Here is a 57671-nt window from a genome sequence, read left to right as displayed (position 1 = left end):
CATCCGCATCCGCCGGTCACCGAGCAGCGCGTACGTCACGTCGGTGGTCCGCTCGATGAAGAAGCGGTCGTGGCTGATGACGATCATCGAGCCGGGCCAGCCGTCGAGGAGGTCCTCCAGCTGGTTCAGCGTCTCGATGTCGAGGTCGTTGGTGGGCTCGTCGAGGAACAGCACGTTGGGCTCGTCCATCAGCAGCCGGAGCAGCTGGAGCCGGCGCCGCTCGCCGCCGGACAGGTCGCCGACCGGCGTCCACTGCTTGTCCTTGCCGAAGCCGAACTGCTCGCACAGCTGGCCGGCGCTCATCTCCCGGCCCTTGCCGAGGTCGACCCGGGAGCGGACCTGCTCGACGGCCTGGAGCACCCGGGTGGTCGGCTCCAGCTCGGCGACCTCCTGGGACAGGTACGCCAGCCGCACCGTCTTGCCGACCTTGATGACGCCGGAGTCGGGCTGGATGTCGCCCTCCGAGGTGTACGCGTCGCGCAGCGCCCGCAGCAGCGAGGTCTTGCCGGCGCCGTTGACGCCGAGCAGGCCGATCCGGTCGCCGGGGCCGAGCTGCCAGGTGACGTCCTCCAGCAGCAGCTTCGGGCCGGCCTTCACCGTGATGCCCTCGACCTCGAAGACGGTCCTTCCCAGGCGCGCGTTGGCGAACTTCATCAGCTCGCTCTTGTCGCGCGGCTCGGGGACGTCGGCGATGAGCGCGTTGGCGGCCTCGATCCGGTAGCGCGGCTTGGAGGTGCGGGCCGGGGCGCCGCGGCGCAGCCAGGCGAGCTCCTTGCGGGCCAGGTTCTGGCGCTTCTGCTCCTCGGTGGCCTCGATCCGGGAGCGCTCGGCGCGCGAGAAGACGTAGTCGGAGTAGCCGCCCTCGTACTCGTGCACCGAGCCGTGCTGGACGTCCCACATCCGGGTGCAGACCTGGTCGAGGAACCAGCGGTCGTGGGTGACGCAGACGAGCGCGGAGCGGCGGTTCTGGAGGTGCTGGGCGAGCCAGGCGATGCCCTCGACGTCGAGGTGGTTGGTGGGCTCGTCGAGCACGATGAGGTCGGGCGAGCCGAGCAGCAGCTTGGCGAGGGCGATCCGGCGGCGCTCACCGCCGGAGAGCGGGCCGATGACGGTGTCCAGGCCGTCGGGGAAGCCGGGCAGGTCGAGGCCGCCGAAGAGGCCCTCGATGATGTCGCGGATGCGGGCGTCACCGAGCCACTCGTGGTCGGCGCGGCCGGCGATGACCTCGTGCCGGATGGTGGCGTCCGGGTCCAGCGAGTCGTGCTGGGTGAGGACGGCCAGCTCCGCCCCGCCGACGTGGGTGATCCGACCGCTGTCCGGCTCCTCCAGCTTGGCGAGCATCCGGATCAGGGTGGTCTTGCCGTCGCCGTTGCGTCCGACGACGCCGATCCGGTCCCCCTCGCTGACGCCGAGGCTGACCCCGTCCAGAAGGGCCCGGGTGCCGTACACCTTCGTGACGGACTCGATGGTGGCGAGATTGACGGCCACGTGTGCTGCGCTCCTGGGTTCGACGGTCCGGGCTCGGGCGGAGGTCCGGATCCTCCCCAGCCTAGTGCGCCCGCCCCGGCTCCCCTCCCGACCGAGTCGGCGGCCGCCGCTGCCCCGCCGCTGCCCCGCCGCTTGCCCCGGTCCCCCGGCTACTGTCCCCGCGGCTCCCCGACCGTCACCGCCGCGCCCGGCACCGGCCCGTAGGTGGCGTGCGCGGCCCGGCAGCTGCCGGAGGCCCGCAGCGCGGCCGCGACGGCCTCGGCGGCCTCGGCGTCCTTGGCCAGGAAGGCGCAGGTCGGCCCGGAGCCGGAGACCAGGGCGCCGATCGCACCGGCCCCGGTGCCCGCCCGCAGGGTGGCGGCGAGGGCGGGGCGCAGCGACAGGGCGGCCGGCTGGAGGTCGTTGGTCAGCGCGGCGGCCAGTGCGGCGGCGTCGCCGTCGGCGAGGGCCGCGAGCAGCGCGGGGTCGGCGTCGGGGGTGGCCACCTCGGTGTCGCTGGAGCCGGTGCCGGCCTCCTCGCGCAGACGGTCGCACTCGCGGAAGACCGCGGGTGTCGACAGACCGCCGTCGGCGACGGCGAAGACCCAGTGGTAGGTGCCGGCGACGGGCAGCGGCTCCAGGATCTCGCCCCGGCCGCGGCCCAGGGCGACGCCGCCGACCAGGGCGAACGGCACGTCGGAGCCGAGTTCGGCGGCGAGCTCCAGCAGCACCTCGACGGGTGTGCCGAGCTTCCACAGGGCGTCGCAGGCGACCAGCGCGGCCGCGCCGTCCGCGCTGCCCCCGGCCATGCCGCCGGCCACCGGGACGGCCTTGGCGATGTGCAGGTGGACGTCGGCCGCGGCGAGGCCGTGGTGGGCGGCGAGCAGCCGGGCGGCGCGGGCGGCGAGGTTGCTGTCGTCCAGCGGCACGGCGTCGGCGTCCGGCCCCGCGCAGCTGAGGGTGACGCCCGTGCCGGGTTCGCCGGCCGTCGCGGTCACCTCGTCGCCGAGGGCGACCGCGAAGAAGACATTGGCCAGGTCGTGGAAGCCGTCGGCGCGCAGTCCGCCGACCCCGAGCTGGACGTTGACCTTGGCGGGCACGCGTACCGTGACGGTCACTGGGAAACCCTTACTCCGGCTTGTGCTCGGCGATGGCGGCGAACTGCTCGACGGTGAGCATCTCGCCGCGCAGCTTGTGGTCGATCCCGGCGGCGGCGAGCGCCTGCTCGGCCCCGGCGGCGGAGCCGGCCCAGCCGGCCAGCGCGGCCCGCAGGGTCTTGCGGCGCTGGGCGAACGCGGCGTCGACGACCGCGAACACCTCCTCGCGGCTCGCGGTGGTGCTCGGCGGGTCGTGGCGGACCAGCGAGACCAGCCCGGAGTCGACGTTGGGGGCGGGCCAGAAGACGTTGCGGCCGATCGCACCGGCCCGCTTCACCTCGGCGTACCAGTTGGCCTTGACCGACGGGACGCCGTACACCTTGTTGCCCGGCTTGGCGGCGAGCCGGTCGGCGACCTCGCTCTGCACCATGACCAGGGTGCGCTCGATGCTGGGGAAGGTGGCGAGCATGTGCAGCAGCACCGGCACGGCCACGTTGTACGGCAGGTTGGCGACCAGCGCGGTTGGCGCGGGACCGGGCAGCTCGGTGACCAGCATGGCGTCGCTGAGCACCAGGTCGAAGGAGTCGGCCCGGCCCGGCATCCGGGCGGCCACGGTGTCCGGCAGGTGGCGGGCCAGTACCGGGTCGATCTCGACCGCGGTGACGTGCCGGGCGACCTCCAGCAGCGCGAGGGTCAGCGACCCGAGCCCGGGCCCGACCTCGACCACCGTGTCCTCGCCGGTCACCCCCGCGGCCCGGACGATCCGCCGCACGGTGTTGCCGTCGATGACGAAGTTCTGCCCGCGCTGCTTGGTCGGCCGAACGCCGAACGCTTCGGCCAGCGCCCGGATGTCCGCGCCGCCCAGCAAGGGCGTCTCCCCGGCCGAGGGCTGGGGGCGGCTGTCAGAGGTGGGGTCGGTGGTGCTCACCCGCCAAGGATACGGGCGCCCCGCCCCCTCACAGCTCGACGACCGCCGCGAGGTCGATCTCCACGGGGTAGGGCACCGAGGTCCGCAGCACGCCCTCGTGCTGGGCGACGAGAAGGTAGACGCCCTTCTCCTCGTCCCGGTGGAACTCATGGACGATCGGCAGGTCGTCCAGACCCCGTTCGACCCGCCAGTAGTACGGGATGCCCTTGTCCGCGTACTGCCCGGGCTTACGGAAGCGGTCGTTGGCCCGGGTGCCGTGCGAGACGACCTCGACCGTGAGCACCACGTTCCGGGGCGGGAGGCACTCCAGCTCGAAGACGTCGATGCCGGTCTTGTCGAACACGACCACGTCCGGCTTGGTCGTGTTGGCCTCGTCGAGCAGTACACAGCGCTCGACGTTGACCGCGTAGGGCGCGACCCGTGCGCCGCGAAGAGCTGAGTACAGCTCGTCCCGCACCTGGTCGTGCCACTGATTCGTCTGCCCCCGGACCACGATGACTCCGTCCACAAGATCCCAGTCGAACGGCAGATCAAGGTGCTTGGCCTGCTCGTACGTCCGCAGTTGGGACAGCGGGTGCGACGATTCGTGATGATCCTCAGCGGGTCCGTCGATCGGCATGGCGGTCATGGCCACCTCCCTCACTGCACTCATGCTAGCCAGCCTAGGAAGCCGCCAGGAGTGCCGAACCGTTTCTCCTGAACCAGACGTTCGTTCGAACAGGTCAGTACCCGAACGCCCGCGCCGTGTTCTCCGCGATCGCCGTGGCGAGCGCGTCCTCGTGCAGGCCCAGCGTCTCCGCCATCGACCGCACCGTGACCGGGATCAGGTACGGCGCGTTGGGGCGGCCGCGGTAGGGGTGCGGGGTGAGGAAGGGGGCGTCGGTCTCGACCAGGACCCGGTCCAGCGGGGTGACCGCCAGGGCGTCCCGCAGCGGCTGGTTGGCCTTGAAGGTGACCGGGCCGGCGAAGGAGAGGTACCAGCCGTGCTCGGCGCAGACCTTGGCCATCTCCGCGTCGCCGGAGTAGCAGTGGAAGACGGTCCGCTCGGGCGCGCCCTCCGCCAGCAGGACGGCGATGACGTCCTCGTGGGCGTCCCGGTCGTGGATCACCAGGGCCTTGCCGTGCCGCTTGGCCATCGCGATGTGGCGGCGGAACGACTCCTTCTGGATCTCCACGCCCTCCGGACCGGTGCGGAAGTAGTCGAGGCCGGTCTCGCCGACCGCGCGGACGTGCGGCAGCGCCGCGAGCGCGTCGATCTCGGCGAGCGCCGCGTCGAGCGCGGCCTGCCCACCGGGCTCGCGCCGCTGCCCGGACCAGCCGTCGGGGTCGCCGAGGAAGATCCGCGGCGCCTCGTTGGGGTGCAGGGCGACGGCGGCGTGCACCTGCTCGAACCGGGCCGCCAGTTCGGCGGCCCAGCGCGAGCCCGGCACGTCGCAGCCGACCTGGACGACGGTGGCCACCCCGACCGAGGCGGCCTTGGCGAGGCCCTCCTCGGGGGTACCGGACTGCATGTCCAGATGGGTGTGCGAGTCCGCCACCGCCACCGCCAGCGGGGCCGGCAGCGGCGGCGGGGTGGACCGCTCGTCGTCCTTCTTCGGCATCAGTCGTCGTCCTTCTCTGCCACGGAGACGGGCCTCAGGAGGCCGGCTTCTCCTCGAGACGCGGGAACAGGATGTCGCCCTTGGTGACGGTGGCGCCGGCCGGCAGCCGGCCCCACCGAGCCGCGTCGGCGACGGTCTGCTCCGCGAGCGCGCCCAGGCCCTCGGCGGCGCCCAGCGACTCCCAGAGCTTCTCGGCGGTGGCCGGCATGACGGGGTTGAGCAGCACCGCGGTGGCCCGCAGCGACTCGGCCGCCGTGTAGAGGATGGTGGCCAGCCGGTCCCGGCCCTCGGCCGAGTCGTCCTTGGCGACCTTCCACGGCTCCTGCTCGGTGAGGTAGCCGTTGACCTGCTTGATGAACTCGAAGATCGCCGCGAGTCCGCCGGCGAAGTCGAGCTCCTCGCCGATCTTCCGGTCCGCGGTCGCGACCGCCGCCGCGAGGCCCTCGGTGACGGCCTGCTCGGCGGCGCCCGGCGCCGCGGCGGCCGGCAGCACGCCGTCGAAGTACTTGCCGACCATGGCCGCCACCCGGGAGGCCAGGTTGCCGAAGTCGTTCGCCAGCTCGGAGGTGTACCGGGCGCTGAAGTCCTCCCAGGAGAACGAGCCGTCGGTACCGAACGGGATCGCCCGCAGGAAGTAGTAGCGGTAGGCGTCCACGCCGAAGTGCGAGGTCAGGTCGGTGGGCGAGATGCCGGTCAGATTGGACTTGGACATCTTCTCGCCGCCGACCATCAGCCAGCCGTTGGCGACGACCCGCTTCGGCAGCGGCAGCCCCGCGGCCATCAGCATCGCGGGCCAGATCACCGCGTGGAAGCGCAGGATGTCCTTGCCGACCAGGTGCACCGAGGCCGGCCACAGCTCGGCGAACCGCTCCGGGTCGGCGCCGTAGCCGGCCGCGGTGATGTAGTTCTGCAGCGCGTCCACCCACACGTACAGGACGTGCTTGTCGTCCCAGGGCAGCGGGACGCCCCAGTCGAAGGTGGAGCGGGAGATGGAGAGGTCCTGGAGGCCCTGCTCGACGAAGCGGAGCACCTCGTTGCGGGCCGACTCCGGGGCGATGAAGCCGGGGTTCTCGGCGTAGAAGTCCAGCAGCTTCGGGCCGTACGCGGAGAGGCGGAAGAAGTAGTTCTCCTCCTCCAGCCACTCGACCGGCTTCTTGTGGATCGGGCAGAGCTTCTCGCCCTCGGAGGCGCCGTCGAGCAGTTCGGCGGGGAGCTTGTACTCCTCGCAGCCGACGCAGTACGGGCCGGAGTAGCCGCCCTTGTAGATCTCGCCCTTGTCGAACAGGTCCTGGACGAACTCCTGCACCCGGGCGGTGTGCCGCTCCTGGGTGGTGCGGATGAAGTCGTCGTTGGCGATCTCCAGGTGCTGCCAGAGCGGCTTCCAGGCCTCCTCGACCAGCTTGTCGCACCACTCCTGCGGGGTGACGCCGTTGGCCTCCGCGGTGCGCAGGATCTTCTGACCGTGCTCGTCGGTGCCGGTCAGGTACCACACCCGCTCGCCGCGCTGGCGGTGCCAGCGGGTCAGTACGTCGCCCGCCACGGTGGTGTACGCGTGGCCCAGGTGGGGGCGATCGTTGACGTAGTAGATCGGGGTGGTGACGTAGTACGCGGGAGTGGTGCCCCCGGTGGTGCTGTGGTCTGCAGTGGCCGCCATGGTCGGCAAGCTTAGTCGGGCCCGGGTCCGGGCCCGACCGCCGCTGCCACCGTCAGCCGCGCATGCGCGCCCAGAACCGCGCCCAGCGCCCGCCCGAGGGGGCGGTCCGCACCGGCCGGGCCGTGGCGGGGGCGGCGGCCGGCTCCGCGTGCGACGGGTATCCGGGGGCGTGCTCCCACGGCTTGTCCTGCCCGGCCACCCGGCCCTCGCGCATGATCCGGACGGTGTGGCCGCCGCAGCCCGGGCAGGTCGGCTTGAGCAGCGGCGACGGCACCCGGACTCCGTTGGCGTGGTACTCGAACACGACGCGCCCGTCCCGGGCCACGTGGTGCTCGATGTCGTACGCCTGCTCCCAGCCGTACCCGCAGCTCAGGCACACGAAGGAGTAGGCCTCCCGGACGGTCTCGACGGGGGTGTGCGCCCGGCCGCTCGGGCCGGCGCCGCTCGGGCCGGGGTCGCTCAGGGCGTTGCCACCGCGGGGGCTACCGATCGTCTCGCTCATAGCCGTCTCCCAGCGCCCGCCGGGCGCTCGCCCGGCTGGGTCTTTCCATCCGAGGAAATGCCCGGAACGTCCCGGGCGATGCCCGTCTTGTGAAGACTTGGAGGGGGGTTGGGAAGCCCTATACGAAAGGGTGGGTCCTGTCCGAAAACCTCGACCGAAGCTTCAACTCGACGGGCGTTTACCCGGGGCCTTCTCTCCAAGGTACGCGTCCGCGCGCCCGGCGGCACCTCGTCCACGAACTGTGCGTACTCGCAGCTCAGGCGCCTGCCGGGGCGCTTTCCGACCGTCCGTCGACCGTTCCCGACCGGATTCCCGGCCGCCACCCCGACCGGATTCCCCGCCGGCCCGGCCGCCTCCCCGCCGCCGCACGACCACCGCACGACCGCCCTCCGGCCGACCGCTCAGCCGGCTCCCCCCGCGGCGGCGTTCTTGACCGCCACCACCGCGTCGAACACCTCGCGCTTGGGCAGCGAGAGCTCCGCCGCGACCGCCGCGATCGCCTCCTTGCGCCGCTCCCCGGCCTCCTCCCGCACGGCCACCAGCCGCGCCAGCTCGGCCGGGCCCAGCTCCTTCGGCGCGGCCGGCGGCGCACCCGCCACGACCACCGTGATCTCGCCCCTGACCCCCTCGGCCGCCCAGGCGGCCAGGTCGCCCAGCGGCCCGCGCTTGACCTCCTCGTAGGTCTTGGTCAGCTCCCGGCAGACGGCGGCGGGCCGCTCGGGGCCGAACGCCTCCGCCATCGCGGCGAGTGCCTCCGCGATCCGGTGCGGGGCCTCGAAGAAGACCATGGTGCGCGGCTCGGCGGCGACCGAGGCCAGCTGCCGGGCCCGGTCGCCGTTCTTGCGCGGCAGGAAGCCCTCGAAGGTGAACCGGTCGACCGGCAGCCCGGACAGCGCCAGCGCGGTGAGCACCGCGGACGGGCCCGGCACCGCGGTCACCTTGAGGCCGGCGGCCACGGCGGCGGCCACCAGCCGGTAGCCGGGGTCGGAGACGGACGGCATCCCGGCGTCGGTGACCAGCAGGACGCGGGCCCCGCCGAGCAGCGCTTCGACGAGTTCGGGGGTGCGCCCGACCTCGTTGCCCTCGAAATAGGAGACCACCCGCCCGGCCGGGGTCACCCCGAGAGCCTGGGTGAGCCGGCGCAGTCGCCGGGTGTCCTCCGCCGCGATGACGTCCGCTGCGGCCAGCTCGGTGAGCAGCCTGGGCGGGGCGTCCGCGACGTCGCCGATGGGTGTTCCTGCCAGTACGAGTACTCCTGTCACGGACCCCATCCTTCCAGCAACCGGCCGCCGGGTGCTTTTGGTGACGATTCGGGCAGCTTCGGAGGGAGCCGTCCCACCGTCGTGACGCACCCCTACCATGTGGCGGATGAACGGCGACACGGCGGCGCAGACGCCCACTGGTACAGACCTCACCGCGCGAGGTGGCGTCGGCGGGCCGGTCCTGGCGGACCAGCCGTCGCCCGCCCTGCCGGGCCCGCGCGACCCGGCCGGCGGCGCCGCCGCCGAGGGTGCTCCCGCCACCGACGGCGGTACCGGCGGCCCCTCCGAAGCGGGCGGACCCGAACCCGGCCCGGACGGACCAGGACCGGACGGACCCGGCGGCTCCATACCCGCCCCGCCCCCGCCGCGCCCCGCCTGGCTGCGCGGCCTGGCCCGGTTCGGCTACGCCCCGGCCCCCGCCGCGACCACGGCCGAGCGCCTGGTCCCGCCGATGCCGGACGGCCCGGGCGTCACCCCGAAGCGGGTGCCGCCGTCCCCGCTGCTGCTCCGTCTCGGCCTCGCCCTGCCGGAGCCGCTGTGGTCCTGGCTCTGCCGCTGGGCCGGCTGGCTCGGCCCGCTCGCGGTGACGCTGTTCGCCGGCGTGCTGCGGTTCGCCGACCTCGGCTCGCCGAACGCGATCGTCTTCGACGAGACCTACTACGCCAAGGACGCCTACGCGCTCTGGCACGGCGGCTACGAGATCAGCTGGCCGGACGGCGCCAACGAACAGATCATGGCCGGCGGCCCGGTCCCCTACCGGTCGAACCCCTCGTACGTGGTGCACCCGCCGGTCGGCAAGTGGATCATCGGCGCCGGTGAGCAGCTGTTCGGGATGAACCCCTTCGGCTGGCGGTTCGCGGTGGCGCTGCTCGGCACCCTGTCGGTGCTGATGCTGGCGAGGATCGCCCGCCGGCTGTTCCGCTCGACCCTGCTGGGCTGCGTGGCGGGCCTGCTGCTCGCCGTGGACGGCCTGCACTTCGTGATGAGCCGGTCCGCGCTGCTGGACCTGGTGGTGATGTTCTGGATCGTCGCCGCCTTCGGCTTCCTGCTGCTGGACCGCGACCGCACCCGGGCCCGGATCGCCGCCCGGCTGGCCGCCCTCGGCGACGGCGGCCCGGACGCGGGGATCGCCCACCGGCTCGGCCTGGGCTGGCGCCCGTACCGCGTCGCGGCCGGCGTCTGCGTCGGCCTGACCTGCGCGACCAAGTGGAGCGGCCTCTACGTGGCGGCCGCCTTCGGCCTGCTGACGGTGCTGTGGGACGCCGGTTCGCGGCGGCTGGCCGGGGCCGACCACCCCTACCGGTGGACCCTGGTCCGGGACGCGGTGCCGGCCTTCGTCTCGCTCGTGGTGGTCCCGGTGGCCGTCTACATCGCCTCCTGGTGGGGCTGGTTCGCCAGCAGCACGGTGCCGAACCAGGGCGGCTACGGCCGGGACTGGGCGGTCGGTCGGTCCACCGACTTCCCGTGGATCCCGGAAGGCCTGCGCGCGCTCTGGCACTACCACTCGACGGTCTACGACTTCCACACCCATCTGAGCGACCCGCACACCTACCAGTCGAACCCCTGGAGCTGGCTGGTGCTGGGCCGGCCGGTGTCGTTCTTCTACGAGTCGCCGAAGCAGGGCACGGCCGGCTGCACGGTGAGCGAGTGCGCCCGCGAGGTGCTCGGCATCGGCACCCCGCTGCTCTGGTGGACCGGTGTGATCGCCCTGGTCTACTGCCTGTGGCGGTGGGCGGCCCGGCGTGACTGGCGGGCCGGCGCGGTGCTCTGCGGCCTCGCCGCCGGCTACCTGCCCTGGTTCGCCTACCAGCAGCGGACGATCTTCCTGTTCTACGCGGTCTGCTTCGTGCCCTTCCTGGTGCTCGCGGTGACCATGCTGCTCGGCGCGCTGGTCGGACCCGCCGGGGTCTCCCGGGACCGCCGGGTCATCGGCGGGGCGGCGGCCGGCCTGGTGGTCCTGCTGATCATGTGGAACTTCCTCTTCTTCCACCCCCTCTACACGGGCGGGACGATCCCGATGGAGGACTGGCGCAAGCGGATGTGGTTCAACACCTGGATCTGACGGCCGGGGGCGCGCGGGGGCGGTGCCGGGCGGCGGAGCGTACCGGAGTGGTACGCGACACGTACCAGATCCGTCACAAGACCCCGCCCTTTCGTCGGGACACGGAGTCCGGCTGCCTAGGCTGGACTCCGAACGCGCATCCGGCCACGTCCGGCTGCGGCCCGACCGCCTGACCCTTGGGGGAACATCACCATGCGCAATGGCGCGAAGACCGGCATCATCACCGGCGTGGCCGTCGCCGTGCTCGCCGCGGGCGGCTACGGGGCGTACAGCCTCGTCGGCGGCTCCGACGACAAGGACGCCCCGGCCGCCAAGAAGGCGCGCACGGTGGTCGCCGAGCCCCCGAGCGCCGAGCAGGCGGCGGCCGGCACCAAGGACTTCCTGGACGCGTGGGCGGCCGGCGACCTCGCCAAGGCGGCCTCGCTGACCGACGACCCGGCGGGCGCCACCACCGCGCTGACCGCGTTCCGGGACCAGGTGAAGCCGAGCGGGCTCACCCTGGCCCCGGCCGGCCCGGCCACCCCCGCGGCCTTCGCCTCGGCCACCGGCTCCCCGAGCGCCGCCGCCAAGCCCCCGGCCACCGCCCCGGCCGCGCCGACCCCCGGCGCCACCGACTCGCCGTCGGCCACCGCCCCGGCCACCCCGGCCGCCCCCGCCGGGGTGCTGATGGGCTTCAAGGCCCGCGCCGAGTTCGAGGGCACCAACCGGGTCTGGGACTACAGCGGCTTCCTGAGCGTCGTGAAGATGAGCGACAACACCCCGGCCGTGCACTGGGCGCCCTCGGTGATCCACCCGCACCTGGCCCCGGGCGAGACGATCGGCGTGCAGCCGCTGCCCCCGCTGGCCGGCAACGTGGTGGACCGCAACAACAAGCCGCTGACCGGCGCGTCGATCACCCCGCTGATCCCGACCCTGCAGGCCAAGGTCGCCAAGCTCCTCGCGGACCAGAACAAGGACCAGAACGACAACGGCACCGGCGTGGTGATCACCAACGCGGCCGACCAGAACAGCGTGCCCGACCGGCTGTTCACCATCGTCGACCCGAAGCCCCCGAAGCCGTTCAAGCTGACCATCGACAACACCCTGCAAGCCGCCGCCGAGAAGGCGATGACCGACCTGGGCGGCAAGAAGGGCTCGATCGTCGCCATCGAGCCGAGCACCGGTCAGGTCCTGGCCTTCGCCAACGCACCGGTCACCGGTCTGAACCGGGCCTTCCAGGGCCAGCTCGCCCCGGGCTCCACGCTGAAGATCCTCACCTCCACCGCCCTGCTGGAGGCCGGGGTCAACCCGGACACCCCGGTGGCCTGCCCGACCCTGAGCAGCAACCCGAAGAAGATCCCGAACTCGTTCCCCGACGCGTACCCGAACAACACCCTGCAGCAGGACTTCATGATCTCCTGCAACACCGCCTTCATCGACCAGGGCCTGACCAGCCTCAAGCCGGGCGCGCTGACCACCACGGCCAAGGACGTGTACGGCATCGGCCTGAACTGGCAGACCGGTCTGCCCAGCTTCGACGCGGTGGTGCCGGACGCCGGCACCAACAAGGACGAGCAGGCCATGCAGTCGATCGGCCAGGGCAAGGTCCAGATGAACCCGCTGGCCATCGCCTCGATCACGGCCACCGTGCAGAGCGGCTCCTTCAAGCAGCCGATCCTGGTCGCCGAGCTGCCGCAGCAGAAGGCCCCCCGGGACCTCGGCCCCGACGTCGCCGGCAAGCTGCGCCAGATGATGGCCGCCACCGCCACCGGCGGCACCGCCAAGGACGTGATGGCCGGGATCTCCGACAACGCGGGTGCCAAGACCGGCTCGGCCGAGGCCACCGGCATCGCGACCACCAACAGCTGGTTCACCGCCTACCGGGGCAACCTGGCGATCGCCGCCGAGGTCGAGGGCGGCGGCCACGGTGTGGACGCGGCCGGCCCCGCCGTCGCCTCGATCATCAAGGCGGCCGGCAACCGCTGACCGGCAACCGGCTGCCCGGGCCGGCAGCCGCCGACCCGACCGGGCCCGTCCTACCTCACCGGTAGGGCGGGCCCGGCCCGGTTGAGCAGGCAGGCCGACCGGACCGGCGGCCGGGCGCCGCTCCACCGCCGGGCCGCCAGCCGGGGCCAGATCACCAGCACCGCCGGCAGCGCCAGGTATCCGAACCGCCCGGCCGGTGCCAGCATGAAGGCGATCGCCAGCCCGGTGGCCAGCAGGTCGGCGGCGGCGATCGCGGAGACCGGCGGCCGGGCCAGCAGCCAGATCGTCACCCCGAGCCCGCTCACCGTCAGCAGCACCAGCGAGGCGGTGTGCCCGGTGGGCCCGAAGCCGGCCAGCACCTTGCCGGGCAGCGGACTGCCGGCCGGCGTCTGGATCGCGGTCAGCCCGAGCGGGAAGCGCACCACCTGGTCGCGCAGTTCCTCCGCCCGGGTCAGGACGTAGGGCACCATCACGGCGCACGCCGCGCCGAGCGCGGTCAGCCCGGCCCGGGCGGCCGGACGCCGGCCGTAGAGCCGCCAGAGCAGCAGCACGGCCACCGGCAGTGCCGGCCAGACCGTCCACTTCAGGGTCCCGGCCAGGGCCAGCACCAGTCCGGCGGCGATCGTCCGGTCCCGCTCGGCCAGCGCCATCGCCAGACAACAGAGGCCGATCAGCGGCAGGTCGACCCCGCCGCCGACGAGCGCCAGCGCGACCAGCGGGGAGGCGGTGAGTGAGGTCAGCGGCAGCAGCGGGGCGCGGTCCCGGCTCGGCCGCAGCAGCCGCCAGCTCGCCAGCAGACAGGCGACGAAGGCCAGCGCGAACCAGATCCGGGCGTCCCCGGCCAGCCGGGCGAGCGCGTTGCCGTCGCCGAACAGCGCCCGCGGCACCCCGAACAGCGACATCGCCGGCAGGTAGGGGTTGTAGTCGGTGACCACCACCGGATCGGGCAGGTACGGGCTCCCGGTGCTGAAGAGCAGCCGCGCGGAGCGCTCGACCACCATCACCTCGGACTGGTGGCGCCCCTGCAGCACGAGGACCACCAGCGGCACCAGGACGGCGCCGAGCAGGGCCGCCGCGGCCCCGGCACGGGCCGCGATCCGACGCGGGAGGAACAGGCAGAACAGCCCGGCGAGCAGGTAGGCGGGGGCCGCGAGGGTGCCCCAGAGGCGCTGGTTGGGGAGGTCGGAGACGATCGGGAATCCGGCCGCCCAGCCGGCCGCGACCAGGCAGCCGAGCAGTTGGACGCCCCGGTGTCCGGCGAGCCGGGCCGGATTCAGCCGATCGGGCGTGGGCGGTGGACCCTCCTCGCCACGCTGGCGGGGGAACGGCCGGTGGCCCCGGTCGCCGGGCGGTCGTCCGGCTCCGGCCGCGGGCACGGCCGCGACGGGCGCCGTCGGCGTCGCGCTCCGGCCGGTGAAGCGGCCGCGCGGGCGGGAGAAGCCGGGCGTGCGGGTGCTCACCATGGTGGAAGGGTAGGGCCGGGGGTGGTGCGCTGTCGCCATGCGACGGACACGAGTGTCCGGTGCCCCGGCCCCGCACACCGGCGGGGACAGCGGCGGGGACACGGGCGGGGACACCGGCGGGCGAACCGCCGCGAACAGTCGTGGGAACGCCGGTCGGGACCCGGACGGGGCCGCCCGTGGAGGGCTGTCCCCCGGGTGGCCCCGTCCACGGCGCAGGGGCGTGTCAACCGACCTTGGACGCGGCGACCGCCGGCTCCCCGGCCCGCTCCAGCTTGGAGTGCTTGATGCTGTAGCCGAAGTACACGGCCACCGCGACCACCAGGGCGGCCCCGCCCGCCATGAAGGTGTCCGCGTGCAGCCCGGTGATCAGATAGGCGCAGAAGCCGACACTGGCCAGCGGGACGACCGGGTAGCCCGGCACCCGGAAGCCGCGCGGCAGGTCGGGCTGGGTGCGGCGGAGCACCATCACACCGATCGAGACCACCGAGAAGGCGATCAGGGTGCCCAGACTGGTGATGTCGGCCAGCCGCTCCAGCGGGACGAAGGCGGCGAGCATGCCGACGCCCAGGCCGACCACGATGGTGTTCCAGACCGGCGTGCCGGTGCGCGGCGAGAGCTCGGCGAAGCGCTTGGGCAGCATGCCGTCGCGGCCCATCGAGTACAGGATGCGGGTCTGGCCGTAGATGACCACCAGGGTGATCGAGAAAATCGAGACGATGGCACCGATCGCGAACAGGATGGCGGGCCAGCTCTGGCCGGTGATGTCTTGGAGGATCTGGGCGAGGCCGGCCTCCTGGCCGTCGAACCTCTGCCACGGCTGGGCACCGATGCCGGCCAGGGCCACCAGGATGTACAGCACGGTGACCACCACCAGCGAGATGATGATCGCCATCGGCAGGGTGCGCCGGGGGTCCTTGACCTCCTCACCGGCGGTGGACACGGCGTCCAGGCCGATGAAGGAGAAGAAGATGCTGGAGGCCGCGACCTGGACGCCGCCGATGCCCAGCGGCATGAACGGGGTCAGGTTGCCGGAGTGGAAGCCGGTCAGCGCGACCCCGACGAACAGCAGCAGGATCAGGATCTTGACGGCGACCATGGCCGTGTTGACCTTGACCGACTCGCTGACGCCGCGGATCAGCAGGAAGCAGACCATGGCGACCAGCAGCAGCGCCGGCAGGTTGAACCAGTGGCCGTCGCCGGGCGCGCCGGAGAGCGCGTCCGGGATCCTGAAACCGAACGCCAGGTCGAAGAACTTGTTCAGGTACTCGGCCCAGCTGACCGCGATCGCGGAGGCCGAGACGCCGTACTCCATCAGCAGGCAGATGCCGACGCCGAAGGCCACCCCCTCGCCGAGGGTGGCGTAGGCGTAGGAGTAGGAGGACCCGCTGACCGGGATCGCGGAGGCCATCTCGGCGTAGCAGAGCGCGGTGAGGCCGGCGGTGACGGCGGCGATCACGAACGAGAGGATGACGGCCGGGCCGGCCGACGGCACGGCGCTGTTCAGCACGAAGAAGATGCCGGTGCCGATGGTGGCGCCGATGCCGATCGCGGACAGCTGCCAGAGCCCGATCGAGCGCCGCAGATGGATGCCGGAACGGCCGCCCTCCTCGGGCGCCCCGGCGGGCGGGCCCTCACGGCCTTCGCTCTCGGCGATCAGGGTGGAGACGGGCTTGCGCCTGAGGAGGCGTGCGCCGAGCGTGTTGCTGGCCAAAACGAGGGTGTCCTTCTAGGCGGGGGAGGGTGTCCTAGTGGCCGGTCGCTCAACACACACCGAAGGGTGTCATCGGGGACCAACCGAACAAAGATGGGACAGTACCGCGCGAAAGCACCAGTGTCGCAAACGAACAGTCCTGGCGCGCGCATTGTACGAACCGTCGCATCGGCATGCACAAACCGGACACTTCGCAAACGGCGGATCTCCGGGCGAGCGGATAAAGCAGCAGGTCACAGCCGTCGGTAAGGAGCCCACCGGGCCGGCACCGCCTGCATCACGGCCCGCGCGACCGCCACCGGCGGCACCCCGTCCGGCGGCACCGCGTCCGGGCCGGCCGGCGACGCTTTCGGCGCCCACCCGGATGCCGCCGCGCGGCCGGGAGTACCGCTCGACGACGAGCCGCCGGTCGGCGCTGCCGCGGTTCGGCCCGTCCGCCCGGTTCACCCGGTGTGTCCCGCCGCATCGCCCGTTGGCCACGGCGAACTGATGGTCCCTAGGATCGGCGGGTGATTACCGGACGACGACCGAAGGCCAGGCTCGGCAGCCTGCTGGCCGCCCTGGCGATAACGGGCGGGGCGCTGCTCAGCGGCCTGCCCGCCCATGCCGACGAACCATCAGCCGGCCCAGCCGGCAGGGAGGCCCCGCGGGTCGACCTCGTACTGGATGTCAGCGGCTCCATGCGCGAGGCGGACATCCAGGGGAAGACCCGTATCTCGGTGGCCCAGCAGTCCCTGAGCGACGTCATCGACGCCCTGCCCGCCGAGACCGAGTTCGGCATCCGCACCCTGGGCGCCAACTACCCCGGCACCGACAAGGCCCAGGGCTGCCTGGACAGCAAGCAGCTCTTCCCGGTCGGGAAGACCAACAAGACCGAGGCCAAGACCGCCGTCGCGACCCTGCGGCCCACCGGCTTCACCCCGATCGGCCTGGCGCTGCGCGGCGCCGCCCAGGACCTCGGCAAGGGCGAGACCACCCGCCGGGTGGTGCTGATCACCGACGGCGAGGACACCTGCACCCCGCCCGACCCCTGCGACGTCGCCCGCGAACTCGCCGCCCAGGGCATCCACCTGGTGGTCGACACCCTGGGCCTGGCCCACGACGACAAGACCCGCCAGCAGTTGCTCTGCATCGCCAACGCCACCGGCGGCACCTACACCGACGTGCGCACCCAGGAGCAGCTCACCGAGAAGGTGAAGCAGCTGGTCGACCGCTCCAACGACACCTACACGGTCGCCCCGGTGAAGACCGCCGGCACCGACAAGTGCGAGTCCGCCCCGGTCCTCACCCCGGGCGTCTACAGCGACCGCGAGAAGTTCTCCGAGCACCGCGTCTACCGCGTCCCGGTCAGGGCCGGCCAGGAGCTGCGCGCCTCGGTCAGCGTCGCCCTGGACCGCCCGGTGGCCCGCGACTACGGCGTCCTGCTCCAGGCCACCAGCACCACCGGCCAGGAACTGGTCCGCGGCACCGACGCCGGCAGCAGCCGCACCGACGTGGTCTCCACCGGCCTGCGCTGGTCGGCCGCCGCCTCCAAGGGCTACGCCACCGCCACCGCGTCCGCCTCGCCGAGCGGCAAGCCGGAGACCAATGTCTGCCTGGTCGTCTCCAACTCGCTGGCCCCGCAGGCCGGCGCGGCGGCCGACCCCGGCCTGCCGCTGGAGCTGACGGTCGACCTGACCGCCGCCTCCCCCGCCCCGGACGGCCCGGCGATGGGTCTGGGCCGCGGCTGGATCCTGCTGCTGGTGCTCACCCTGGCCGGCCTGCTGACCGGCCTGCTGTTCGGCTGGATCGCGCGCTGGCGGATCGCTGTCTGGCAGGAGAACTGACCATGCGTACGACCTTCCTCCGCACCGCCGCGGCCGCCCTGGCCGTGTTCCCGGCGCTCCTGCTCGCGGCCCCGGCCGCCACGGCCGCCTCGCCCTCGCCGAGTGCGAGCGGCACCCCGGCCCCGGCCAACAAGGCCGGCACCTCCTTCCTGACCGCCGTCAACCTGGCGCCCGGCCAGGACGCCAGGGTGGACGTCTCCACCGGCGACTACCTGTACTGGGCCTTCGGCGCCGCCGAGGGCCGGACCGCCAAGGTGGACCTCACGGTCTCCCTGGCCCCGTCCGCCGACCGGCACGGCCCGCAGACCTGGAACGTCGAGGTGTTCGACGGGCTTCGCCGCCGCCAGTCCTGCACCGACGGCATCCAGAACGCGACCGCCGAGCAGGCCGCCGGCTCGCTGGCGCTCAGCTGCACCCTGCGCGAGATCCGCTCCTGGGCCGAGCCGTGGTCCGGCGACCCGCTGCCCGGCACCTACTACGTCCGGCTCTCGGTGGCCGACGCCCCGCAGCCCGACCTGGGCCTGGCCGCCGCGGTGCAGCTGCGGGTGACCGCCAAGGGCGACGAGGACAACGCCCAGCCGGAGGGCGGCGAGCTCAAGGCCCCGCTGGTCCCGCCGGTCGGCGGCGGCGCCGCGACCGCCAAGGCGGCGGCCCCGGAGGAGTCCGAGGAGCACTGGTACACCGGCTGGTTCTCCGGCTGGAACAGCCGCTGGTTCTGGACCCTGGCCGGCGGCACGCTGGCCGCCCTGGCGGGCGTCGCCGGCTACACCCTGACCCGCCATCCGCGCGGCCGCCGGCCGGCCCGCTACGGCTCGGTGCCGCCGCAGTCCGGCGCCCCGCAGCCGGGCCCGTACGCGGGCTCCGGCCAGTCCTGACCCGCCCGGACCCCGAGGGCCGGACCGGAGACCACTCCGGTCCGGCCCTCACCCGTTCCCGACCGCCCCGACCCCACGCCGACCCCACGCCGACCCCGCGCCGGTCCGGGCGTGATCCGTCTCATACCCGCCGGAACGCCGCTGTGGCACCCCGGCTGACCCCCCGTCGGCCGACGCGCCCCCACAACGCAGAAGTCCCGCCCGATCTTTCGATCGGACGGGACTTCCGTTGGGTGGAGCTGAGGGGATTCGAACCCCTGACCCCCTCGATGCGAACGAGGTGCGCTACCGGACTGCGCCACAGCCCCAACAAGAAGAAACCTTAGCACCTCTCGGAGGGGGTCCGTGACCACCTTCCTGGTGGCGGCCCTGCGGCAGGGCCCAGCGGGGGGCGGAGCGGAAGCGGAACGCGAAGAGGCCCCCGGCGGCGGGGGCCTCTTCGCGGACGGTCGCGGACGGTCGTGGACCGCTCGTGCTACTCATTGGCGGCGCGGGGCCGCGGTTCCGGGGCGGGCTGCTCGGCGTACTGGTCGAAGAGCGGGGTGTTCCGGGACTCGACCGGGCGGCCGGCGGTCCAGGTGCCCGGCGCCGACAGGTCGAGCCCGCGGTTGACCCGGGGGGCCACCGGCGCGGTCACGTACGTCGGCAGTGGGACGGGCACCGGTTCCCAGGAGTCCGGGCCGGCCGCGCCGCGCTCCCGCATGCCGTCGACCCACTCCTCGTGCTCGGTGACCTCCGCGACGGCCGAGGCCGAGGCGGCGGTCGCGCCCGCGGGGCTCGCCGCGGAAGTCCCGGCCGAGGCCGCCCGCACGGCGTCCGCCTCGGTGGCGAGCCGCAGGTGCGAGCGTCCGCGCCCGGCGGTGGGCGTCCGCGGCTCCGGCTCGGCCGCCGGGGCCGGCGCCGGGGCGGCGGCCGCCCGGCCGGCCTCGGCCCGCTGCTGCTCGCGCTTGCGCAGCCGCTCGGCGGCCTGGGCCGCGCGGGTGCGGTCCAGCTTCACCGCGTACCGCTGGCGCTCCAGGCGCCGCAGGTGCCCGATGTAGAGGGTCAGCAGCGCGGCCGGGACCGCGGGGACCCACAGGAAGGACAGACCGGCCACGGCCGCGACCACCGCTCCCAGCGCGAAGGCCAGGAACAGCGCGGTGACCATCCGGCGCCGGCGCGCCAGCAACCGGGCCCGGCGCTCGGGGCCGCCGCTCTGCGGCGCCGGCCTCGGCTCGGCCCGGTCGCGCTCCGCCGGCCGGGCGGGCGCGGGCGCGTCCGTCCGGCCGCCCGGGGCGTCCGCAGGGTCGCCGGAAACGGCCGCGTCCCGCTCGGGGGGGCCGTCAATGCTCTGCTCGTCGTCACGCGGTTCGTCACCCAGGGCCCGGGACGCCCGCCGCTCCAGCGCCGAACGCCCGGCCAGCAGGCGGATGGCGGTACTGAAGCGTTCCGTCGGGCGCGCCTCGTTGAGCTCGTCCTGCCTGCGGAGCCACATCGGCACCAGATAGGCGGCCCAGGCCCCTACGATGACGGCGTAGATAAGGCCGCTACTGCTCACGATTCACACCGTAAGGGCGCGCGGGAGGGGCCGGTAGCAATTTGGCACGGCGTGTCGTGTGATCAAGCTGATTCTCCGACTATTTTGCCGGTATTTGTGCCCGTCCGTCGTCGCGCCGATGCCATATCGATATTTTATTCGAACATACATTCAATTGCGCGGTCGGCGGCCCGAGCTGAGGGAACGCCAGCGTTCGAGCATCCCCTCCGGGACCTCCTCCGCGGCGAGGGCGAACACCAGGTGGTCCCGCCAGTCGCCGTCGATGTGCAGATAGCGCGGCCGCATTCCCTCCGAGCGGAAGCCGAGCTTTTCCACCACCCGCCGGCTCGGGCCGTTCTCCGGCCGGATGCACACCTCGATCCGGTGCAGACCGAGAGTGCGGAAACAGTGGTCCACCGAGAGCGCGACAGCGGTCGGCATGATGCCCCGCCCGGCCACCGCCTCGTCGATCCAGTACCCGACATTGGCCGAGCACATCGACCCCCAGGTGATTCCGCCGACGGTCAACTGGCCCACCAGTCGGCCCCGGTACAGCACCACGAAGGGCAGCATCCGGCCGGCCGAGGCCTCGGCGCGCAGATAGCGGACCATCTGCCGGAACGTCGGACGCGGGCCCGCCGCCAGACCGGCCGGGCCGGGCGGCACGGTGGCCTCCCAGCGCCGCAGCCAGTCCCGGTTGCGGCGGCTGACCTCCTGCCACTCGCGCTGGTCGCGGGCCCTGATCGGGCGCAGCACGACATCCCCCTCGTGGAGTTCCACCGGCCAGCCGGCGTTCAGTGCGCGCTCCCGGAAGCTGCCGTGTCGGGCCGGGGGTGGTCCCCGCCGCCGAGCTGGTCGACGGCGTGGGCGAGCAGCGGGGCCAGGACGGCCAGACCGTCCTTGACGCCGCCGGTCGATCCCGGCAGATTGACGACCAGGGTACGTCCGGCGAGGCCGGCCAGCCCCCGGGAGAGCGCGGCGGTGGGCACCTTGTCCCGTCCGTACGCCCGGATCGCCTCGGGGATGCCGGGAATCTCCCGGTCGAGCACCCGGGCGGTCATCTCGGGGGTGAGGTCGTTCGGCGAGATGCCGGTGCCGCCGGTGGTCAGCACCACGTCGTAGCCGGCCGCCACGGCCTCCCGCAGCACCGCCTCGACCGGTTCGCCGTCCGGGACGACCCGGGGGCCGTCGACGTTGAAGCCCATCGCCCGCAGGCCCTCGACCAGCAGCGGGCCGCCCCGGTCGGCGTAGACGCCGGCGGAGGCGCGGTTGGAGACGGTGACCGCGAGGGCTCTCATGCCTCCCCCTCCGGGGTGGTGGTCCAGTCGCCGCTCTTGCCGCCGGTCTTGCTCAGCACCCGGACGGACTCCACGGAGGCGCCCTTGTCGACGGCCTTGACCATGTCGATCACGGTGAGCCCGGCCACCGCGACGGCGGTCAGCGCCTCCATCTCGACCCCGGTCCGGTCGGTGGTCCGGACGGTCGCGGTGATCTCCACCGCGTCGTCGGTGACGGTCAGCTCGACCTTCACGCCGGAGAGCGCGATCGGGTGGCAGAGCGGGATCAGCTCGGGTGTCCGCTTGGCACCCATGATCCCGGCGATCCTGGCCACGGCCAGCGCGTCGCCCTTGGGGACGCCCTCGCCGCGCAGCAGTTCGACCACCCGCGGGGACACCCGGACCCGGCCCGCCGCGACGGCGGTCCGGGCGGTCACGTCCTTCGCGGAGACGTCGACCATCCGGGCCGCGCCCTGCTCGTCGACATGGGTGAGGCGGTCGCCGGGGGGTGAGGCGGTCACGGGTGGCTCCAGAGGGCGCGCAGGTCGAATACCGCGCTACCGTACCCCCCGCCCCGGTCCCGGCGTGGGACGGGCCGCGTCGGTGGGACGGCCCCGCCGGGGCGGGGAGTTCGGCCGTGCTCAGCCGCCGAGCAGCACCACGTCGACCTCGCTGCCCGCGGGCAGCTCGGTGACGTCCTCGGGGACGGTGATCAGGCAGTCCGCCCGGGCCAGCGCGCCGACCAGGTGCGAGCCCGCGCCGCCGACCGGTTCCACCAGGCCGTCCGCGGCCGTGTACCGGCCGCGGAGGAACTGCCGGCGGCCGGCGGGCGAGCGCAGTGCCACCGGGCAGTGCGCCCGGACCACGGGGCGGTGGACGTCCTCGGCGCCGAGCATCGCGCGGATCGCCGGGCGGACGAACAGTTCGAAGGAGATGTACGCGCTGACCGGGTTGCCGGGCAGGGCCAGCAGCGGCACCCCGGCGCCGGGGCCGATCCGGCCGAAGCCCTGCGGCTTGCCCGGCTGCATCCGCAGCCGCCGGAAGTCCACCCCGCCGTACTCCGCGAAGACCTCCTTGACCACGTCGTAGGCGCCGACGCTGACGCCGCCGCTGGTGACGATCAGGTCGGCCCGGCCGAGCTGGTCCTCCAGTACGGCGCGCAGCCGGGCCGCGTCGTCGGGGACGCCGCCGACCCGGTAGGCGATGGCGCCGGCGTCGCGGGCGGCGGCAGTGAGGGTGAAGCTGTTGGACTCGGAGATCTGCCCGGGACCGACCGGCTCGCCGGGCTGGACCAGCTCGCTGCCGGTGGACAGCACCACGACCCGCGGGCGCGGGCGGACGGTGGCGGTGGCCCGGCCGATCGCGGCGAGCAGGCCGAGCTGGGCGGGTCCGAGCCTGGTTCCGGCGGTCAGCACCCGGCTGCCGGCGGCGACGTCGCTGCCGCGGCGGCGGATGTGGGCGCCGTCGGCGACCGGGCGCAGCACCCGGACCTCCTCGCCCTCGACCGGGGCGGCCATCGCGTCGGCGGGGCGGCCGGTGCCGGTGCCGCCGTCGGTCCACTCGACCGGGGCGACGGCCCCGGCCCCGGGCGGGACGGGCGCGCCGGTCATGATCCGGGCGGCCTGGCCCGGGCCCACGGCGGGGAGTTCACCGGCGCCGGCGGCGATGTCGCCGACCACGGTCAGCACCGAGGGGTACGCGGTGCTCGCGCCGACGGTGTCGGGCGTGCGCAGGGCGTAGCCGTCCATCGAGCTGTTGTCGAAGGGGGGCAGGTCGCCCCCGGCGACGATGTCCTCGGCCAGCCGGCAGCCCTGGGCGTCGAGCAGTTGGAGCTCGATGGCGGGGAGCGGGCCGACGGCGGCCAGGACGTCCGCGAGGTGCTCGTCCACGGTCCACAGACCGTCCGTACGGGCACCGGGGCGGGCGGCCGGGGCCGGGTCCGCGGAGTCGTCGCAGCAGGCTGCGGGGGTGGTACCGCTCTCCGTGGACCCGGTCATGGGCACGCTCGCTCTCTGTCGGTGTGTCAGTCCTGCAGCTCGGAGGCGACGAACTCGCGCAGCCAGGTGCGGAACTCCGGGCCGAGGTCCTCGCGCTCCGAGGCGAGACGGACGATAGCGCGCAGGTAGTCCGAGCGGTCACCGGTGTCGTAGCGGCGGCCCTTGAAGAGCACACCGTGGACCTGGCCGCCGGTGTCGGCGGGGCGGGTGGTCAGTTCACGAAGGGCGTCGGTGAGCTGGATCTCGCCGCCGCGGCCGGGCGGGGTGTCCCGCAGCACGTCGAAGACGGACGGGTCGAGCACGTACCGGCCGATGACGGCGTAGTTCGACGGGGCCTCGGCGGTCTCCGGCTTCTCGACCAGGTCGGTCACCTGGAAGACGTCGTCGCCGAAGGTGCTCGGCTTGACGGCGGCGCAGCCGTACAGGTGGATCTGGGAGGCGTCGACCTCCATCAGCGCGACGACCGAGCCGCCGAGCTCCTGCTGGACCTCGATCATGCGGGCCAGCAGCGGGTCGCGCGGGTCGATCAGGTCGTCACCGAGGAGGACGGCGAAGGGCTGGCCGGCGACGTGCTGCTCGGCGACCGAGACGGCGTGGCCGAGGCCCTTGGGGTCGCCCTGGCGGACGTAGTGCATGTTGGCGAGGTCGACGGACTCGCGGACCCGGCGGAGACGGTCCTGGTCGCCCTTGCGGGCGAGCAGCTCCTCCAGCTCGTAGGCGCGGTCGAAGTGGTCCTCGAGGGCGCGCTTGTTGCGGCCGGTGACCATCAGTATGTCGGACAGGCCCGCGGAGGCCGCCTCCTCGACGACGTACTGGATCGCCGGCTTGTCGACGACGGGCAGCATCTCCTTCGGAGTGGCCTTGGTGGCCGGCAGGAATCGGGTACCCAGACCGGCCGCGGGGACCACTGCCTTGGTGACCGGGATACGGGAGTTGGTCGTCGTCATGCGTTTACCTTACTAAGGCACGTATTTCGCCTGACCGGGCGCAGTTGACCGATGCTTGGGCAGCATGTCGCCGGCCCGGCCGCGATGGCAGGCAAGGGGGACGTGCCGGGCGGGGGCGAGGGGGTCCCCTCCGACACAGGGCGACAGGTTACCCGGCTTTCCCTAACGATCACGTTCGGCTGCGAAGACTCCGTCCGACTGCGGGGAAACGACCGCCGCCCCGGTCACCGGGGCGTTTCCGGAAAGGGCCGCCGGGGCGGCCGGGCGCCAGCAGTCGCCGCCGGCCGCGCGGGCGGCGGCGAGCGCCCGGTCGGCGGACCGCAGCAGGACGGCGGCGTGGGCGCCGTCCTCCGGCAGCACCGCCAGGCCGATCGCGGCGGTGAGCCCGTTGCCGTGCGGGCGGCGGTCCGCCCGCTCGCCGGAGGACCAGTCCAGCAGCAGATGGCGGCGGACCGACCAGACCAGGCGGTCGGCGACCTGGGCCGCGCCCTCGGCCCCGGTGTCCGGCAGCACCACCAGGAACTCCTCGCCGCTGTACCGGCCCAGGGTGTCGGAGCGGCGGATCTCCATGCCGAGCCGCTGGGCGAGGTCGCGCAGCACCGTCCCGGCCCGGGCCCGGCCGTGCTCGGCGACCACCGCGTCGAAGCCGTTGATCTCCAGCAGCAGGACGGCCAGCGGACGCGGACCGTCCTGCGGTTCGTGCTGCTCGGCCCGGCGGGCCCGGTCGATCTCCCGGTCCAGGGTGAGCTGGAGGTGCCGGTAGTTCCAGACGCCGGTGACCGGGTCGCAGGAGGCGGTGCGCTCCAGCTCGGCGCAGCGCTCCTCCAGTTCGGCGAGGCGCTCGCGCAGCCCGGTCTCGCGCCGGGCCGCGCTGGCCGCGCCGCGCCGCAGCCGGACGCCGAGGACGGCGGCGCCGGCCAGCGCGGGGGCACTCAGCGCGGCCAGGGCCTGGACCAGCAGCGGGGTGGACATCGGGGGGCTGCCTTCCGCGTGTCAGGCTCTGGGCGGCCCGGTCGCACAGGCGTCAGGGGTCCAGAGCGGTCGTGGTCGGAGCGATGGAGGAACGGTGGACCATCCCATGCACAACGAGAAGGGCGCGCTGAGGACACGGCTGCTGTCCGAGCGGCGGGCACTTCCGGCCGAGGAGCGGGAGCGGGCCGCCGAGGCGCTGGCCGGGCACGCCGGCGCGCTGGCGGCCGCCGTACCGGCCGGGGAGCCGGGGGTGGGGACGGAAGCGGGGACGGGAGCGGCGGCCACGGTGGCGGCGTACGTCTCGGTGGGCGCCGAGCCGGGCACCCGCCCGCTGCTGGACGCGCTGCGGGCGCGCGGGCTGCGGGTGCTGCTGCCGGTCCTGCTGGCCGACAACGACCTGGACTGGGCGGAGTACACGGGGCCGGCGGCGCTGGCCCCGGCCGGGCGCGGCCTGCTGGAACCGGTCGGCGGGCGGCTCGGCCCCGAGGCGGTGACCAGGGCCGGGCTGGTGCTGCTGCCGGGGCTGGCGGTGGACCGGCGGGGGCTGCGGCTGGGGCGGGGCGGCGGCTCGTACGACCGGGTGCTGGCCCGGCTGGAGCGGGCCGGGGCACGGCCGGTGCTGGCGGTGCTGCTGTACGAGCACGAGTTGCTGGAGCGGGTGCCGGCCGAGCCGCACGACCGGCCGGTGGACCTCGCGCTGACCCCCTCCGGCGCCCACCGGCTGGGGTGAGGCGCGACGGACGGCGCGACAGCGAAGGGCACGGCGGAAGGCACGGCAGCAGGCACAGCGGAAGGCACGACAGAAGGCCCCGCGCCTCCGGACGGATCCGGGGGCGCGGGGCCTTCGACGGCGGGCGGGCGTCAGCCCGCGGTCAGCGTCAGCTTGTGCTTGGTCGCCCTCTCGACCGCGTCCGGCGAGAAGGACCAGCTCAGCAGCTTGCCCTTGAGCCAGAGGTCGGTCTGGTCGTTGTAGTTCTCGTGGAAGGCGTGCCCGGAGGCACCACCGACGATGATCCAGCGCGAGGCGTCGAGGTCGTTCAGGTCGACCACCATGCGCATCGAGGGGATCCAGTCGACCTGGTACCCGGCGGCCGCGTTCCAGCCCGCCGCGTCGACCGCCGCCGAACCGCCGGAGAGCCGGTAGGGGCCCCGGTTGAGCAGCTGGTGGACGACGCCCGAGGCGATCGAGGAGTTGTCCGAGCCCATGGTGCGCTCCCGCAGCTCCAGCTTGTGCAGCCGGCCCCAGCTCCAGGTGGTGATGTCCTTGGTGAGCAGCGAGGTGAGCTCCTGGCGGGCGTTGGTCATCGCCTCGCGCAGCAGGTTGTCCAGGCCCTTCTGCTCCTTGTGCTGGGAGTCGATGTACGTCCACCAGCCGCTGTCGGGCTTCTCCAGCTGCTGCCGGACGACCTCGTTCCAGCGGTCGCCGCCGTCCGGCTGGGCCTTGCCCGGGTCACGGGTGCCGCACTCGGTGACGATCTTCGACTTGCTGTCCGGCCTGGTCGGGTCGATCTGCTGGCGGACCAGCAGGCAGTTCTCCTCGGCCCGCAGGTCGGCCGGGAACTTCTGGCCGAAGGCGAGGGTGAGCAACTGGCGCCAGACGCCGTTGTAGTAGGCGGCGGCGGCCGAGTCGGCGTCCTGGTGGAAGTTCCAGTCCTTCAGCAGGTCCTGCGCCTCGCGCACGTAGGGGTCGTCGACCTCGACCTTGAGCAGCATCGGGACCAGGGTCTTGGCCAGGATGCTGGTGTTGTCGAGCTGCATGTCCTGCATGTCGTCCGGCGAGATCTTGCCGTTGTTCTTCAGCCGGGCCTCCAGCTGGTCGGTGATCTCCTTGGCCCGGGTGCCGTACTCCCAGTCGGTGGTCAGCGCGGGCTTGTAGCCCGGGTCGACCACGGCCTGGTTGGCGGTGACGATGTAGCCGCTGCTCGGGTTGAGGCTCCAGGGCATGGCACTGAACGGGACCGGGTCCTTCTTCCACTGGTAGGCGGAGTCCCAGCCCGGCGCCGGGTAGCGGCCGTCGCCCTTGCCGCGCACCGGGATGTACCCCGGGGCCTGGTAGCCGATGTTCTTGGCGTCGGCGTAGACGAGGTTCTGGGACGGGACGGTGAAGTCGGCGGCGGCCTTCTGGAAGTCCTCCCAGTTCTTCGCCCGGTCGAGCGCGAAGACGGCGTCCATGGTGCGGCCCGGGATCAGCGCGGTCCACTGCAGGGCGACGCCGTAGCCGCCGGTGCCGCGGTCCGGGGCGGAGGCGCCGTTGGGCGCGTACTTGCCGACGTTCTGCTGCTCGGTACTCGGGTCGGAGATCAGCGGGGCGCCGGTCTCGGTGGTGCGGACGGTGATGGTGCGGTCCTCGCCCCCGGCGACCTTGATGGTCTCCTTGCGGAGCTCGAACTTCTTCTCCTTGCCGTCGACCAGGTAGGTCTCGGGGCCGGTCACCTTCTCCAGGAAGAGGTCGGTGACGTCGGCGCCGAGGTTGGTGAAGCCCCAGGCGATGTCCTTGTTGTGGCCGATGACCACACCGGGCATGCCGGCGAAGGTGAATCCCGAGACGTCGTACTGGCAGGTCGGGGAGACCGTCCGGCAGTGCAGGCCCATCTGGTACCAGACCGAGGGCAGGCCGGGGCCGAGGTGCGGGTCGTTGGCCAGCAGCGGCTTGCCGGTGGTGGTGTGGCTGCCGGCCACCACCCAGGAGTTGGAGCCGATGCCCTGGCCGTTGCGGCCGAGCAGCTCGGGCAGCGCGTCGATCCGGTCGGTCACGCCCTTCAACAGCGCCGTGCTGGCGGCGGCGCCCTGGGCGGTGCCGGCGGCGGTCCCCTGGGCGGCCGGGGCCGAGCCGTCGGCCGGCTTGTAGGAGGTGCCGTTGACGGTGCCGGTCTTCACGATCGTGCCGTTGCGCGCGTACGGGTAGTCCGGGTACAGCTCGGCGATCTTCTCCGGGCTGAAGTCCTGGGCCAGCAGCGAGCGGTCGATCTCCTCCTGGAGGTTCCCGGAGAGGTCCCAGGCCATCGCCTTGAGCCAGGCCACCGAGTCGACCGGGGCCCACTGCTCGGGCTTGTAGTCGCCGTTGACGACGCCGAGCACGCCGTACTCCACCGAGGCGGCGGAGCCGCCCGGGTGCTCGGCGAGCCAGACGTTGACCCCCTCCGCGTAGGCCTGGAGGTTCTTCTTGGTCTCGGCACCGAGGACGGTGTCGAACTCCTTCTGGGCCACCTGGCGCCAGCCCATGGTGCGGATCATGGAGTCGGTGTCGACCTGGCTGTCGCCGAACATCTCGGAGAGCCGGCCCGCGGTGATGTGCCGCCGGACGTCCATCTCCCAGAACCGGTCCTGGGCCTGGACGTAGCCCTGGGCCCGGAAGAGGTCCTCGGAGGTGTCGGCGTAGAGCTGGGGGATGCCGTTGGCATCCCGCTTCACGTCGACCGGCGCGCTCAGGCCCGCGACCTTGACGCTGCCGTCGACCTCCGGGAAGGACGCGCGGACCGCGGCCACCCCCCGGTAGCCGCCGTAGCCGGCGCCGGCCACCAGCAGTACGACCAGCACGATCACGATCAGACGGGCGCGCCGGAACTTTTTCGAGCGGGGCATCTGGGTCCTTGCGGTCCTCACTGGGGGGCGGGCGGACATGTCAAGGGCACTGGGCCGTGACAGGGCACCACATTAGGCCGACTCGCCGGGCGGCCGTGCACGGGGGACGCTCACGGTGGGATCGGACGAGGTCAGGAGGAGGTCAGGAGGCTGTCAGAAGGAGACCGGAAGGAGGCCGGAAGCGCGGGCCGAGGGAACGCGTGGCCGGTGAACCTAAAGGTATGGCAAAATGTTAGACTGAGTAACGATCCGCAAGGGGAGTAATTGGCGCCCCCGGTCGCCACCCCTGTCGGGACCCCGTCCGCCCCCGCCACGTCCGAGGTGCCCCTGCGTGAATGTCGACCACCTGAACCAGCTGCTGCTCGAGTTCTCCGTGATCCTGCTGGTCGCGGTGGTCGCCGTGCGCGTCTCCACGAAATCGGGCCTGCCCAGCCTGCTGATCTACCTCGGCATCGGGGTGGCGCTCGGTCAGAACGGCCTCGGCATCTCCTTCGACAATGCCGAACTCACCCAGGTGCTCGGCTACGCGGCGCTGGTGGTGATCCTGGCCGAGGGCGGCCTCAAGACCAACTGGCGCGAGGCCAGACCCGTGATGGGGGCCGCCACCGTGCTCGCCACCGCCGGCGTCGCCGTCAGCGTCTTCGTCACCGCGGCCGGGGCGCACTGGCTGGTCGGCCTGGACTGGCGCACCTCGCTGCTGCTCGGCGCGATCGTCTCGTCCACGGACGCCGCGGCCGTCTTCTCGGTACTGCGAACGGTCCCGCTGCCGCGCCGGCTGACCGGCCTGCTGGAGGCCGAGTCCGGCTTCAACGACGCGCCGGTGGTCATCCTGGTCGTCGCCTTCGCCGCCGTCGGCGAGCCGGACCCGTGGTACGTCCTGATCGGCACGATCCTCGCCGAGCTGGCGATCGGCCTGGCCGTCGGCGTCGCGGTCGGCAGGCTCGGCGCATACGGCGTCAAGCGCGTCGCCCTGCCGTCCTCCGGCCTCTACCCGATCGCGGTACTGGCCCTCACCGTGCTCGCCTACGCCGGCGGCGCGCTGCTGCACGGCTCCGGCTTCCTCGCCGTCTACGTCACCGCGGTGATCCTCGGCAACTCCAAGCTGCCGCACGGCCCGGCCGTCCGGGGCTTCGCCGACGGCCTGGCCTGGATCGGGCAGATCGGCATGTTCGTGCTGCTCGGCCTGCTCTGCGCCCCCGAGTCGATGGGCTCGGCCGTGGTGCCGGCCCTGGTGATCGGCGCGGTGCTGGTCTTCGTCGCCAGGCCGCTCTCGGTGGTGCTCACCCTCACCCCGTTCCGGCTGCCGCTGCGCGAGCAGGCCCTGCTCAGCTGGGCCGGCCTGCGCGGGGCGGTGCCCATCGTGCTGGCCACCATCCCGATGGTGTCCGGCGCGCCGATGGCCCAGGAAGTCTTCAACATCGTCTTCATCCTGGTCGTGGTCTTCACCCTGCTGCAGGGGCCGACACTGCCCTGGGTCGCCAAGGGCCTGCGGATCGGCGACGGCTCGATGGGGCAGGACCTCGGCATCGAGTCGGCGCCGCTGGAGAAGCTGCACGGGCACCTGCTGTCGGTCGCGCTGGCGCCGGACTCCCGGATGTCCGGTGTGGAGATCGGCGAGCTGCGGCTGCCGACCGGGGCGGCGGTCACCCTGGTGGTGCGGGAGGGGAGCAGTTTCGTGCCCGACCGGACGACCGTGCTGCGCGGCGGGGACGAGCTGCTGGTCGTGACCACGGACGAGGTGGGCGAGGCGGCCGAGCGGCGGCTGCGGGCCGTGGACAAGGGCGGCAAGCTGGCCGACTGGCTGCACGGACGCGGGAGCTGAAGGTCTCACGCGGAGTTCACCTTGACTTAACAGGACAACTTTGGATCCGTCCTGTAGTGTCGAGTCCAGCGCGACATCTACGCGCGTATAACTATTGTTTGCTGACACACCACACCCCAGCATCTGCCTGAAGCAGAGTTGGCGCGACCGCTCGGCGGCCGCGGCCCGGCCCCGGCCCACCGCCGGACCGGCCCGGTAACTACCCCGGTCGACGCGCGAGAGGACGACTCTCGGCGCCGTCGGGCCACCCCATGCCCTGCCGCGCTACCAGGCAGCAGGAAGGACCGACCGTGACGGCCCGCCGAACGGTCGAGAGCGTCGAGGACGCCCAGAACACCGGCACCGCCGGGAACCCCGGCCACCCCGGAGGCGCCGCGGGCGCCGCAGATGCCATGGGCAGCGCGGACGCGATGAGCAGCGCGGACGCGATGAGCAGCGTGGACGCGATGAGCAGCGTGGACGCCATGGGCGCCGCGGACGCCGCGAGCAGCGCGGACCCCGCGAGCGCCGCCGCGCCGGACCGGGTCGGCTACGGGACTCTGCTGCGCACCCCCGGGGCCTGGACGTTCCTGACCCCCGCGCTCCTCGCGCGGCTGCCCTACGCGATGCTCAGCATGGGAATCCTGCTGCTGGTCAAGGACACCCACGGCTCGTACGGCACCGCCAGCACGGTCGCGGCGGTCGCCGCCGTCGCCCAGGCCCTGATCGGCCCGCAGACCGGGCGGCTCGCGGACCGGTACGGCCAGGCCGCCGTGCTCGTCCCGACCGTCCTGGTGCACGCGGCCTCGGTCGGCGCGCTGATCGCGCTCGCCCTCGGGCACGCGCCGGCCTGGAGCCTGTTCCTGGCCGCCGCCCCGGCCGGTGCGAGCGTCCCGCAGATCGGCGCGATGGTGCGCGCCCGCTGGATCTCCACCTTCACCGCCGAGGGCGCCTCCGCGTCCTCGGCCGCCAAGGTGGGCACCGCCTTCGCCTTCGAGTCCGTGACCGACGAGTTCACCTTCGTCGTCGGCCCGATCCTGGCCGCCGCCGTGGCCACCTCGGTCAACCCCTCGACCGGGCTGATCGCCGAGGCCGCGCTGACCCTGGTCGGCGGTCTGGCCTTCGCGGCCCAGCGGCGCACCGCGCCCGCCCGAGTGGTGCGCCGGCCCGGCGTCCGGCAGGCCTCGGCCCTCGCCTCCCCCGGCGTCCGGCTGCTGGCCGGCACCTTCCTGGGCGTGGGCGCCGTCTTCGGCGGCCTGCAGGTCTCGGTGAACGCCTTCGCCGAATCGGTCGGCCGGCCGGGCGCCGCCGGCGCCGTCTACGGGATCTTCGCCGGCGGCTCGATGCTGGCCGGCGTGCTGTACGGCATGATCGCCTGGCGGCGGTCGGTCCAGCAGCGGATGGTCATGAGCTACGGCCTGCTGGTGCTGGGCTGCTCGACCCTGTGGCTGATGCCCGACCTGGTCTCGCTGTCGATCGCCGGGCTGGTCTGCGGCCTGGCCATCGCACCGACCCTGATCAGCGGCTACACCCTGGTCGAGACGCTGGTCGAGGACGGCGCCAAGACCGAGGCCTTCACCTGGCTCACCGGTGCGATCGGCCTGGGCCTGGCGACCGGCGCGACGGCGGCCGGGCGGCTGATCGACGCGCAGGGCCCGACGGTCGGCTTCCTGGTGCCGGTGGCCGGTGCCGGTCTCGGCCTGATCGCCCTGGTGTCCCTGCGGGCGCTGCTGGTGCCGGCCGGAACGCGCAGCACGGTGGTCACCGGCTCGGTGGAGCGCGGTACGCCCGCCGGGCTGGTGGGGGCCGTCAAGGGCTGATCCGGGGCCGGAACCGACTCATCTCACATTCGAGTCGCTGGACTGATCCATCGGAATGCCGCATCATTGAGCATCGTTAGCACTCATCAGGCGAGAGTGCCAGGAGGAAGACAAGTGCCCACGTACCAGTACCAGTGCACCGAGTGCGGCAACGGCCTGGAGGCGGTGCAGAAGTTCACCGACGAGCCGCTGACCACGTGCCCCGACTGCCAGGGACGACTCCGCAAGGTCTTCTCGGCGGTGGGTGTCGTCTTCAAGGGCTCCGGGTTCTACCGGACCGACAGCCGCTCCTCCTCCAGCAGCGCGGTGGGCTCCGGCTCGTCGTCGTCCCCTTCGTCGACGCCGTCCTCGGGCTCCTCGTCGGGCTCGTCCTCGTCGGGCTCCTCGGGTTCGTCGGGGTCCTCGGCTCCCGCCGCCAGCCCCGCTCCGGCAGCCGGCTGACCTTCGGCCGGGCCACAGCACCAGCTTTCCCGAAAGGCCCGCCGTTCCCGTTCTCCACGGGTGCGGCGGGCCTTTCGCGCGCTCTGCGGCGGGTTTTCCGGGGGTGGGTCTTCCGGGGGGCGGGGCGGGGCGGGGCTTCTCGGGGCGGTTCCTGTCAGTGCCGGCGGGTCGGTTCACCCCTGCGGGTGAGTCCCGCTGTCCACAGGCCCGGGTTGTCCACAGGTTCGGGAAAGGGAGTCCCGGTGGTCGCGCGATCGGCCCAGAGTGGGCACCGCAAGCCCGAGCCCGACCGTGGAGGTGCCCGTGAGTACCGCTTCGCCCGCCCTGTCGCCCCGTCCGCTGCCGATCCCGCCGCTCCCCGCGCCGACCGTTCCGCCCCGGCAGCCGGTGCCCTCGTTCCCGCCGATCGGGGGCCGGGCCGGTCTGCGCGGCCGGCTCCGACAGCTGCTGAGATCCGGCCCACGGGTACCGGCCGTGCTGCTCTTCGCGGTGGCGGCCGCACTCGCCCTCGGACCGGCCTGGGCGGACCCGCGCACGCCGGGAGCGGCACCGCCCGTCGGCCGAACGGGTTGTCCGGCGGAGGGGGGAGGAAATCACCCGTAACCGGCGAACGACTTCGTCGTTCACGCGGCATGAAGGGCTTCAAGGAATTCCTGCTGCGCGGAAACGTCGTCGACCTGGCCGTCGCCGTGGTCATCGGTGCGGCCTTCACCAGCATCGTCAACGCCTTCGTCAAAGGCGTGATCAATCCGATCGTCGGCGCGTTCGGGGCCAAGGACCTCGCGTCCTACAGCTCCTGCATCAAGGGGCCCTGCGAGGTGACCGCCACCGGTGAGGTCACGTCCGGAATCCTCATCCTCTGGGGCAGCGTGCTCAGCGCGGCCCTGCAGTTCCTGATCACGGCCGCCGTCGTCTACTTCTTCCTCATCCTGCCGATGACCAGGTTCACCGCCCGCCGCAAGACCCTGGCCGAGGTCCAGGCGGAGGCCGAGGCCAAGGAGGTCATGCTGCTCACCGAGATCCGCGACGCCCTGGTCACCCGCGCCGTCTGAATCCCCCCAACGGGGCCCGGCCCGGCGGTCTCCCGTCATCCTCCGGCCCGTCCCCGTGGTGGGTCAGTCCCCGTGGTGCGGCGGGCGCTGGCTCAGGTACCAGTCCAGCCCCCGTCCACCGCTCTCCCCGGCCCCGGGGCGGTCGCCCCACCCTGTGTCGGTGTCGTCCCGGGACTGCCGGTCCAGCGGGTCACCGAAGATCAGCCGGGCCTTCGCCGCCGCGTCCGCGCCGGGCTGCGCCTTCGGGGCGGCCGGATCCGGCTCGCTCCCCGTTCCGGACTCCCTGCCGGGCCCCGTGCCCGGCCGGCCGCCCGTCGTGTCCTTCGCCATCGTCTTCTCCACCACTCTCGCCGTCCCCCGCCACCGTCCACTCCTGCCCACCAAGCCTAGAAGGCCCCAGGGCCGCGGCGGGACGACGGCGGGCCCGGCGCGGACCACTCCGCACCGGACCCACCGGGCCGTACCCGTCCGCGCAGGCGCCGCCCCGCCCGCGCCACGTCCGCGTACACCTCCGCTAGGCGGCCTCGAAGCCCGCATGGTCGGCGATCTTCTTCAGCTCGGCCAGCGCGTGCTTCTCGATCTGGCGGATCCGCTCACGCGTCAGCCCGTGCTGCTTGCCCACCTCGGTGAGGGTGCGCTCGCGGCCGTCCTCCATGCCGTACCGGGAGCGGATGATCGACGCCGTCCGATCGTCCAGCCGCCCGATCAGGCCGTCCAGCTCCTCACGGCGGAGCATGACCATCACGGCGTCCTCGGGGGAGGTCGCCCCGGTGTCCTCGACCAGGTCGCCGAACTGGGTCTCGCCCTCGTCGTCGACCGCCATGTTGAGGCTGACCGGGTCGCGCGCCCAGTCCAGCACGTCCTTGATCCGGGTCTCGGTGGTGTCGAGCTCGGCCGCGATCTCGGCCGGCTCGGGCTCCCGGCCGAGCTCCTTCGACTTCTCCCGCTGCACCCGCCGGATCCGGCCCAGCTCCTCGACCAGGTGGACGGGCAGCCGGATGGTGCGCGACTGGTCGGCGATCGACCGGGTGATGGCCTGGCGGATCCACCACGTCGCGTAGGTGGAGAACTTGAAGCCCTTGGCGTAGTCGAACTTCTCGACCGCGCGGACCAGGCCGGCGTTGCCTTCCTGGATGAGGTCCAGCAGGGGCAGGCCGCTGCGCGGGTAGCGCCGGGCGACGGCGACCACCAGACGGAGGTTCGACCGGATGAATACGTCCTTGGCGCGCTCGGCGTCCTCGGCTATCGCCTCCAGCTCCTCGCGTCGCACACCCTCGGGGAGCCCGCCCTCGTCCAGCAGATGCCGGGCGTACACGCCGGCCTCGATCCGCAGCGAGAGCTCGACCTCTTCGGCGGCATCGAGCAGGGGTGTCCTGGCGATCTCGTCGAGGTACATACCGACCAGGTCGCGGTCGGCCTCGAAGTTGGTCGGGCGGGCCGCGCGAGTCCGGTCGGCCCTGTCGCGAACGACGGCACGGGTGGCCATGCTTGCTCCCTTTGCTGGTGTTGCCGAGCTCTGGCTGCCTGCCCCCAGGAGGGCACGATGTGCGGGCCCCGAGGGGCTCACACGTAACGATCCAACGAACAGATTCCGGACAACATTCCCAAGTCGCTCAGATTCTTCCAGCGATGCAGTATCCTGCGAGATTTACCCCCGATTCTGAACGGAGGGTGAGCACCCGGGCACCACGGGTGCCATTTCGGAGACCGTTCCGGCACACCCACGCACGGCCCCCGCCGGGCACAACCCCGCCGGCGCCGGGCGCGTTCCCGCGCGGACTTGCGCCGCCGCACCGGCGCACGCAGGTCCTCCGCACAAAAGATGCCAAATCGCTATCACCGCAGCGCGCGCTCGGCACAGGCGGCTGGGAAGGTGACAGCCATGCACCTGACCAACAGCTCGCCCACCATCACCGCGCGTGATCGCCACCTGCTTCGGCACGCGGCACTCGCGGTCTGTTGCGCCGGACTGTTCGCCGCCCTCGCGGCCCTGGTGCAGACCGGCTGGAGCCCGCTCGCCCGGCTCGACCGCGAACTGACCGGCGATCTGCACCGCTACGCGGCCGATCACACCGTGTGGACCGCCTCGGTACAGATGTTCTCCAACATCGGCGGGACGATCGCGATGCGCGGCGTCCTCGGCGCGGTCGCGCTCTGGCTCTGCCTGATCGGCGCCCGGACCCTGGCCGGCTGGGTGGCGGCCCAGACCCTGATCGGCTGGGGCGGCCAGTGGGTGCTGAAGCTCTCGTTCGGCCGCCACCGTCCGGCCTTCTCCGACCCGGTCTCGCACGCCGACGGCCCCGCCTTCCCCTCCGGACACGCGATGGCCTCCGCGATCACCTGTGCGGTGCTGGTCGGCCTGCTCTGGCCCCGGGCCCGCCGCGCCGGCCGGACCACCGCCTGCACGACCGCCGCACTGACCGTCCTCGCGATCGGTGCCTCCCGGGTCTTCCTCGGCCTCCACTGGACCACCGACGTCCTGGCCGGCTGGCTCGCCGCCGGCATCGTCCTCGGCGCCGTCACCGTCATCGTCGAACTCGCCCGCCCCGGCGCCCTCGCCCGCGACTTCCGCCGGGTGGACTGGCGCACCCGGCCCCGCGTCCAACGGGTCCTCGTCTCCTCCGACCGCCCGCCCCGCGGCACCGACCCCTCGGAGGACCTCGCGGAGGACCTCCCGGACGGCCCCTCCGACGACGCCCCGGCCGACGCCCCGGACGACCCCGCGGCCGGACCCGCCACCGACCCCGTCCCCGACCGGCCCGACGGCCTCCTGCGCTGAGGACCTTCCGCACCGCCGACCGACCGCCCCGACCACCGCTCACCCGGGAACACCGCGGGCCCCCTCGGTCGAAACCGAGGGGGCCCGCGCACTACGTCGTCCGCCGGAACCGGCGCTGTGCCCCAGGCAGGATTCGAACCTGCGACACCGGCTTTAGGAGCACAGGTGTCGCCGACCTGCCCTGACCTGGGCGACAGCAGCTCTGCTGCCTCGCCCCAGTTTTCACCGCCTCCGCCCGCCATTCCCTGTGATTCCCCGCCCGTCCTGGCACGGATGTGGCACGAGCCGCGACGACTGCTGGGGCTCGTGAAGCGGCCAGGCCCTCGAGAACGACCCGGCCTATCGCCCCTCGCGACGGCCGCGAACGGCCCGCTCGAAGAGAGCGCCCGACGACCGATGCGGCAGGTCTACCACCCTGACCAAGGCGAAGCCCTGATCGAGGTAGTAGCGATGGAGGCCAAGGTTCGTCTTCCAGGCGTCAAGTCGAAGGAACCGCTTACCCGCAGCCGCTGCGCGGTCGACGGCCCAGCCAAGGAGGACCGCGCCTACGTCTCGGCCCGCTGCCTTGCGTGACACCGTCATGCGATGGACGTACAACGCCTCATCGGGCCGATCCCCGGGCTCCCAGAACTCCGGGTCTGCCTGCTCGTCCACGGTGAGGGTCGCGATGGGCTCGCCGTCACAGTAAGCCAGGAAGCACTCCCCGCGTTCCATCGAGTTGATGAGCCGCTCTCGCCGAGGCGGGAACTGCCACTGATCACTCCCCCTTGAGGCAAGCCATTCGCTCGCCTCGATCAGCAGCGCCTCGACGTCCCCGAGCTGATCTCGTCGAGCGGAGCGGATTTCCAGGTCAGCTTGCGTCGGCATCCTGCGGCTCTCGTTCCTGCTCGTAGGTGATCACGTGCCGGTCGCCCGGCAGGATCGAAACAGCCACCCGAACGGGCAGGCCCTCAGCTGTGTATCCGGTGCGAACGTGCTCCGCCACCGGCGTTCCGGCGCCTAGTTCAAGGCGCTTGGCCTCCTCCGGGGTCGGCATCCTCACGTAAAGCTCGTCGATGGCCCGAACCTGGAGGTGCCCCAGCTCGGCGAGCACCTCGTTGGCGCCACGGACGATGTCTGCGGGACGCATGATCTCGGATTCCTGCACGATGCTCAGCGGGAAGTAGGAGTCGTTCAGATTGAACGGCTCACCATCCAGCCAGCGGACCCGCTGCCGCACCGCTGTGAGCGCTCCGGGCTCCAGGGTCAGGCGCTTGGCGACACTGGCCGGCGGCTCCATGATGCTGACGTCGATGCGCTGGCTGGCCTTCCGCCCATCCGCTGAGTGCTCCGTGACGAAGGCGTCCATCTCCTCCGAGTACGGCCGAGCGCGGAACTCGGCCTGCGGCCGGAAGACCATCGGCTGGCGCTCGCGAACGAAGTAGCCACGGGGCCGCGCTGAAACGATCAGCCCTTCATTGACCAGCATCCCGAGCGCCTGTCGCGCGGTACCCCGGCCTACTTCGAACTCCTCGCTCAGCTCGGCCTCGGTCGGAAGGCGGTCGCCCGCGACGAGGGCTCCGCTCACGATGCGTTGCCGGTAGACGTCTGCGATCTGCTGGTACATCGGGGGTCGCCCAGCTCGCGTGGTTGCCATGGCCCCATGAAACCGCCCGGTTGAACTCATTGTCCAGTCAATGCGAACGATGCGCTTGACGGGGCGTCATGACTAATGCCACAGTCTTCTCCGAGGGCGGCATTGTTCAGACAATGCAGACAATGAAGCCCTGACCCATCCTTGGGTCGCTCTGACCTGTGCAAATACGCCCGGAGGGGTGGGGTGACAGCCCCCCGAAGGAAGCGGCTGTTCCTTGAGAACTCAACAGAGTGTCGATCGAAAACGAGTGTCTTTGGTCCCCGATCCGTGCTGTCTGTGGCGGGTCGGGGGTCATGGCTGCTCGTGACGTGACGAGTGGTCTGGGCCCGGATGTGTCGGGGCCGCCGCGCCTTCCTTGGCCGGGCGCGCGGCGGCCCCTGGGGCCCACCTCCCAATCTGGAACGAGGTAGGTAGACCCATGAAGTCGATTGTTGCAGGGCAACGGGCCACTTCGGCCCTGGAGTTCACCGAGCTGGCGCTCGGCGTCGACAACGACCCGTTCGGGTCGCTGTTCGGCGGTGTGGCCGGCGAGAGCGTGACCGAGTGCCTGGCGCGTACGGACGTGGCCCGTGAGGTGCTGGCGGAGCTGTGGGAGTCGGACCCGGAGTCGGCGGAGATCGCCGCCGAACTGCTGCGGACCGCCCCGGTCCCGCTGGTCCGCCCGCGTACCGCCGCCCGCCGGCTGCGGTCGGGGGTGGCGGCGTGACGGCCGAGGCCCGTGCGGAGGCCGCGCGGGCGGCCGTCGCTGCCGAGGCCGCCCGGATCGCCGCCGCCGTGGCCGCCGAGGCGGCCCGCATCACCCGTGAGGCCGCCCGCCCGCTGCTCGCCGCACCGGCGGGAGAAGCGCGGTGAGCCGGGCCGGGAAGGTCTGGCTGATCTCCGGCCTGCTCGCGGTGGCCGCCATGGCCTTCCGCGTCTCGTGGAACGCACTGCGGGACGTCGCGGCGGCGATCGGGGCCGACCCGACCGCCGCCACCGTCTACCCGCTCGTGGTCGACGGCCTCATGGCGCTGGCGCTGGTCGTCGCACTCGTACTGACCGACGCGGACCGTCGGTTCGCGCTGCGGGTGCTGGCCGGGTACACGGCAGCGTCGCTGGTGCTCAACTACGTGCACGGACTCGTGCCGACTCTGCACGGTGGCGGTCGGGTCCGACTGGCCGAGTGGGCGCCCGCGCACTGGGCGCTGGTCCTGCTCGCGTCGTCGCTGCCGGTCGGGTCGATCTACTTCGGGTCGGACCTGGTGGCGAAGGTGCTGCACGCCAAGCCCAAGGCCGACAAGTCGGACCAGACCATGACGAATCGGTCGGGGTCTGAGCTGCACGAATCCGCTGCGGCCGATCCGGACCGGTCGGTGTACCGGTCGCCCGACCCCGCACCGGCCCCGGCGCCGACCACCGCACCCGCCGGGCCGACCGCCCCGCCCGCCGAGGCGGAGCCGATCGCACCGGCCCCCAAGCCGACCGCCCCGGCTGCGGCGCGGCCCCGTCGGGCGACCGGCGCGGTGCCGCAGTCGGCCCGCACGGCCCGACCCAAGCGCACGGCGGACGAGCTGCTCGCCGAGGCGCGGTCGGCAACCGCTGACTGGACCGATGCCGAACTGACGGCCGACCGGATCCGGGTGGAGCTGCGGACGTCGGCCGTCAATGCGCGGACCCTGCGCGCCACCCTCAAGGCCGACCGCGCCGAGCAGTCCGCGCCGGCCGCGCCGGCCGCCGCCGAGGCGGAGCGGCCTGCGCTGCACGCCGTGCCCGACCCCGCCCAGGAATCCGCCGGCACCGCCCCCGCGACCACTGAGGAGAAGGCATCGTGACCACGCTCGCCGCCAGCCGGGCCGACGCCGCGCACGCGCTGATGATGATGCTCACCGAACACGGGGACATCCCGCAGCCCGACGAATTCGAGCTGCACGAGCACGAGAGCGACGCCGGACACCCGGACTGGGGAGTCGTCCTGGTCGTCAACGAATCGCTCACCCGGTTCGAGCAGTGGCGCGAAGCCCTCGACCTCGACCCGCGCGACATCGCCTACCGCTCCTGCCACCACGGCGCCTGCATGAGCGCCATCGGCGAGGTCCACGGCGTGCCCGTGGAGCTGTTCGCCGTCGCCGACATCCCCGAGAAGTAGCCGTGGCCCGTCCCCGCTTCTGGGACCCGGCGGGTGAGCGGCACGGCGGCATGCCCACCTACCCGTGGCGCATGGCCCCGTCCGACCTGCTCACCCGCCGCCAGCTCCGCGCCCGGGGTCTGCGGCCCGGCGGACAGCCCGTCGCCGCTCAGATCCTCTGGCGCTCCCGCCTCACCAAGGACCCGCGCCCCGCGTACCTCTACCGCCTGGCCCTGGCCAAGCCGGTTCGGCCGATGACGCCGGGTCGCCTGCGGGCACTGGCCGCCGCCAACCGCGCGCGCCGCACTTGCGTCACCTGCGGCACGGACGCCGGTTACGTCCTGCCCGCGCACCTGGGCACCTGCCTGCCCTGCGCCGACGGCCTGCCGCTCGCGGCCTGACATCCCCCAACTTCCTTGCGCCACAGCCTCTTTGGAGAGCATCGTGACCAGCATTCGCGCTGCCCGGTTCGCCGCCGTCTACGCCCTGCTGCGGGCGTCGGCGGACGTCGCGGACCACTGGATCCAGACCGACCACCAGGCCACCACCAAGGGCCAGCACGACCACTTCAACGGGCAGTCGAGCGCCGCCGGGCGCCGGGCCTGCGCCGCGCACGTCGCCGCCTACACCGCCACGCAGGGCGCCGTCCTGCTCGCCGGAACGCGGCTGCTCGGGGTGCGGCTGCGGCCCGGCCCGCTGGCCGCCGCCCTCGCCCTGTCGGCCGTCACGCACTACGTCGCCGACCGCAGGGAGCCGCTGCGGCTGCTGGCCGGCGCGACCGGCAAGGGCGCGTTCTACGCGCTCGGGACCCCGGCGCACCCCGCGCACCCGGTCACCGGAGGCGGCTCGTACGCGCCGACGCTCGGCACCGGCGCCTACGCCCTCGACCAGGCATGGCACCACGCGTTCGAGACCGCCGCCGCCCTCATCGCCTCCGCCTGAACACCGCCGGCGCCACCGCCACCACCCAGACACCCGCCGAGACAAGGGGAAAGCCCGTGTCCGACCTGCCGTTCATCGCCTACATGACCGCGTTCCAGGTCTCCGTCAAGCACACCGCCGACTGCGAGCCGTGCCTGAACATGGAGCCCTGCCCGACCGGTGACCCGCTCCACAACGACTTCGCCGCCAAGCAGGCCGTCTGGACCTCCGAGCAGCGCGTCCAGGCCGCCAACGAGCGCCGCCGGGCCAAGCGCCGCGCCGACAGCCGCGCCCGGATCGCCCGCCACACCGCGTGGCAGCTCGTCACCTACGGCCGGTGGGAGGGCGGGCGCCCGCTCGCCACCGCCACCGACGTCGTCCGCAACGCCGACCTCATGTACGGCGGCCACCTCAAGGGCGAGTCCATCACCACCACCGAGGCCGCCGCCGCACTGGCCGCGATCCTCAAGACCGCCTGACCGGGGAGGCGCCGTGTTCGCCGCTGGTGACGAGGTGTTGATCGTGTCCTGCGAGGACGACCCGAGTGTGGTCGGTCGCACGGGCCGGATCGTGGACGGGGTTCCGCCGGGCCCGCTGACGGCCGGGCGCTGGACCGTCCACCGGATCGGCCTGATGCACGCCCCGGTTCTGTGCCACGCGCACGAGCTCAAGCGCACGGGCCGCTGACCACCTGCTCCAACCACCCGGGACGGCCGTGCTGCTTGCCGGCGTGTCCGGCCGTCCCGGGCCCCTTTCCGCACCACATCGCAGTGAGGAAGGAATTTCAGTGAACCAGCCGCACAGCACCGAGCACAGCCCCGGCGGTGGTGTGGTGGTGGACCTGGCCAAGGTCCGCGCCACCCGCACCACCGTGCCCGCCCCCAGTGAGCCGGAGGCCGCCCCCGTTCCCGCGGCTTCCCTCCCGCTGGAGGGCGTCGTCCTGCCGAAGACCACCCCCGCGCCCGCCCCCGTCGCCGACGGCGGGCCGGTGCGGGCTCCGGCGTGGGTGCGCGGGGGCCGCTCCGTGCGCGTCGTGCTCACCCACGACCGCACCCGCACCGCCACCCGCCTTGTCGTGCGCCACGGCGCCTACGTCGCGGCCGGTGGGGTGATCGCCGCGAAGCGGGCGTGGGACGGGCGCACGCTCGCCCGCTACGAGCGGATGATGCGCACGGCCGAGGCCGCCGGCCAGCACGAGGTGGCCATGGAGTGGGAGGTCCGCGCGGCGGCGTTCCGGGCCGCCCGCCACCAGCGCCGCATGGACCTGTTGAAGGCCCCGCAGCAGGCCGCCAAGGCCGCCGCGTTCGCCGTCGGCACCACGCAGGGCGCCCTGCTGCTGCTCGGCATCGTGCTGGCGATCGCCGAGCAGGACATCACCAAGGTCGTCGGGCCGACGATGACCGTGATCGAGCTGATCCGCTGGGCGGCGATCCTGATCGGGATCCTGTGGGGCCCGACCATCGTGGCGGGGCCGTTCCTGGTCCTGCTGTCGCTGTGGTCGATCGGCCGACACCGCCAGGCCGCCCCCGCGTGGACCCTGCCGGGCACGGTGAAGGACGATGCCGGGGCGCCGATCACGCCCTCGGTGGTGGTGACCGCGCTGCGGGACCTGGGTATCGCCCCGCTGCGGTCGGCGATCCGGGAGATGGGCGACGCCGGGGCCGGGATGCTCGGCCCGATCCGCATCGCCGGATGCGGGGTGGAGGTGGACGTCACCCTGCCCTCGGGCGTGTCCACGGAGGAGGTGCAGAAGCGCCGCCGCAAGCTCGCCGAGAACCTCGCCCGGCACGAACACGAGGTGTTCGTCACCATCCCCCAGGCCGCCCGCACCGTCCGGTTGTGGATCGCCGACAGCGGGGCGCTGGACGAACCGATCGGCCCCTCGCCGCTGGTGACCGACCCCGACCTGAGCGCCGACCTCTACAACGGCCGCGCCCCCTGGGGGCAGGACCTGCGCGGGGACGCCGCCGCCCTGTCCCTGCTGCAGCGCCACCTGCTGATCACCGGCCTGTCCAACCAGGGCAAGACCGCTGCCCTTCGGGCGCTGGCCCTGTGGCTGGCCCTGGACACGAGCGTGGAGTTCCGGGTCGCCGACCTCAAGGGCGCCGGCGACTGGCGGATGTTCGACGGCCTGGCGACCGTGCTGATCCAGGGGCCGACCGACGAGCACGTCATCTCCGCCACGGAGATGCTGGAGCAGGGCGTCGCGGAGATGGAGCGGCGGATCGAGTTGCTGGAGCAGTCCGGTGCCACCGACGGCGTGACCCGGGAGATGGCCCGCACCGACCCCCGGTTCCGCCCGATCGTCCTGCTGGTCGACGAAGCGCAGGTGGCGTTCATGTGCCCGGCGATCGGGGAGGACAAGCGCCCCTATGGCGGGACCAAGGCCACCAGCCGGTACTACATGGCGGCCCGAAAGCTCCACAACCAGGGCCGGGTGGTCAACGTGCTGCTGTGGCAGGGCACGCAGGACCCGACCAACGAGAACCTGCCCAAGATGGTCCGCGAGGGCGCCCACATCCGCGCGTCCCTCGTGCTCGGCACCGAGGAGCAGGCGCGCATGGCGCTCGGGGACAAGGCCGTGGACGGCGGCGCCGCCCCGCACAAGCTCCGCCAGGGCCTCGACAAGGGCACGCTGGTGGTGGCCGGTGACGGCGTGAAGCTCGCCCCCGGCCAGAGCAGCATCACCATCCGCACGCACTTCATCGCCGGCGCGCACGCCATCGAGATCGCCGGCCGGGCCAAGGCCCGCCGCGCCGGGGTCACCACCCGCTCCACCGTGGACCGCCCCGACGAGACGGATCCGCTCGCGGACGTCGCCGCCGTGCTCGGCGACGAGAAGCGCATGCGCACCCAGGAAGTCCTCTCCGGGCTGGCCGCCCGGGACCCGGGCGCCTACCGGGAGTGGACGTTCGGGGACCTCAAGACCGTGCTGGACGCGGTCGGCGCCGCCCCCTACAAGTCCGACGGACAGATGGTCGTCTCCCGCGCCAAGGTCGAATCCGCCCTCCAGCTCCGCACCGAGGACGCCGGAGCGTAACCGACGCGCCAGAGGGAGGCCGCAGGGAAGCAGGGAGTTCTCCCTGACCGCCTCCCTGAACCCCCACACCACCCCTGATCAGCCCAGATCAACGCACCAGGGAGGCAGGGAGGCAGTACCCCCGCCCCCTCAGGGGCCCCGGAAACCGGCTCTCCCGGCCCGGGGCCCCTCTCCCTCCCTGCCCAACCGCCGTCACTCTCCGCCACCAGCAACGAGAGGAGCGCCACCACGTGAACACCCCCGTTCGTGTTCGTCCGCTGGCCGCCGTCCACCTGCGCGACGCGCTCACGGCCGCCGCCGACCACCGGCCGGCCGCCGCCCTCGCGGCCCTGCTCCACATCGACCCCGAGTCCTGGACCGGCATCGAGCAGCGCGCCGCCGCCCTCGGCACTTCGGTCCTGGACCTGCTCGCCACCGCCACCCGGGAAGGCACCCGATGAGCCTCACCACCGACGCGATCACCGCCGCCGTCCTCTTCGGCCCCGGCGCCGTCCTCGGCGCCGCCACCCTCGTCTCCCGGCGCGGCGACAAGACCGACTCCGCCGCCGTCCGGCAGGTGCTCGCCGAATCCGCCGCCAACCGCGCCGCCCGCGCGGCCGGGACCAGCATCGCCCCGCCCGACGGCGGCGAAGGCATCCCCACCCCGACCGACAGCCAGCCCGTCCCGCTCGCCACGGTCCTGGCATTCCCCGGCGCCCGCCGGGCGGCGTGACCGGTCTGTGCCGACCCCGGTGCCACCTGCGCCTCGCCCCTTGCCGGGCGGGGTGCGGGCGGTGCCAGGGACGGACAGCCCGCTCCCACCCGTGATTGCCCGGGAGGGCCGCATGACCAAGCGCACTTACCTCGACCCCCGCCAGATGGGCGCCGACAACATCGCCGACGCCGCCCGCCTGTTCCTGCTCGGCGTGCGCGTCGTCCGTGCCGAAAGCCGCGGGAAGTCCACCAAGCGGCTGGAGAAGCAGGCGGACCGTATCCAGGAGGCCGCGTTCGAGCGCTGGGACGCCAAGTACGGCGCCCCCGACGAGAACTGACTCAGCCCGGAGCGGCCGGCACTCCCGGCCAAGGACAGCCCGGCCGCTCCGGTTCCCCTGCTCGCCACGACGAATCAGGAGAACCCCCAGCATGACCCCGACCGCACCGCCGCTCAAAGTCCTGGACGCCTTCTGCTGCGCGGGAGGCGCGGGATCCGGCTACGCCGCCGCCGGGTTCGACGTGACCGGCGTCGACATCGCCCCGCAGCCCAACTACCCGCACCGCTTCGTTCAGGGCGACGCCGTGGAGTACATCCGCGCCCACGGCCACGAGTACGACCTCATCCACACCAGCCCGCCGTGCCAGCACGACTGCACCCTCACCGCCGGCACCAACGCCGCCAAGCGCGACACCTACCCGGACCTGTTGGAACCCACGAGGGCCGTCCTGGACGCGGTCGGGCGCCCGTACGTGATCGAGCAGCCGCCCGGCGGAGCCTCCCGCCGAATGAGGGCGGATCTGACCCTGTGCGGGGAGATGTTCGACCTGCGCGTCATCCGGCACAGGATCTTCGAGCTGGGCGGCTGGTTCGCCCTCCAGCCCCCGCACGTCCCGCACCGGGGCCGCACGGCCGGCTACCGGCACGGGGTCCGTCACGAAGGCTGGTACTTCCAGGTCTACGGCAACGGCGGCGGCAAGGGCACCGTCGCCGAGTGGCAGGACGCCATGGGCATCCACTGGACCGCCGAACGACGGGAGTTGGCCGAGGCCATCCCCCCGGCCTACACCCACCTGATCGGCAGCCACGCCGCCGACTGGCTCGGCGCCGAGCAGGTCGCCGCGTGAACGGGCGCGTCCCCCCGCTCGCCGGGGCCGACCTGTGGCAGGCCGTGATGGCCGCCGCAGCCGGACGCTGCCAGTGCCGGGGCACCTGCGGCACCACCCACGCCAAGACTGACGGGCGGTGCGACCGCGTCCACGGCGGCTACCAGACCCGCCACGGCTGCGGCCGGGTCCGCCTGCTCGCCGCCCCGGCCGACCCGGCCGCTCTGCTGCTACCCCCGCACCGCATCGCCGCCCTGCCCAAGCGGGAGCTGGCCGCGTGGTGCGAGCGCTGCCACGACGCCACCCGCACCCGCCGGACCCGGCAGGACACCGTCCCGGCCGCCGCGCCGGACGCCCTGTTCTGACCACCTGCGCTCCACCCCGGGGCGGCCGGCACTCCCGGCCAAGGACAGCCCGCCGCCCCGGGTCCCCCTGCTCGCCACACACCAGAGGGAGACCCGCACCGCATGACCCGACACCCCGCAACCGGGCCCGACGACAACGTCGTCCCGCTCCACACCCCGGACAGCACGGTGCCCAACGACCTCCAGGCCGAACGCGCCGTCCTCGGCGCCCTGATGCTCAACCCGGCCGCGCTCGGCGACGTCGCCACCGTCATGGACGTCGGCGACTACTACCGGCCCGCCCACGAGACCATCCACCGGGCGATCCTCGACCTTGGCGAGGCGGCCGACCCGATCACCGTCACGGACGCCCTGCGCCGCTCCGGCGACCTCGGCCGGGTCGGAGGCCCCGCCTACGTCTCCGGCCTCGTGTCGGCGACCCCGACGGCGGCGAACGCCGAGTACTACGCGGCGATCGTGCGCGAGACCGCCAAGCGCCGGCGCCTGATCGAGGCGGGCACCCGCCTTGTCCAAGCGGCCAACGAGCCCGGGGCCGACGCGGATAAACTGCGGGCCGTGCTCGCCGTCCCGACCGAGCCCGAGCCCGCCACGTGGCCGGACCCGGTGCCGCTGACCGCCTCCCGCACCCTGCCCACCTTCCCGGTGGACGCGCTCCCGGGCTGGCTCAAGGACTACGTCGCCGGGGTCGCGGAGGAGTCCCAGACCCCGCCCGACATGGCCGGTACCCTCGCCCTGTCGGTGCTGGCCACCGCCGCCGGAGGCCGTGCGGTCGTCCACATCCGGGGCCGCTGGCGCGAGCCGGTGAACCTGTTCACCGTTGTCGCCCTGCCCCCGGCGAACCGCAAGAGCGCCGTCTTCGCCGCCATGACCAACCCCCTCTACACCGCCGAACGCGCCCTCGGCGACGCGGCGGCCGGACGGATCGTGGAAGCGGAACTGACCGCCCGTCTGGCCCGGGAGGTCGCCGAGACGGCCGCCGCCAAGGCCGCCAAGGCCGACGGCCCCGAGCGCGACCAGTTGGTGGCAGAGGCCATCGGCCTGGCACAGACCGCCGAGGGCATCACCGTGCCGTCGCAGCCCCGGCTGCTGGTCGACGACGCCACCCCGGAAGCCATCACCAGCCTGCTGGCCGAGCAGGGCGGGCGCCTGTCGGTCCTGTCGGCCGAGGGCGGGATCTTCGACATCATCGCCGGCCGCTACTCCGGCACCCCCAACCTCGAGGTGTTCCTCAAGGGCCACGCCGGGGACCGCCTGCGCGTCGACCGCCGCACCCGCCAGGAGTTCGTGGAGGCCCCCGCGCTGACCATGGGCCTGGCCGTGCAGCCCAGCGTGCTGGAGGACATCGCCCGGGTCCGCGGCTTCGACGGCCGGGGCCTGCTCGCCCGCTTCCTGTACTGCCTGCCCGCCTCCACGGTCGGCTCCCGCCGGATCATCACCGAACCGGTCGCCCCGCACGTCGCCGACACCTACGAGCGCCACATCACCGCCCTGACGCTCGCGCTGGCGGACTGGACCGACCCGGCCGTCCTCCAGCTCACCTCCGCCGCCGACGCCCTCCTGATCGCCTTCCAGGAGCGCCTTGAACCCCAGCTCGCCGCCCGGGGCGGGGAACTCGGCCACATCGCCAAGTGGGCGGGCAAGCTCGCCGGGACCGTCGCCCGCATCGCCGGCCTGCTGCACCTGGCCGTGCACCTCACCGACGGCCACACCAAGCCCGTCACCGAGGCCACCATGGCCGGCGCCATCGAGCTGGGCGACTACTTCACCACCCACGCCCTGAGCGTCTTCGAAGCCATGGGCGCGGACTCCACCGTCACCCGCGCCAGCGCCGTCCTGGACGTCTGCCGGGACAACCGCTGGCGCGCCGTCAGCCGCCGGGACCTGTTCACCAAGCTCAGCCGCTCCGACTTCCCCACCGCCGCCGACCTGGACCCGGCCCTCGCGCTGCTGGAGGAACACGGCTACCTCCGGCTCGAACCGGTGCCGGACCGCCCCCGCACCCGGGGCCGCAAACCCTCCCCCCGCTACGAGGTCCACCCCGCGCTGTCCGGCGACGAGTAGCCGACCCCGCCGCAGAAACCGCAGAAACCGCAGAAAGCCCCGGCACAGGCCGTGACCTGCGGGAACCCCTGCAAGATCCACTGTCGCAGAAAACCGCAGAAACTCCGCACAAATCACGGCCACCCGATCGCGCCCGCCCCGGAGCCTGCCACCGGCTCCGGGGCCGGCCCGTTCCTGCCCGAATTCTGCGGACTTTCTGCGGAATTCTGCGGAGATCACCAACCGCCGCCCCAAACCGCCAATACCGCAGCTCAGCGCCGATGAGCCCCGAATTCTGCGGATTCTGCGGTTTCTGCGGCGGCATCCCGCCCCCGCCACCGCCCAGGGAGCACAGCAGTGACCACAACACAGCTCAAGGCCCGGCTTCTCACCGTCCGGGAAGTCGCGGAGATCCTCGGCACCTGGGAGAGCAGCGGCGAGCGCTTCCCTCGCCGGCTGATCGAGGAACGCCGGATCACCTTCGTCAAGGTCGGCCGTCACGTCCGCATCCCGGAAGCCGCCGTCGCCGAGTTCATCGCCGAGAACACCGTCCAGCCCATCCGCGCCCGTCGCTCCACCAGGAACAGGACCGCCGCCTGATGACCGCCAAGAAGAACAGCCGCCGCCGCTTTGGCTCCGTCCGTCAGCTCCCGTCGGGCCGCTGGCAGGTCCGCTACCGTGACCCGCTGACCGGGGAGCTTCGGCCGGACGAGAAGACCTATGCCACCAAGACCGACGCCGAGGTTCGGCTGAGCCAGCTCGAAGCCGACATCACCCGGGAGAAGTGGGTCGACCCGGATGCCGGGAAGGTGAATTTCGGGGAGTACGCGACCAAGTGGCTCAAGGAACGCAAGCTGGAGGAGACGACCCGGGAGCGGTACGAGACGGCGCTTCGGCTGCACATCATGCCGACCCTCGGCCCGAGGTTCCTTGTGGACATCACCCCGGCCCGGGTCCGCACCTGGCGGACCCACCTCCTGGAGTCCGGCGTCGGCGAGCCCACCGTGGTCAAGGCGTACCAGATGCTGCGAGCCATGCTGAACACCGCCGTGGACGACGATGAGCTGATCCGGCGCAATCCGTGCCGGATCAAGGGCGCCGACACCTACGACGTGCCCGAGCGCCCGGTCCTGTCCGTCGCCGAGGTCTTCGCGGCCGCCGACGCCATCGCGCCCCGGTGGCGGGCGCTGGTGCTGGTGACCGCGTTCACCACGCTGCGGTTCGGCGAGCTGGCGGCGCTCCGCCGGCGCGACGTCGACTTGGACGCCCGGCTCCTGCGGGTCCGCAGGAACCAGGCTGAGCTGTACAACGGGAAGCTGTACGACAAGGCTCCGAAGAGCCGCGCGGGGTTCCGCCCGGTCGCGTTCCCCGACTCGATCGTGGACGCCCTGCGGCACCACCTGGAGCACTTCGCGGGGGCGGAGTCGGACGGCCACATGTTCATCGGGCCGCGCGGCGGTCGGCTGCGCCGGAGCAACTTCCGGGACGACTGGATCGCCGCGAAGGAGGGGGCGGGGATCCCGATGGAGGCGCATTTCCATGATCTCCGCCATACCGGGAACAACATGGCGTCGCAGAGCGGCGCGAGCACTCGGGAGCTGATGACCCGCATGGGACACAGCACCGCGCGAGCGGCGCTGATCTACCAGCACATGTCCAGCGACCGGGACCGGGCCGTCGCCGACCGGATGGACGAGATGGTGCAGCGGGAGCTGTCGAAGGGGGTCCCGCCGGAGCGTTCTGGCACGGACGTGGCACGGGGTGACCAGCAGGACTGAACGGCAAAGGCCCAGGTCGGAGGGATTCACCCTCTGGCCTGGGCCTTTTCTGCGTTTCGTGCTGTGCCCCAGGCAGGATTCGAACCTGCGACACCGGCTTTAGGAGAGCCGTGCTCTATCCCCTGAGCTACTGAGGCGGGGAAGACCGCTGACAGCCTAGCGGATCGGTGGAGAGGGTTGGACGGGGACGGGCTCGGGGCGGCGGGCCGACGGCGGGTCAGCGGGGCCGGGGGCGGCCCGATCTGCGCGAGGAGTGCCGGTTAGCCTGGGAGGACGGGACTCGACGGCCCTCGGCCCCGGGGCCGTCCGGCCGGTGGACAGAGGCGGGGGCGGCAGATGGTGGCGGGCGAGCGGTGGTACGAGAGATCCGTCCGCCGGGCGGCACGGGTGGCCGGGCCGGCGACCTGGCTGGCCCCGGCGCTCGTGATGCTGGTGGTCGGCGGCTACCGGCTGGGGACCCCCACCCTGTGGCGGGACGAGGTGGCGAGCTGGACGTCCGCCGTCCGCCCGCTCGGTGAGCTGCTGCGGATGCTGCAGCACGTCGACGCCAGCAACGGCACCTACTACGTCCTGCTGCACGGCTGGATCACGCTGTTCGGCGACTCGGCGGCGGTGCTGCGGCTGCCCTCGGTGCTGGCCATGGCGGGCGCGGCCGCGTTCACCGCGCTGACCGCCGCACGGCTGTTCGGCGGCCGGGTCGCGGGCACCTGCGCCGGACTGCTCTTCGCGACCGTGCCACTGGTCTCCCGGTACGCCCAGGAGGCCCGCTCCTACGCGCTGGTGACCTGCGCCGTCGCGGCCGCGACCTGGTTCCTGCTGCGCGCGCTGGACCGGTCGACGCCCTGGCGGTGGATCGCGTACGGCCTGGCGATGGCGGTGGCCGGCGCCGCGCACCTGGTCTCCCTGAGTGCGCTGGCCGGGCAGGCGGCGCTGGTCGCTCCGCACCTGTGGGGGGCCCGCGGTCCGGACCTGCGGCGGCTGCTCGGCCGTCTGGCGGTGGCGCTGGCCGCCCTGGTCGTGGCGGTGCTGCCGGTCGCGCTCCTCGGCCGACAGCAGTCGGAGCGGCAGCTCGGCTGGCTCGCCCGGCCGAGCGTGGACCAGTTGTGGCACTTCGGCGAGCCGCTGTTCGGCTCGGCCCGGGTGTTCCACGTCTTCCTGGTCCTGGCGGTGCTGGCCCTGGTGCTGCCCGGACGGCGCGGGCCGGCGCTGCGACTGCTGCTGCTCGCGGTGCTGCCGGTGCTGGCGGTCTGGGTGCTCTCGCGCGGCTCCACCTCGTACTTCCTCGACCGGTACCTGCTGTTCACGGTCCCCGCCTGGGCGGCGCTGGCCGGCTGCGGGGTCGGCGCCGTGTACGCGGCGGTGACGGCGGCGGCCAGGCCCGGTCGGACCAGGCCGGAGCTGCGGGCGGCGGGGCTGCTGCTCGCGGTCGGCGTGGTGGCGGTGACCGGGGCGGCGGCGCTGCCCCGGCAGTCGCTGGTGCGCTACCCCGGATCGCACGCGCAGTCCAAGGAGCCGTACCAGGAGGTGGCCCGGCTGATAGCGGCCGGCTACCGGCCCGGCGACGGGCTGGCCGTGCCGATCGGCGGCCAGGCCTGGTCGATGGTCGGCCCCGGTGTCTCCTACTACCTGCCGGACGAGGTGCGGCCGTACCCCCTGTTCATCGCGAGCGGAGCCGTGCCGGCCGGGGACCTCTTCCCGATACCGTGCCCGAAGCCCGCGGACTGCACCGGGGCCGGGACCCGCACCTGGCTGGTCGTGCTGGGCGACACCGCCGATCCACTCGCCGAGGTGCCCGTCGGCGAGGCGGCCGCCCTGCGGAGCCGGTTCGGCCCGCCGCAGCAGGTGACGCCGCTGGGCGGGATGACGCTCGCGCTGCTGGACGGGGCCGGCGCCGGTCGCTGACCCCCGCGCGGGCGCCGGCCCGCGGATCGCCGACCGGCGGGGCGCGGAGCGGCCCGGATGCGGCGCGCCGGGGCCCGGGCGACCATGGAGCACGGCGACCAGGTCGGGAGGACCGTCCGTGAGCGAGCAGCCGAGCGAGCAGCCTCCCGAGCGGCGGACACCTCGACCGGAACGTCCGTCGGCCCGGCGTACGGACCGGTGGAAGCAGCGGTCGGCGGCCCTGGCCGGTTCGGCGCGCGAGCTGCCCCAGCAGGTCCCGCTGGTGGGCCGCGCCGTGCGCCAGCTGCTCCGGGTGAACCTGCTGGACTGCGCGACCCGGCTGGCCGCGCAGGCCTTTCTGAGCGCCCTGCCCGCGCTGTTCGTGGTCGCGGTGTTCACCCCCGAGGCCGTCCGGGACGGGCTGGTGCACTCGCTGCGCAAGGAACTCGGGCTCCAGGGCGCGGCCGCGCAGTCCGTCCAGCAGCTGCTCGGGACCGCCCACCACGAGGACCCCGGTTTCGGGGCGATCGGCGCGCTGATGACCCTGCTCTCGGCGACGGCGCTGAGCCGGGCGATGCAGCGGGTCTGCGAGCGCTGCTGGGAGCTGCCCAAGTCGGGGACCAGGGTGGCGGCCTGGCGCTGGCTGGTCTGGCTGCTGGTCTGGCTGGTCTGCCTGGTGTGCCAGACCCCGGTCCGGGACGGCTTCGGCCTGGGGGCCTGGCTCGGCGTCCCGCTGACCTTCGTGGGGGCGACGGCGCTCTGGTGGTGGACCCAGCACCTCCTGCTGGGCAACCGGGTGCGCTGGCTGCCACTGCTGCCGGGGGCGCTGCTCTCCGGGGTGGCGGTGGTCGGTGTCGGGGTGGCCTCGCGGGTCTACCTGCCGAACGCGATGAACCGCAGCATCGGCCAGTTCGGTCCCTACGGCGTGGTGTTCACCGCGCTGTCCTGGCTGATCGTGGTGTTCGCCGGGGTGACGCTGGCGATCGCGCTGGGCCGGGTGGTGGCCGAGGAGGAGACCGTCGCCGAGCTGCTGGGCTCGCGCACCGAACCGGGCCGGTGGGGCGGCCCGCGCTTCTGAGCGCGGACCGCCCCGACGGCGGGCCGGACGGTGCGGCCGGACGGTCTGCACGGAGGGTGTGCCCGGACGGTGCGGCCAGGTGCGGCCGGGTGCGGCGGACCTCAGAGGGCCCGGGTCAGCCGGGCCAGGATGGACGGCGGGGCGAGGTCGGACTTCAGCACGACCGGTACCTCGACCTTGTTGGCGCCCTCACCGGACCGCAGCACACCGACCTGGGTCCCGGCCGTCACCCGGTGCCCGACCTTCAGCGGGTCCAGCACCAGGGTGCCGGTGATGCCGGGGAAGCCGGCCACCGAGAGGTCCTGCGCGGCGACGACCGGGACTGACCCGCCGAGGCCGTCGTCGACCCGGCCGACCACGTCGCCCTGCTTGGCCAGGGTCTGACCGGTGAGCCCGTTCTGGGCCGCCTGGATCTGCTTGGCGCTGACGCCCTGCACCACCTTGAGGATGCTGGGCTCGGCGGTGGTCGCCGGCTGGCCCAGGGTGACGCCGAGGATCAGCCGCCGCACACCGGCGACGTCCTTGAACGCGGCCCACATCAGGCAGCCGCCGGCCGGGGTGCTGGAGCCGGTCTTGACGCCGATGATGCCGTTCTTGGGCGAGATCAGCGTGTTGGTGTTGGAGATCTTCTGGTTGTTGAAGGTGGTGTCCGGGGTCGACACGATCTGCCGGAAGACCTCGTCCTGCATCACCTGCTCGGCCAGCTTCAGCTGGTCCTTGGCCGTGCTCCTGGTCTCGGCGTTGAAGCCGGCCGGGTCGGTGTAGGTGGTGTTGGCCATGCCGAACCCGGCCGCGGTGTCGTTCATCTTCTTGACGAACGCCTCCTCCGATCCGGCGTCCCAGCGCGCCAGCAGCCGGGCCACGTTGTTGGCGGAGGGCAGCATCAGCAGCTCCAGCGCCTGGTACTGGCTGAGCTGCTGCCCCTCGGTCAGGGTGACCCGGGACTCGTCGACGTTGCCGGACTCCTGGGCGGCCTGCTTGTCGACGGTGATCTTCGGACCGCCCTCGCCCTTCTTCAGCGGGTGCGCCTGGAGGATGAGGTAGGCGTTCATGACCTTGGTGACACTGGCGATCGAGGCCGGTGTCTCCGGGCCCGAGCTGCCCAGGCTGCCGATCCCGACCACCCCGGCGGCCGACTGGCCCTTGGCGGGCCAGGCCAGGTCGAGCGGGTCGCCGGGGAAGCCGAAGCCGCCGGCGGCGGTCATCCGCACCTTGGTGTCCGGCAGCGGGCGGAGCAGTTGGGCGGTGACCATCGCGCCGAGGACGACGGCGAGGAAAACCGTCCAGATGGTGATCCGCTTGAGCGCGCGGCGCAGCGGCGAGACCGGTCGGCCGTTGAGCGTGGCCAGCACGTCCATCGCCTCGGAGGTGGACTCCGGGAAGGGCAGTGGCGCGGGTTCGGGCAGGGGCAGCGGTTCGGGGGCGGGGACCGGCTTCGGGGCCGGCCCGGACTCGGGCTCGGGCTTCGGGACCGGCTCGGGGACCGGCGTCGGGGCGGGCGGCTTCGGGGCGGTGTCGGCGGCGGCGGGGAGGCGCAGCATCCGGGTCCGTTCGGTGTCCTCCCGCTTCTCGAACTTCTCGGCCCGCACGGCCGGGGCGGCCGGTTCCGCCGGTTCGGCCGTCGCCGGGGACACGGACGCGGACGCCGGCTGCCCGTCTACGTCCGCGTCGCTCCCGGCGGGTTCCGCTTCGGTCTCGGCCTCGGCCTCGGTCTCGGTCTCGGTGCGACCGGTGGACCCGGCCGCCGCCGTCGGCGGTGTCCGAATGGCGAGACGGGGGTCGGCGCCGGTAGGGCGGTCCGGGGTGTCGGACCCGGCCCCGGCGGCCCCCTCCGCCCGCTCGGCCGAACCGATCGCGGTGGCCCCGGACGGCCTGCGCGACTCCTTCGGCAGGCGGAGTGCGGTGGTGGCGTCGTCCGACGGCAGGCGCAGCGCCGTGGTCGCGTCGTCCGACGGCATCCGCAGCGCGGTGGTCGCCTGGTCCACGGGCATCCGCAGCGCGGTCGTCCGGGTGTCCGAATCCCGGACGCGCAGCTGCACCGTGGCGGGCTTGGCGGGCCGACCCGACCCGCCGTCGGCGGAGTCCGGGACGCCGTCCGAGTCGCCGGACGGGGCGTCGGCGGTCGGGGCGTCGACGGCCTCCGCAGCCTCGGCGGCGGCGCCCGGCTCCGGCTCCGCCGCCCCGTCCGCCGCCGGCCCGGCCTGCTCCTCGGACGCGGCGGACCCGGCCGGTTCGCCGTCCCGCTCCCGCGCCCGATCGCCGTCCCGCAGCACCCTGTCGGGGGACTCGCCCACGTAACCCAGCCTCCTCAACGCCCGGCGGGGCACCGGCCGACCCGATTTCGGGAAGCCGGTACCCCGCCCCGTGTACCTGTACAGTCTCCGCCACCGGCGACCGATCCGGTCGCCCACACCCCGCCCGACCGGCGGTTATTAGCGCGGCACGGCCGCGCCGCGGCCTGTTCAACGGTCAGACGCCGGGCCCGCCACGGGCGGTTCCCCCGGTCGATCGCAAGGTCACGATTCGGAGGCGTACTCGACAAGCCCGTGTGAGAGGCGTCACGCTGTTTCCCATCCACGCGGGGAGGCTTGGATGGGCAAGAGCCGCAGAAGTGTTCCCGAGGAGCTCTTGCTGCTCGCCTTGGACCCGGCCACGGGCACCACGGCGCAGCCGCAGACCCTCGACCTCGGACTCGCCGGGGCACAGCTCGTCGAGCTGTCCCTGGCCGGACGGATCGTTCCTGAAGGTGACCGAATCGCCGTGGTGCTCCCACGGCCGACCGGTGACCCGACACTCGACCACGCGCTCGAGCTGCTGCGACGACGCGGCAGCCCGGTCCGCGCCACGCACTGGATCGGCGGGCCCCGACTGGGGCTGCGGCAGACCTACCTCGCACACCTGGAGCGCTGCGGCATGGTGACCGCCGTGCCCGGTCAGGTGTGCGGGGTGCTGCCGACGATCCGCTACCAGGCGTCGGACGACTGCGCCAACGCCGCGATCAAACAGCGACTGGACACCGCGATCCGCACCGGCGTGCCGCCGGACCCGCGGACGGCCGCGCTCGCCGCCCTGGCGCACTCGGTCGGTCTGGGCAAGCACCTCTACCCAGGCAACGAGGGCCGGTCCTCGCGATCGCGGTTGCGCGACCTGATCCGCTACGACCCGCTGGGCGGGATGGTCGCGCACGCCGTGATGGACGTGCAGAACGGCCTGCCGAGCCAGCAGAACCGTTCCGCCCAGACAACCGCGGCACCGTCGGGCTCGGGAGGCCGGGTCGATCGGCGCCCGGCGGCCGGGCGCGGCAGCGGCGGCGGCCGGGTCCCGGCATCCCACGTCGTCGTCCGCTGAGGCTCCCGCCGAGGCCGGACGCCCGCCGGGGACCGCACCGGAAGCCGCACCGGGGCCCTCACCGAAACCTGGGTCCGGACCCCCACCCGGACCCTCACCCGGACCCCCACCGGGAACCCCTGCTCGGCCCGCGGTCCTGCGGGCACCCGAACCACCCCGCTCGCCGAGCGCGCACCAGCGCGCACGGCAGCGCACGCCGAACCGCTCACGCCCCACGGGGGCGCCGAGCACCCGGCATCACCAGGTAGTGAGAAGGGGCGGTCGCCCGCGACGGAAGTCGCCGGGCGACCGCCCCTCCGCCGTCCCCCGAGCCGGTCCGACCCCCGTCCGGACCCCGTCCGGACCCCCGGCCGCATACCGCCCCCGCACGTGCCACCAGCACCTGCGCGGCCCCGAGCCGCATCCGCACCCGCATCCGCACCACATCCGTCACGCCGCCGCCGCACCACCGGACCCGGACCGTGGCGCCTCTACCACCCGGAGGCGCCCGCTGTCTCGCAAAGGCGCTTTTCCGATGATCTGTTCTACCGCGCTCCTGTGATTTCCCGGCGCCGACCTGATCCGGGGTGACATGCTGCTCATCGTCAGGGGGTTGATCCAGATTTCCACCGTGTTCCGAGGACTTCCGTTCCAACGATCACCAGAGGTCCGACCGGAGGCCGACGTGTCCGCGAACATCAATCCCACGGTGCGTCGTCGACGCCTCGGCTCCGAGCTGCGCAAGCTCCGGGACGCGGCGGGGATGACCGCGGAGGAGGTCGCCGGCCGGCTGATGGTCTCCCAGTCGAAGATCAGCCGCCTGGAGAACGGCCGCCGCAGCATCAGCCAGCGCGATGTCCGCGACCTGTGCGACGTCTACAGCGTCGCCGACGAGGCGATGCGGGCCAGCCTGATGGAGATGGCCCGGGAGTCCCGGCAGCGCGGCTGGTGGCACGACTTCAACGACATGCCCACCCCGTACAGCGTCTACATCGGGCTGGAGGCCGAGGCCTCCTCGATCCGCGCCTACGAGTCCTCCTTCGTGCCCGGGCTGCTGCAGACCGAGCAGTACGCCCAGGCCGTGGTCGAGGGCACCCAGCCGGACAC

54 protein-coding genes and 2 tRNA genes (2 of these 56 only partly in view) are annotated in these 57671 nt (G+C 73.2%); 31 read left to right on the top strand and 25 right to left on the bottom strand.

The window, feature by feature from the left end; genetic code table 11:
• The 8 genes from SM793_RS00800 to rsmI form a co-directional block, all read right to left on the bottom strand.
• Positions 1-1488, bottom strand: partial view of an ABC-F family ATP-binding cassette domain-containing protein gene (locus SM793_RS00800; protein WP_320435984.1) — the 5' portion only. Its footprint begins 357 nt before the window's first position; only the first 1488 of its 1845 coding nucleotides appear in the window; it begins with the start codon at positions 1486-1488; the stop codon falls past the left edge of the window.
• A gap of 149 nt (positions 1489-1637) precedes the next feature.
• Entirely contained in the window at positions 1638-2585 is a 948-nt protein-coding gene (locus tag SM793_RS00795) for a 4-(cytidine 5'-diphospho)-2-C-methyl-D-erythritol kinase (protein WP_320435983.1), read from the bottom strand.
• Between the two features lie 10 nt (positions 2586-2595).
• Positions 2596-3492 (bottom strand): 16S rRNA (adenine(1518)-N(6)/adenine(1519)-N(6))-dimethyltransferase RsmA, encoded by an 897-nt coding sequence (gene rsmA / locus SM793_RS00790; protein ID WP_320435982.1) that lies wholly within the window; start codon positions 3490-3492, stop codon positions 2596-2598.
• 28 nt (positions 3493-3520) lie between these two features.
• On the bottom strand, positions 3521-4144 hold the full coding sequence (locus SM793_RS00785; protein ID WP_320435981.1) for a Uma2 family endonuclease: 624 nt from the start codon (positions 4142-4144) through the stop codon (positions 3521-3523).
• Positions 4145-4214: 70 nt separating this feature from the next.
• Positions 4215-5093 carry a TatD family hydrolase gene (locus tag SM793_RS00780; protein WP_320435980.1) on the bottom strand — a complete coding sequence of 293 codons (879 nt, stop codon included), beginning with the start codon at positions 5091-5093 and terminating at the stop codon, positions 4215-4217.
• A gap of 34 nt (positions 5094-5127) precedes the next feature.
• A complete protein-coding gene (gene metG / locus SM793_RS00775; protein ID WP_320435979.1) occupies positions 5128-6747 on the bottom strand; it encodes a methionine--tRNA ligase in 1620 nt (539 codons plus the stop codon).
• Positions 6748-6799: 52 nt separating this feature from the next.
• On the bottom strand, positions 6800-7249 hold the full coding sequence (locus tag SM793_RS00770; RefSeq protein ID WP_320435978.1) for a hypothetical protein: 450 nt from the start codon (positions 7247-7249) through the stop codon (positions 6800-6802).
• A 401-nt stretch (positions 7250-7650) separates the two neighbouring features.
• On the bottom strand, positions 7651-8511 hold the full coding sequence (gene rsmI / locus SM793_RS00765) for a 16S rRNA (cytidine(1402)-2'-O)-methyltransferase (RefSeq protein WP_320435977.1): 861 nt from the start codon (positions 8509-8511) through the stop codon (positions 7651-7653).
• A 106-nt stretch (positions 8512-8617) separates the two neighbouring features.
• Between rsmI and SM793_RS00760 the strand changes: the two genes are divergently transcribed.
• Entirely contained in the window at positions 8618-10573 is a 1956-nt protein-coding gene (locus SM793_RS00760) for a dolichyl-phosphate-mannose--protein mannosyltransferase (protein WP_320435976.1), read from the top strand.
• A gap of 192 nt (positions 10574-10765) precedes the next feature.
• Positions 10766-12538 carry a penicillin-binding transpeptidase domain-containing protein gene (locus SM793_RS00755; RefSeq protein ID WP_320435975.1) on the top strand — a complete coding sequence of 591 codons (1773 nt, stop codon included), beginning with the start codon at positions 10766-10768 and terminating at the stop codon, positions 12536-12538.
• A gap of 50 nt (positions 12539-12588) precedes the next feature.
• Here the strand turns inward: SM793_RS00755 and SM793_RS00750 are convergent, their stop codons facing one another.
• Positions 12589-14001, bottom strand: a complete 1413-nt coding sequence (locus tag SM793_RS00750; RefSeq protein WP_320435974.1) for a glycosyltransferase 87 family protein — start codon at positions 13999-14001, stop codon at positions 12589-12591.
• Between the two features lie 223 nt (positions 14002-14224).
• Positions 14225-15712: an APC family permease gene (locus tag SM793_RS00745; protein ID WP_320435973.1), complete on the bottom strand. Its 1488-nt coding sequence runs from the start codon at positions 15710-15712 to the stop codon at positions 14225-14227.
• Between the two features lie 509 nt (positions 15713-16221).
• Here SM793_RS00745 and SM793_RS00740 point away from each other — a divergent pair.
• Complete coding sequence (locus SM793_RS00740; RefSeq protein ID WP_320435972.1) at positions 16222-17538, top strand: VWA domain-containing protein; 1317 nt, start codon at positions 16222-16224, stop codon at positions 17536-17538.
• 2 nt (positions 17539-17540) lie between these two features.
• Complete coding sequence (locus SM793_RS00735; RefSeq protein WP_320435971.1) at positions 17541-18413, top strand: peptidase; 873 nt, start codon at positions 17541-17543, stop codon at positions 18411-18413.
• 234 nt (positions 18414-18647) lie between these two features.
• On the opposite strand, the gene SM793_RS00730 is transcribed toward SM793_RS00735, so the two are convergent.
• From SM793_RS00730 to SM793_RS00695, 8 genes are all read right to left on the bottom strand, one after another.
• Positions 18648-18721: transfer RNA gene (locus tag SM793_RS00730), tRNA-Ala, on the bottom strand.
• A gap of 167 nt (positions 18722-18888) precedes the next feature.
• Positions 18889-19950 carry a hypothetical protein gene (locus SM793_RS00725; RefSeq protein WP_320435970.1) on the bottom strand — a complete coding sequence of 354 codons (1062 nt, stop codon included), beginning with the start codon at positions 19948-19950 and terminating at the stop codon, positions 18889-18891.
• A 150-nt stretch (positions 19951-20100) separates the two neighbouring features.
• Positions 20101-20727 (bottom strand): GNAT family N-acetyltransferase, encoded by a 627-nt coding sequence (locus SM793_RS00720; RefSeq protein ID WP_107084278.1) that lies wholly within the window; start codon positions 20725-20727, stop codon positions 20101-20103.
• Positions 20724-21227 carry a MogA/MoaB family molybdenum cofactor biosynthesis protein gene (locus SM793_RS00715; RefSeq protein ID WP_320435969.1) on the bottom strand — a complete coding sequence of 168 codons (504 nt, stop codon included), beginning with the start codon at positions 21225-21227 and terminating at the stop codon, positions 20724-20726. The genes SM793_RS00720 and SM793_RS00715 overlap by 4 nt, the downstream gene beginning before the upstream one ends.
• The gene (gene moaC, locus SM793_RS00710) at positions 21224-21667 is read right to left on the bottom strand and encodes a cyclic pyranopterin monophosphate synthase MoaC (protein WP_413815845.1); all 444 of its coding nucleotides are present in this window, start codon (positions 21665-21667) and stop codon (positions 21224-21226) included. The genes SM793_RS00715 and moaC overlap by 4 nt, the downstream gene beginning before the upstream one ends.
• Positions 21668-21847: 180 nt before the next feature.
• Positions 21848-23203, bottom strand: a complete 1356-nt coding sequence (glp, locus tag SM793_RS00705; protein WP_320435967.1) for a gephyrin-like molybdotransferase Glp — start codon at positions 23201-23203, stop codon at positions 21848-21850.
• Positions 23204-23229: 26 nt separating this feature from the next.
• Entirely contained in the window at positions 23230-24150 is a 921-nt protein-coding gene (gene galU / locus SM793_RS00700; protein ID WP_320435966.1) for a UTP--glucose-1-phosphate uridylyltransferase GalU, read from the bottom strand.
• A 162-nt stretch (positions 24151-24312) separates the two neighbouring features.
• The gene (locus SM793_RS00695; protein ID WP_320435965.1) at positions 24313-25122 is read right to left on the bottom strand and encodes a GGDEF domain-containing protein; all 810 of its coding nucleotides are present in this window, start codon (positions 25120-25122) and stop codon (positions 24313-24315) included.
• A 106-nt stretch (positions 25123-25228) separates the two neighbouring features.
• On the opposite strand from SM793_RS00695, the gene SM793_RS00690 reads away from it, so the two are divergent.
• Complete coding sequence (locus tag SM793_RS00690; protein ID WP_320436072.1) at positions 25229-25852, top strand: 5-formyltetrahydrofolate cyclo-ligase; 624 nt, start codon at positions 25229-25231, stop codon at positions 25850-25852.
• A 131-nt stretch (positions 25853-25983) separates the two neighbouring features.
• Here the strand turns inward: SM793_RS00690 and SM793_RS00685 are convergent, their stop codons facing one another.
• The gene (locus SM793_RS00685; protein ID WP_320435964.1) at positions 25984-28704 is read right to left on the bottom strand and encodes a penicillin acylase family protein; all 2721 of its coding nucleotides are present in this window, start codon (positions 28702-28704) and stop codon (positions 25984-25986) included.
• Between the two features lie 331 nt (positions 28705-29035).
• Here SM793_RS00685 and SM793_RS00680 point away from each other — a divergent pair, with 331 nt between their 5' ends.
• The 4 genes from SM793_RS00680 to mscL all read left to right on the top strand — a co-directional run bounded on the left by SM793_RS00680 (position 29036) and on the right by mscL (position 33818).
• On the top strand, positions 29036-30526 hold the full coding sequence (locus SM793_RS00680) for a potassium/proton antiporter (protein ID WP_320435963.1): 1491 nt from the start codon (positions 29036-29038) through the stop codon (positions 30524-30526).
• 464 nt (positions 30527-30990) lie between these two features.
• Positions 30991-32325, top strand: coding sequence for an MFS transporter (locus SM793_RS00675; RefSeq protein WP_320436071.1), 1335 nt, complete (start codon positions 30991-30993; stop codon positions 32323-32325).
• Positions 32326-32439: 114 nt separating this feature from the next.
• Complete coding sequence (locus tag SM793_RS00670; RefSeq protein ID WP_320435962.1) at positions 32440-32766, top strand: FmdB family zinc ribbon protein; 327 nt, start codon at positions 32440-32442, stop codon at positions 32764-32766.
• Positions 32767-33398: 632 nt separating this feature from the next.
• Entirely contained in the window at positions 33399-33818 is a 420-nt protein-coding gene (mscL, locus tag SM793_RS00665; protein WP_320435961.1) for a large conductance mechanosensitive channel protein MscL, read from the top strand.
• 63 nt (positions 33819-33881) lie between these two features.
• Here mscL and SM793_RS00660 read toward each other — a convergent pair whose 3' ends face one another.
• On the bottom strand, positions 33882-34148 hold the full coding sequence (locus tag SM793_RS00660; protein WP_320435960.1) for a hypothetical protein: 267 nt from the start codon (positions 34146-34148) through the stop codon (positions 33882-33884).
• A 184-nt stretch (positions 34149-34332) separates the two neighbouring features.
• On the bottom strand, positions 34333-35304 hold the full coding sequence (locus SM793_RS00655) for a sigma-70 family RNA polymerase sigma factor (RefSeq protein WP_320435959.1): 972 nt from the start codon (positions 35302-35304) through the stop codon (positions 34333-34335).
• A gap of 396 nt (positions 35305-35700) precedes the next feature.
• Between SM793_RS00655 and SM793_RS00650 the strand changes: the two genes are divergently transcribed.
• Complete coding sequence (locus tag SM793_RS00650; RefSeq protein ID WP_320435958.1) at positions 35701-36597, top strand: phosphatase PAP2 family protein; 897 nt, start codon at positions 35701-35703, stop codon at positions 36595-36597.
• 339 nt (positions 36598-36936) lie between these two features.
• On the opposite strand, the gene SM793_RS00645 is transcribed toward SM793_RS00650, so the two are convergent.
• The gene (locus tag SM793_RS00645; RefSeq protein WP_320435957.1) at positions 36937-37464 is read right to left on the bottom strand and encodes a GNAT family N-acetyltransferase; all 528 of its coding nucleotides are present in this window, start codon (positions 37462-37464) and stop codon (positions 36937-36939) included.
• Positions 37448-38203 (bottom strand): GntR family transcriptional regulator, encoded by a 756-nt coding sequence (locus SM793_RS00640; RefSeq protein ID WP_320435956.1) that lies wholly within the window; start codon positions 38201-38203, stop codon positions 37448-37450. The genes SM793_RS00645 and SM793_RS00640 overlap by 17 nt, the downstream gene beginning before the upstream one ends.
• Positions 38204-38651: 448 nt before the next feature.
• On the opposite strand from SM793_RS00640, the gene SM793_RS00635 reads away from it, so the two are divergent.
• The 17 genes from SM793_RS00635 (at position 38652) to SM793_RS00555 (ending at position 50278) form a co-directional block, all read left to right on the top strand.
• On the top strand, positions 38652-38939 hold the full coding sequence (locus SM793_RS00635; protein ID WP_320435955.1) for a hypothetical protein: 288 nt from the start codon (positions 38652-38654) through the stop codon (positions 38937-38939).
• A complete protein-coding gene (locus SM793_RS00630; protein WP_320435954.1) occupies positions 38936-39085 on the top strand; it encodes a hypothetical protein in 150 nt (49 codons plus the stop codon). The genes SM793_RS00635 and SM793_RS00630 overlap by 4 nt, the downstream gene beginning before the upstream one ends.
• A complete protein-coding gene (locus SM793_RS00625) occupies positions 39082-40044 on the top strand; it encodes a DUF2637 domain-containing protein (RefSeq protein WP_320435953.1) in 963 nt (320 codons plus the stop codon). The genes SM793_RS00630 and SM793_RS00625 overlap by 4 nt, the downstream gene beginning before the upstream one ends.
• A complete protein-coding gene (locus SM793_RS00620; protein WP_320435952.1) occupies positions 40041-40358 on the top strand; it encodes a hypothetical protein in 318 nt (105 codons plus the stop codon). Before SM793_RS00625 ends, SM793_RS00620 begins: the two co-directional genes overlap by 4 nt.
• Positions 40359-40408: 50 nt before the next feature.
• Positions 40409-40738: an RRQRL motif-containing zinc-binding protein gene (locus tag SM793_RS00615; protein WP_320436070.1), complete on the top strand. Its 330-nt coding sequence runs from the start codon at positions 40409-40411 to the stop codon at positions 40736-40738.
• 43 nt (positions 40739-40781) lie between these two features.
• Entirely contained in the window at positions 40782-41279 is a 498-nt protein-coding gene (locus SM793_RS00610) for a transcriptional regulator (RefSeq protein WP_320435951.1), read from the top strand.
• Positions 41280-41335: 56 nt separating this feature from the next.
• Entirely contained in the window at positions 41336-41737 is a 402-nt protein-coding gene (locus SM793_RS00605) for a hypothetical protein (protein WP_320435950.1), read from the top strand.
• A gap of 13 nt (positions 41738-41750) precedes the next feature.
• Positions 41751-41945 carry a hypothetical protein gene (locus tag SM793_RS00600; protein WP_320435949.1) on the top strand — a complete coding sequence of 65 codons (195 nt, stop codon included), beginning with the start codon at positions 41751-41753 and terminating at the stop codon, positions 41943-41945.
• A 253-nt stretch (positions 41946-42198) separates the two neighbouring features.
• A complete protein-coding gene (locus tag SM793_RS00595) occupies positions 42199-44298 on the top strand; it encodes an FtsK/SpoIIIE domain-containing protein (RefSeq protein ID WP_413815844.1) in 2100 nt (699 codons plus the stop codon).
• Between the two features lie 230 nt (positions 44299-44528).
• Complete coding sequence (locus tag SM793_RS00590) at positions 44529-44738, top strand: hypothetical protein (RefSeq protein WP_320435948.1); 210 nt, start codon at positions 44529-44531, stop codon at positions 44736-44738.
• The gene (locus SM793_RS00585) at positions 44735-45010 is read left to right on the top strand and encodes a hypothetical protein (protein ID WP_320435947.1); all 276 of its coding nucleotides are present in this window, start codon (positions 44735-44737) and stop codon (positions 45008-45010) included. The genes SM793_RS00590 and SM793_RS00585 overlap by 4 nt, the downstream gene beginning before the upstream one ends.
• Positions 45011-45122: 112 nt before the next feature.
• The gene (locus SM793_RS00580; protein ID WP_320435946.1) at positions 45123-45329 is read left to right on the top strand and encodes a hypothetical protein; all 207 of its coding nucleotides are present in this window, start codon (positions 45123-45125) and stop codon (positions 45327-45329) included.
• Between the two features lie 91 nt (positions 45330-45420).
• Positions 45421-46116: a DNA methylase gene (locus SM793_RS00575; RefSeq protein WP_320435945.1), complete on the top strand. Its 696-nt coding sequence runs from the start codon at positions 45421-45423 to the stop codon at positions 46114-46116.
• Complete coding sequence (locus SM793_RS00570) at positions 46113-46460, top strand: hypothetical protein (RefSeq protein ID WP_320435944.1); 348 nt, start codon at positions 46113-46115, stop codon at positions 46458-46460. The genes SM793_RS00575 and SM793_RS00570 overlap by 4 nt, the downstream gene beginning before the upstream one ends.
• Positions 46461-46562: 102 nt before the next feature.
• On the top strand, positions 46563-48521 hold the full coding sequence (locus tag SM793_RS00565; protein ID WP_320435943.1) for a DUF3987 domain-containing protein: 1959 nt from the start codon (positions 46563-46565) through the stop codon (positions 48519-48521).
• A 336-nt stretch (positions 48522-48857) separates the two neighbouring features.
• Entirely contained in the window at positions 48858-49100 is a 243-nt protein-coding gene (locus tag SM793_RS00560) for an excisionase family DNA-binding protein (RefSeq protein ID WP_320435942.1), read from the top strand.
• Positions 49100-50278 (top strand): site-specific integrase, encoded by a 1179-nt coding sequence (locus SM793_RS00555; RefSeq protein ID WP_320435941.1) that lies wholly within the window; start codon positions 49100-49102, stop codon positions 50276-50278. The genes SM793_RS00560 and SM793_RS00555 overlap by 1 nt, the downstream gene beginning before the upstream one ends.
• 64 nt (positions 50279-50342) lie before the next feature.
• On the opposite strand, the gene SM793_RS00550 is transcribed toward SM793_RS00555, so the two are convergent.
• Positions 50343-50415: transfer RNA gene (locus tag SM793_RS00550), tRNA-Arg, on the bottom strand.
• A gap of 199 nt (positions 50416-50614) precedes the next feature.
• Here SM793_RS00550 and SM793_RS00545 point away from each other — a divergent pair.
• Positions 50615-52180, top strand: coding sequence for a glycosyltransferase family 39 protein (locus SM793_RS00545; RefSeq protein WP_320435940.1), 1566 nt, complete (start codon positions 50615-50617; stop codon positions 52178-52180).
• Between the two features lie 118 nt (positions 52181-52298).
• On the top strand, positions 52299-53237 hold the full coding sequence (locus SM793_RS00540) for a YhjD/YihY/BrkB family envelope integrity protein (protein ID WP_320435939.1): 939 nt from the start codon (positions 52299-52301) through the stop codon (positions 53235-53237).
• A 101-nt stretch (positions 53238-53338) separates the two neighbouring features.
• On the opposite strand, the gene SM793_RS00535 is transcribed toward SM793_RS00540, so the two are convergent.
• A complete protein-coding gene (locus SM793_RS00535) occupies positions 53339-55531 on the bottom strand; it encodes a D-alanyl-D-alanine carboxypeptidase (RefSeq protein WP_320435938.1) in 2193 nt (730 codons plus the stop codon).
• 298 nt (positions 55532-55829) lie between these two features.
• On the opposite strand from SM793_RS00535, the gene SM793_RS00530 reads away from it, so the two are divergent.
• Positions 55830-56585, top strand: a complete 756-nt coding sequence (locus SM793_RS00530; protein ID WP_320435937.1) for a GOLPH3/VPS74 family protein — start codon at positions 55830-55832, stop codon at positions 56583-56585.
• Positions 56586-57249: 664 nt separating this feature from the next.
• A protein-coding gene (locus SM793_RS00525) for a helix-turn-helix transcriptional regulator (RefSeq protein ID WP_320435936.1) crosses the window boundary here: on the top strand, positions 57250-57671 show its beginning. Its footprint extends 442 nt past the window's final position; only the first 422 of its 864 coding nucleotides appear in the window; the start codon lies at positions 57250-57252; its stop codon lies off the right edge, out of view.

Source organism: Kitasatospora purpeofusca, from assembly GCF_034043715.1.
Lineage (GTDB): Bacteria > Actinomycetota > Actinomycetes > Streptomycetales > Streptomycetaceae > Kitasatospora > Kitasatospora purpeofusca_A.
Note: the sequence above shows the minus strand (reverse complement) of the source record. Positions and strands in the feature narration are given on the sequence as shown.

Coding starts and splice junctions, on each gene's coding strand:
- SM793_RS00735 (WP_320435971.1), top strand. CDS start 17,541: ATGCGTACGACCTTCCTCCGCACCGCCGCGGCCGCCCTGGCCGTGTTC.
- SM793_RS00785 (WP_320435981.1), bottom strand. CDS start 4,144: ATGAGTGCAGTGAGGGAGGTGGCCATGACCGCCATGCCGATCGACGGA.
- SM793_RS00580 (WP_320435946.1), top strand. CDS start 45,123: ATGACCAAGCGCACTTACCTCGACCCCCGCCAGATGGGCGCCGACAAC.
- SM793_RS00530 (WP_320435937.1), top strand. CDS start 55,830: ATGGGCAAGAGCCGCAGAAGTGTTCCCGAGGAGCTCTTGCTGCTCGCC.
- metG (WP_320435979.1), bottom strand. CDS start 6,747: ATGGCGGCCACTGCAGACCACAGCACCACCGGGGGCACCACTCCCGCG.
- SM793_RS00660 (WP_320435960.1), bottom strand. CDS start 34,148: ATGGCGAAGGACACGACGGGCGGCCGGCCGGGCACGGGGCCCGGCAGG.
- galU (WP_320435966.1), bottom strand. CDS start 24,150: ATGACGACGACCAACTCCCGTATCCCGGTCACCAAGGCAGTGGTCCCC.
- SM793_RS00565 (WP_320435943.1), top strand. CDS start 46,563: ATGACCCGACACCCCGCAACCGGGCCCGACGACAACGTCGTCCCGCTC.
- SM793_RS00655 (WP_320435959.1), bottom strand. CDS start 35,304: ATGGCCACCCGTGCCGTCGTTCGCGACAGGGCCGACCGGACTCGCGCG.
- moaC (WP_413815845.1), bottom strand. CDS start 21,667: ATGGTCGACGTCTCCGCGAAGGACGTGACCGCCCGGACCGCCGTCGCG.
- SM793_RS00770 (WP_320435978.1), bottom strand. CDS start 7,249: ATGAGCGAGACGATCGGTAGCCCCCGCGGTGGCAACGCCCTGAGCGAC.
- SM793_RS00615 (WP_320436070.1), top strand. CDS start 40,409: ATGCCCACCTACCCGTGGCGCATGGCCCCGTCCGACCTGCTCACCCGC.
- SM793_RS00755 (WP_320435975.1), top strand. CDS start 10,766: ATGCGCAATGGCGCGAAGACCGGCATCATCACCGGCGTGGCCGTCGCC.
- SM793_RS00555 (WP_320435941.1), top strand. CDS start 49,100: ATGACCGCCAAGAAGAACAGCCGCCGCCGCTTTGGCTCCGTCCGTCAG.
- SM793_RS00650 (WP_320435958.1), top strand. CDS start 35,701: ATGCACCTGACCAACAGCTCGCCCACCATCACCGCGCGTGATCGCCAC.
- mscL (WP_320435961.1), top strand. CDS start 33,399: ATGAAGGGCTTCAAGGAATTCCTGCTGCGCGGAAACGTCGTCGACCTG.
- SM793_RS00715 (WP_320435969.1), bottom strand. CDS start 21,227: ATGAGAGCCCTCGCGGTCACCGTCTCCAACCGCGCCTCCGCCGGCGTC.
- SM793_RS00780 (WP_320435980.1), bottom strand. CDS start 5,093: ATGCCGAAGAAGGACGACGAGCGGTCCACCCCGCCGCCGCTGCCGGCC.
- SM793_RS00675 (WP_320436071.1), top strand. CDS start 30,991: ATGGGCGCCGCGGACGCCGCGAGCAGCGCGGACCCCGCGAGCGCCGCC.
- SM793_RS00585 (WP_320435947.1), top strand. CDS start 44,735: ATGAGCCTCACCACCGACGCGATCACCGCCGCCGTCCTCTTCGGCCCC.
- SM793_RS00645 (WP_320435957.1), bottom strand. CDS start 37,464: ATGCCGACGCAAGCTGACCTGGAAATCCGCTCCGCTCGACGAGATCAG.
- SM793_RS00750 (WP_320435974.1), bottom strand. CDS start 14,001: ATGGTGAGCACCCGCACGCCCGGCTTCTCCCGCCCGCGCGGCCGCTTC.
- SM793_RS00695 (WP_320435965.1), bottom strand. CDS start 25,122: ATGTCCACCCCGCTGCTGGTCCAGGCCCTGGCCGCGCTGAGTGCCCCC.
- SM793_RS00545 (WP_320435940.1), top strand. CDS start 50,615: ATGGTGGCGGGCGAGCGGTGGTACGAGAGATCCGTCCGCCGGGCGGCA.
- SM793_RS00640 (WP_320435956.1), bottom strand. CDS start 38,203: ATGTACCAGCAGATCGCAGACGTCTACCGGCAACGCATCGTGAGCGGA.
- SM793_RS00635 (WP_320435955.1), top strand. CDS start 38,652: ATGAAGTCGATTGTTGCAGGGCAACGGGCCACTTCGGCCCTGGAGTTC.
- glp (WP_320435967.1), bottom strand. CDS start 23,203: ATGACCGGGTCCACGGAGAGCGGTACCACCCCCGCAGCCTGCTGCGAC.
- SM793_RS00760 (WP_320435976.1), top strand. CDS start 8,618: ATGAACGGCGACACGGCGGCGCAGACGCCCACTGGTACAGACCTCACC.
- SM793_RS00575 (WP_320435945.1), top strand. CDS start 45,421: ATGACCCCGACCGCACCGCCGCTCAAAGTCCTGGACGCCTTCTGCTGC.
- SM793_RS00685 (WP_320435964.1), bottom strand. CDS start 28,704: ATGCCCCGCTCGAAAAAGTTCCGGCGCGCCCGTCTGATCGTGATCGTG.
- SM793_RS00690 (WP_320436072.1), top strand. CDS start 25,229: ATGCACAACGAGAAGGGCGCGCTGAGGACACGGCTGCTGTCCGAGCGG.